We start from the raw sequence: 57,229 nt of genomic DNA on the forward strand, positions 1-57,229 counted from the left end.
TGCACGGCGCCACAGGCGCACGTCCACTCGCGGACGTTCAGCGGCAGCTTCCCGCGGACCGCGCCGCAGACCCCGCACAGCTTGCTGGACGGGAACCAGCGGTCGATCACGACGAGTTCGCGCCCGTACCAGGCGCACTTGTACTCCAGCATGGAGCGCAGTTCCGTCCACGACGCATCCGAGATGGCTCGCGCGAGCGAGTGGTTCTTCAGCAGGTTGCGGACGGTGAGGTCCTCGATCACGACCGTTTGGTTCTCACGGACGAGCCGAGTGGACAGCTTGTGCAGGAAGTCGCGGCGCCGGTCGGCGATCCGCGCGTGGATCTTGGCGACGCGACGCCGGGCCTTCTCGCGGTTGGCCGAGCCCTTCGCCTTCCGCGACAGCTCCCGCTGCGCGCGCGCCAGCCGGAGGCGGTCGTGGCGTTCGTGCTTCGGGTTGGTGATCTTCTCGCCGGTGGACAGGGTCACCAGGGAGGTGATCCCGGCGTCGATGCCCACGGCCGGCGTGGTGTCGGGGGCCGGGGTGATGCTGTCCTCGCACAGCAGGGACACGAACCAGCGTCCTGCCGCGTCGCGGGACACGGTCGCCGTGGTCGGCTCCGCACCCGCGGGCAGGGGACGCGACCAGCGGATGTCCAGCGGCTGGACCATCTTGGCCAGAGTCAGCTTCCCGTCACGCCACTTGAACGCGCTGCGGGTGTACTCGGCCGACGAATCTATCAGTTCCCGTGTGAACGGCGGGTGTCGGCCGGTGGCCATAGACACCGAATCGCCCTGGCGGCGATTCGCCATTCCCTGCCCCGCTACGCGGGAGCTTCGTTTCCTCCCCGGCCTGAAGGCCGGGGTATCCACGAAGGAGACCCGATGACGGCCGGCACACCGGTGACCGGCCGCACCGGCCGTACCGACCACAAGAGGAGACCGACCCGGTGAAAACGAGGATCCAGCCCACCGCCCAGGTGGACGAGTCGGCCGCGATCGGCGACGGCTCGACGGTCTGGGATCTCGCCCAGATACGGGAGGACGCGGCACTGGGCAGCGGCTGCATCGTGGGCCGTGGGGCGTACGTCGGCCCCGGGGTGCGCATCGGCGACCACGTGAAGCTCCAGAACTACGCCCTGGTCTACGAACCAGCGGTGCTCGGCGACGGGGTGTTCGTCGGCCCCGCGGCGGTGCTCACCAACGACCACTTCCCGCGCTCCGTGGACCCGCGGGGCCGGCTGAAGCGCGGCGGCGACTGGGAGGCCGTGGCCGTGGTGGTGGGCGAGGGGGCGTCACTGGGGGCCCGTTCGGTGTGTGTGGCGCCGGTGCGCGTCGGCCGCTGGGCCCTGGTGGCGGCGGGCGCCGTGGTGACCCGGGACGTACCGGACTTCGCGCTGGTGGCGGGCGTGCCCGCGCGCCGGATCGGCTGGGTCGGCCGGGCCGGCGTCCGGCTGGTGGAGCGGGAGGGCGAGCCGGGTTGCTGGGAGTGCCCCGAGACCGGCGAGCGGTACGACGAGAAGGACGGCGAACTCGTCCCGCGCGCATGACGAGTTGATCGGGCGAAGTACCGATCCCGATTCTCCCAAAACACCGTTCGTCGAACATGTGCAGGCATAACATGTGTGCGAAGTGTGCAGACCCACCACAGGGAGCACACGATTCGGCATGGCCCGGGGGGGGTTTCGGAGTGGGGGACATCTGTGCCTGAAGCGAGGAGCGGCGGCCGCTCCGGCGCCTGACATCCGCATCGCCTTCACACGCCCGGCCGTTCGCGCCGCGGCGATCTCAAGTCTGCGCGAAAACAGGACCCACAGGGGGGTTGGTGTGTCCGAACGATGACCATCACACGTCTGGCGGCGCTCGGCCGTGAGGAGCCGGCGCTGCTCACGCTCGCCCAACGGCTGCTCACCGTCGCCGAGTCGGGGCTTCCGTCGATGCTGCTTCCCGGCAAGGAGGCCTTCGCCTTCACCATGGCCGGGCACAGGTCGCCCGGCGGCTCCTGGAAGCTGGAGCGGCGCGGGACCAGCACCCGGTACGCGGCCATCACCGCGCTCGGAGCGCGGTTCCTGCCCGAGGACCGCCAGCGCGCGGTGCTCGGCGGCCGCAGCGCCCAGGAGTTCACCGGTCTGCTGATCGAGTCACTGCCCGCGGTGACCAACCTCGGTGACGCGGCGCTCATCGCCTGGGCCGCCGCCGACACCGGGCATCCCAAGCTGTCCGACGCCCTCGACCGGATGCGCGCCCTGGACGAGGAGGGCCGGCCGCAGTACACCGTCGAGGCGGCCTGGGTGCTGTCCGCCCTCGCGGCGGCGCACGGCACGGTCGACGTGGAGGGGCCCCTCACCGCGGCCCGCGACCGTCTGCTGCGGGCCCGGATCGGGAACAGCCCGCTGTTCCCGCACGCCACCGGCCCCGGCCTGGTGCCCTGGTACCGGGCGCATGTGAGCTGCTTCGCCGACCAGACGTACCCGCTCCAGGCCCTGGCCCGGGCACACGCCTGCGGCGACGGGAACGGCGATCCGGAGGCCCTGGCCGCGGCCGAGGCCTGCGCCGCGCGCATCAGCGAGCTGCAGGGCGACGGCGGGCAGTGGTGGTGGCACTACGACGCGCGCACCGGCGGCGTCGTGGAGGGCTACCCGGTCTACAGCGTCCACCAGCACGCGATGGCGCCGACCGCCCTGTTCGATCTCGCCGAGGCCGGCGGCACCGACTTCGCGGCGTCGGTCCGCAAGGGCCTCGGCTGGATGACGGAGGTGCCCGAACTGGCCGGACACCCGGACAAGCAGGAGCCGTTGATCCTCGACGAGCTCGGCGTCACCTGGCGCAAGGTCTTCCGGGGCGACCCGAAGAAGGCCGTACGCGCCGCCCGGGGCTTGGGCAGCCGGGTCGCTCCGAACCTCCGGCTGAAGCCCCTGGACCGGGTGTACCGCCCGGTCTCGGTGGACCGCGAATGCCGGCCGTACGAGTTCGGCTGGATGCTCCACGCCTGGCAGGGAGGCCGCGTATGAGCGGGCGTCAGTCACTTTTCGGGGTCGAACTGGACCCGCTGACCATGGACGAGACCGTAGGGCGCTGCCTGGCCGCGGTCCGGGAGGGCCGGCAGCTCGAGATCGGCGTGGTCAACGCGGCGAAGCTGGTGAACATGCGGCGGGACAAGCGGCTCGCCGAGGCCGTCGCCGGCTGCGATCTCGTCCTCGCCGACGGACAGGCCGTGGTCTGGGCCGGCCGGCTCCTGCGCGCCCCGCTGCCGGAACGGGTGGCCGGTATCGACCTGTTCCTGCGGCTGCTGGCCGAGGCGGAGTCGGCGGGCATGTCCGTCTACTTCCTCGGCGCCCGGCAGGAGGTGCTGGAGCGGATGCTGGGCGAGGTGGCCGGCCGCTTCCCCGGCCTGAAGGTGGCCGGCAGCCGGAACGGCTACTTCGACGACTCCGAACAGCGGGACGTCGCGGACGCCATCGCCCGCAGCGGCGCGCAGATGCTGTTCCTCGGCATGACCTCGCCCAAGAAGGAGATCTTCACCGCCGCGTACGGCGAGCGCACCGGCGCCCGCGTGGTGCACGGGGTCGGCGGCTCCTTCGACATCCTGGCCGGCGTCACCCGGCGGGCCCCGGTGTCCTGGCAGCGCTGGGGCGTCGAGTGGCTCTACCGGGCGCTGCAGGAGCCGCGCCGGCTGGGCCGGCGCTACCTCACCACCAATGCTGCCTTCGTCCTCATGACGGCGCGCGAGTTCATCCGGCTCACCCCGTCGCCCGCCTCCGCGAACAGGAGTCACTGATGCGCGTCGTCGTGGTCGGACAGGGATATGTCGGCCTGCCACTGGCCGTCCGGGCCGCCGAGGTCGGTCACGAGGTGATCGGCTACGACGTGGACTCCCGGCGGATCAAGAGTCTCGCCGCCGGCGAGTCCTTCGTCGAGGACGTCTCCTCGGAGCGGATCCGCGCCGCACTGGACAACGGCACCTACCGCCCCAGCGACGCGGCCCGGGACTGCGGCGGCTTCGACGTCGCCGTGGTCACCGTGCCGACGCCGCTCCACGAGGGCACTCCCGACCTGCGGTACATCAAGGAGTCGGCGGTCACCCTCGCCCGCTATCTGCGCCCCGGCGCCACCGTCGTCCTGGAGTCGACCACCTATCCCGGCACCACCCAGGAGCTGTTCGCCCCGATCCTGGAGGACGGCTCGGGCCTGACCGCGGGCCCCGACTTCCACCTCGGCTACAGCCCGGAGCGGATCGACCCCGGAAACGCCGTCTGGGGCTTCAAGGAGACCCCGAAGGTGGTGTCCGGCGTCGACGCGGCCTCACTGGAGGCGGTGCGGGACTTCTACGGGCAGCTCGTCGACACCACCGTGCCGGTGCGCTCGCCCAAGGAGGCCGAGCTCGCCAAGCTGCTGGAGAACACCTTCCGGCACGTCAACATCGCGCTGGTCAACGAGATCGCGATGTTCGCCCACCACCTGGACATCGACGTCTGGCAGGCCATCGACGCCGCCTCCACCAAGCCCTTCGGCTTCATGAAGTTCACGCCCGGACCGGGCGTCGGCGGCCACTGCCTGCCCATCGACCCCTCGTACCTGTCCTGGCGGGTGCAGCGCGAACTCGGCCAGAGCTTCCGCTTCGTGGAGCTGGCCAACGACATCAACAACCACATGCCCGAGTACGTGGCCCGGCGCATCGGCGACCTGTTCAACGAAAGACGCCGGTCCGTGAACGGCTCGAACATCCTGCTGCTGGGCCTGGCGTACAAGAAGAACACCGGTGACGCCCGCGAGTCGCCCGCCCTGCGCGTCTCCCAGCTGCTGCTCGACATGGGGGCCCAGGTCAAGGCGGCGGACCCGCACGTGGTCGAGAGCCTGCCGGTGGACACCCGGCTGGTGCGGGTCGAGCCGGTGCCGGAGGAGCTGGCCGCCGCCGACGTGGTGGTCCTGCTCACCGACCACGACAGCTTCGACTACGAACTCATCGCCCAGTACGCCCGCTTCGTCCTCGACTGCCGCCGCCGGCTGTCGGCCGGGCCCACGATCGAGGTGCTCTGAACCATGCCCCGCATCGTCTGCGTCGCCGGTGCGCGACCCAACTACATGAAGATCAAGCCGGTGATGGACGCGCTGGAACGCCGGGGCGCCGAGGTGATCCTGGTCCACACCGGCCAGCACTACGACCCGGCCATGAACGAGGTGTTCTTCACCGACCTCGGCATCCGGCCGCCCGACCACTTCCTCGGGGTCGGCTCCGGCAGCCACGCCGAGCAGACCGGACGCGTGATGACCGCGTTCGAACCGCTGCTCGGCGAACTGTCCCCGGACGTCGTCGTCGTGGTCGGCGACATCAACTCCACCCTGGCCTGCGCCCTGGTCACCGCCAAGGCGGGCCCGCTGCTGGCGCATGTCGAGGCCGGACTGCGCAGCCGTGACTGGAGCATGCCGGAGGAGGTCAACCGGGTCGCCACCGACCGGGTCAGCGACTATCTGCTGGCACCCTCCCCCGACGCCGCCGGGAACCTGCGCGCCGAGGGGTACCGGGACGACCAGATCCACCTGGTCGGCAACGTCATGATCGACACACTGCTGGCCAACCTGGAACGGGCCCGCGCCTCGGACGTCCTCGACCGGTACGGCCTGGCCAGGGGGGAGTACGGTCTGGTCACCCTGCACCGGCCCGCCAACGTGGACGACCCCGAGGTCCTCGCCGGGCTGCTGAAGGCCCTGGGCGAGGTCGCCGGCCGCTGCCCGCTGCTGCTGCCCGTGCACCCGCGTGCCGCCGAACGGCTGGCAGGCATCGGTGTCCCCGGGGGCATCCGGCTGGTGCCGCCCGCCGGGTACCTGGACTTCATCGCCCTGCAGGACTCCGCCCGCCTCGTGCTGACCGACTCGGGCGGCGTGCAGGAGGAGACCACCGCGCTCGGCGTGCCCTGCGTGACCCTGCGGGACAACACCGAACGCCCCGTCACCGTGGAGCAGGGCACCAATGTGCTGGCGGGCCGCGACCCGGCGCGCATCGTCTCCACCGTCAACCGCGTGCTGGACGATCCCCCCGGGCCGCGCCGGCCCGAGCTGTGGGACGGCCTGGCGAGCGACCGCATCGCCGACGTGCTGCTGGACGGAGGGACCGCGAGCAGCCGGCCGAGGCCCACCGACCGAACACCCGCCAAATGATCCGCTCGCGGCATATGCTCATCGGGGGTCGGGGCGTGAGGGGGGACCACCATGGATCTCGCTGAGATCTTCCGGGTCATGCGCAGGCGCTGGTACGTCCTGCTGCCCGGACTGCTGCTGACCGCCGCGCTGGCGGTCGGCGTGGCGCTGGTGGTTCCGGTCACCTACCAGTCGCAGAGCACGGTGGCCCTTCTGAACTCCCGGAAGGCCACCGTGGCCTACGACGGCAATCCGTTCCTCAGCACCCAGACCTCGCTCACCGGCATGGCCGACAGCCTGGCCCGCAATCTCAACTCCGACGGCTCCCTGCGGGAACTCAAGTCCCGTGGCGCCAACGGCACGATCGAGGCCAAGATCGCCGACAACGCGCAGGGGCCGCTGATGTGGCTGACCGTCACCGGCACCGACAGGGCCGCCGTCCTGGACTCGGACCGCATCCTGACGGCGTACGCCAAGGAGCGGCTGGACCAGTTCCAGAAGCAGCAGTCGGTCGCCCCGAAGGCCATGATCCGCATGACCACGATCGTGCCCCCGCAGAGCCCGGTGGCGCAGACCAAGACCCGGCTGGAGTACCTGGTCATGGCCGGGGGCCTGGGCCTGGTGCTGAGCATGGGCGCCGCCTTCTACGTGGAGGCGCGCAAGAGGTCGCCGAAGCCCGCGCCGGAGCACGGCACCGCCCCCGTCCCGTCGGCCGCCTCCGCCCCGTCGCTCGCCCCCGCCCCCTCGGCCGGGACCCCGGTCGTGGAGGAGACGCTCACCATGCGGCGGCTGCCGCAATGGTCGCGGCCCGCCGGGGACGGGCCCGCCGCCGCAGGATCCACCGCGTCGCGGCCCGTGGTGGCCGGGGCGTCCGCCGCAGAGCCGCTCGACGAGGAGTCGACTCATGGACACCGCCCGCGCACCGGAGACCGGTGAGACGAGCGACGGCCCCGCGCCTCCCGCTTCACCCGGACCCGTTCCGCCCGGTCCCGTCGCACCGCCCGCCGCCGACCTCGGCCTGAAGGTCCGTTCGGCGGCGCGATGGAGCCTGATCAACACCGTCGTCATGCGGCTGGGCACCTTCGCGACCGGCATCCTGCTGGCGCGTTTCGCCCTGGGCCCCGCGGAATGGGGCGTGTACGGCATCGCCCAGACCGTGCTGCTGGTCCTGCTGTCCGCGAACGAGCTGGGCGTGGGTCTGGCCATCGTGCGCTGGGAGGGGGACGCACGGCGGTTCGCGCCGACCGTACTGACCCTCAGCACCCTCTCCAGCGGTCTGCTGTACGTGGCGCTGTTCGCGGCGGCGCCGACGGTGGCCGGCCTGATCGGTTCGCCGGACGCCGTGGGCGTACTGCGGGTGATGTGCCTGTGCGTGGTGATCGACGGGGTGGCCCAGGTGCCCGGGGGCTTCCTGACCCGTGAGTTCGCCCAGGGCAAGCGGATGATCATCGACGCGCTCAACTTCGTGATCGGCACGGCGGTGACGCTGCTGCTGGCCTTCGAGGGCTGGGGGGCGATGAGTTTCGCCTGGGGAGCCGTGGCGGGGAACCTCGTGACGCTGGCCGGCTGCGCACTGGCGGCGCCGGGCACCCTGAAGTACGGCTGGGACAGCGGCCAGGCCCGGGCACTGCTGAGATTCGGGCTTCCGCTGGCGGGTGCGAGCATGCTGGCCCTCGCGGTGGTCAACGTCGACACCATGGTGGTGGGCGCGACGCTGGGCAACGTGTCGCTGGGTTTCTACGTGCTGGCGTTCAACATCTCCGGCTGGCCCGTGCGGATCATCTCCGAGGCCGCCCGCCGGGTGTCCTTCGCCGGTTTCTCCCGCCTGGCCGAGTCGCCGGAGGCGCTCGCCCAGGGCTTCAGCCGTGCCCTGGGCGTACTGATCACCGCCACCGTACCCCTGTGCGTCCTGCTGGCCGGCCTCGCGGAGCCGGTCATCCACCTGGTCTACGGGAGCCAGTGGACCCCCGCCGCCGCGGCACTGCCCTGGCTGATGGCCCTCGGCCTGATCCGCATCGGCGGCGAACTCGCCTACGACTGCCTGGTCGCGATCGGACAGCGCCGGTCGCTCTTCCTGGTGCAGGGCCTGTGGCTGGTCGCCCTGATCCCGGTGCTCATCGTCGCCGCCCGCCTGGACGGCATCGTCGGAGTCTCGCAGGGCCATGTCCTGGTCGCCGCGGGCATGGTGGTGCCGGTGTTCCTGATCGCCCTGAACCGCGGCGGCATCGGCGTCGGCCGGATAGCCAGGGCCTGTGCGTGGCCCTTCCTCGGCGGGGCCGTGATGGCCGCGGTGGTGCTCGGGCTGGAGCGCCCGTTCGGCGACGGCCGGCTCGCCCTCCTCGCCATCGGCACGATCGCCCTGGCCGCCTACACGCTGTGCGTACTGCCCAGCCTCGGCTTCCTGCGCGGCACCGGCCGCGGTGCACGACCCCACCGCGGCCGGCGCAGGCCTCCCGCACCGCTTCGGCCTGACCGACAGGACATGGAATGAACCGGATGTCACGGCGTATCAGCCAGGACTTGCTCACCGGACCGCTGCTTGCGGCGTTACTCGCGGTCATGGCCGTGGCCTGCTCGGGATCGGACCGGGCCGCCTCTCCCCCGTGCCCGGACGACGCGCTGACCTGCCCCGCGGGCGTGTCCCCGGCGTCGCCGAGCGCACGGCCGTCGGGCGCGGCCGCCGACGACTCCAAGGGGCGTACCACCGCAACGCCGCCGTCCCCGACGCGGAGGCCCGCCACGACGGCCGGTGCGCGGGGTACGACCGGGAAGCCCTCGGCCAGGGGCGCGTGCGCCTCGCCCGGAGCCTGCGGCTTCCCCGACGCCCGCACCACCGGCCCGCGCATCCCCCTCACCCCCCACAAGACGGGCGCCCTGACCGTCCGCACCAACGGGCTCGTGATCCGGGGCTGGGACATCACCGGCTCGCTCGACATCTACGCGAACGACGTCACCGTCATCGACACCAAGGTCACCTCGGACAACTGGTGGGGCATCAACCTGCGCCCGGGCTTTCGCGGACTGCGGGTCCTGCACTCCACCATCACCGCCGTGCCCGGCAAGGGGCCCGACAACGGCGGCGTGGACTACGCCGTGTCGAACATGGGCGGCAGCTCCATCGAGGTCGGATGGTGCGACGTCTCGGTGTTCGGCGACGCCCTGGCCATGGGGCAGGGCAACCTGCACGACAACTACGTGCACGACATCGCCCCGTTCGTGAACAAGGGCGGCGAGTGGCAGCACACCAACGCGGTGATCAGCGGTGGCGGCAACACCGGGCAGCTGATCATCCGGCACAACACCCTGCTGAACCCGACCGGCCTCAAGCAGGGGGCCTCGGGAAGCATCGGCCTGTTCGCGGACACCGGGGTGGTCCGCAACGTCGTCGTCGACCACAACTGGCTGGCCGGCGGCGCCTACGCCCTGTACGGAGGCGACAAGGGCGCCACCGGGATCAAGGTCACCGACAACATCTTCTCCACGCAGTACCACCCCGCTTCCGGCGGCTACGGCGCGGTCGCCCACTGGAACCCGGGCGGCGCCGGGAACGTGTGGCGCGGCAACCGGATGTCCGACGGCCGCCCGGTCCGGCCGGAGCCGTCCTCGTGAGCGGGGCGCCCCGGGCGGGAGGCAACGACATGACGCGCCGTGTCGCGCGGGCGCCCTGGGAACTGCTCAAGGCGGCGTTCGGCTGGCTCGTGCTCTTCGAGGCCAGGAACAAGATCCTGCTGGCCCCCTCCGCGGTGCGGCTGCGCCGGTTCGAGGACGCCGAGACCCGGCGGCTGGCCGCGGCCCTGCCGTCACCGCCCCCGGCACTGGTCGCCACCGTGATCGCCACCCACCGGCGCCCCGAGGCGCTGCGCGCCGCGGTGCGCTCGGCCCTGGACCAGACGGTTCGCGACCAGGTGGTCATCGTGGTCGACGACGGCGCGGGACTGCCCGAACTCCCCGCCGACGAACGGCTGTCGGCCGTCTCGCTGACGCGCAACACCGGCGTGGCGGGGGTCGTGCGCAACGTGGGCATCCGCCTGACACGCTCGCGGTACGTGGCGTTCCTGGACGACGACAACCTGTGGGAACCCGACCATCTGGAGAAGGCGTTGGCGGTCCTGGAGTCACCGGGCGGACCCGACGGCGTCTACACGGCGCTGCGCCGCGTCCTGCCCGACGGCAGTGAGAAGGACGTCCTGTCGGTGCCCTACGACCGCCGCCGCGCGGCTCGCGAGTCCTTCCTGGACACGAACGCCTTCGTCGCCCGCCGCACTCGCGGTCTCCGTTTCAGCCGCCTGCACCGGACGCCGGAGGTGATGCCCCGCGAGGACTGGGAGCTGATCCGCCGGTACGGCCGCAGGCACCGGGTGCGCCACGTCCCGCACCCCACCGTCCGGTACCTGATGAACCCGGCCAGCTTCTACACCCAGTGGTGACAGCCGGGTCGACACTCTCTCCCGTTCCGCTCCGATCACAGGTGGTTGATCCCATGCCCCACTCCCGCGCCCTGAGAAACAGATTCGTCGACGCGCCCGGCTCACTGGGCGAGAGGCTGCGCCTCGCCCGCTGGGAGCGGCTGCGGCGCTGCTTCCCCGGCATCGAGGGCATGCGCGTCGTGGACCTGGGCGGGACGGCCGAGATGTGGCTGCGCGCACCGGTGCGCGCCAAGCACGTCCATCTGATCAACCTGGAGGAGCATCCCGCCGAACTGCCCGACTGGATCACCGCGGAGGTCGCCGACGTCACCGATCCGGCGGTCGCCGCCGAACTCGCCGGCCAGGGCGGCTACGACCTGGTGTTCTCCAACTCGACCATCGAGCACGTGGGCGGCCACAGCCAGCGCCGGAAGTTCGTCTCGGCCGTCGAGCTGCTGGCGCCGCTGCACTGGATCCAGACGCCGTACCGCTACTTCCCCGTGGAGCCGCACTTCGTCGCACCCGGTTTCCAGTTCCTGCCCCTGGGCGCCAGGGCACGTCTGGTGCGGCACTGGCCGCTCGTCCACAGCCGCCCGGACAGCCCGGAGTCGGCGATGGACGCCGTGATCAACATCGAGCTGCTGACCCGCACCGAGATGCGCTATCTGTTCCCCGGATCCGTACTCCTCAGTGAGCGCATGCTCGGCGCGACGAAGTCGCTCATCGCCGTGCGGACCGAGAACCCGCGCTGAACCGGCCGGCGCGGGACCCCGGCATCCGGCTCACGGTCCCGGCGTGGCGTGCAGGGCGCCCCGCCGGGCGAGGGCCGCGGCGGCCGCGCGGCTGGCCGGGCGGCCCAGCGCGGCACGCGACGTCTCCCGGAGCAGGACCGCGGTGCGGAAGGCGGCCGTGGCGAGGGGGCCGTGCCGGCGCCGGTACAGCCGGACCCGGTTGAGGGTGAGGAGCGTCCAGAGGCGGGGCGACACCTGTGAGTCGCCCCCCAGGTGGACGGCCTCGGCCGTCGGCTCCAGCCGTGTGGCGTAGCCCCGGTCCCGTGCGCGCAGGCAGTACTCGGTCTCCTCCGAGTAGAGGAAGAAGGACTCGTCCCACGGCCCGCACCCGGCCAGGCAGTCCCCCGAGACCGCCATGAGCGCGCCGGTCGCCCAGTCGGCGCGCGTGGGCCGCCGGTACGCGGCGGGGTCGGTGACGAGTTCGCTCAGGGCCGGGAAGCGTCCGGCCCGGGTGTTGCCGATCAGGGCCTCGCCGAGGGCCCGGAGCACGCTGGGCTCACGGCGCAGCGAGTGGTGGGGCGTTTCCCGGCCTTCCTCGTACAGAAGGGGTACGGCGATCCCGACGCCGTCCCGGAGGCTGTCGACGAGGCGTTTGGCGCAGCCCTGCCGCATGCGGATGTCGGGGTTGCAGATGAGCACGGTCCCGTACTCACCGGCCGCGTTCAGCGCCGCGTTGATCCCGGCCGCGTACCCGGCGTTGCGGCCGGTCGGGACGAGGGTGGCGTCGGGGGCCAGGGTCCGCAGCACCTCCACGGTGTCGTCGGCCGAGTCGTTGTCGGCGACGACCAGGTGCCAGTCGAGGCCGGCCATGCCGTCGGGCAGTGCGGCGAGGAACCCGGGGAGCACCGAGGCGCTGTTCCAGGTGACGACGATGACGGCGACGGCGCTCATCGGGACTCCACGAGTCGGGGGAGCTGGGCTCCGGGTGTATCGGATGCTTCGGGCGTCTTGCGGGGGCCGGGGCGGGCGGCCGCCTCACGGCGGACGAAGCCGAGGTAGCTGCCTCCGGCGCCCAGGGTCAGGAAGAACATCCCCGCGTACATGGGGAAGCTGAGCGCGTCGAAGGTGGCGCTGATGACGAGGGCGACCAGGGCCGAGGCGAGGAAGGCCTGCCCGAGCTCCCGGTCCGACTCGGTGCGGGCGAGCCGGCGGACGGCGCCGCCGGTGTGGATCCCGGTGACGAACAGGGCGAGCAGCGCGATCAGTCCGACGACGCCCGTCTCGGCCAGGGTGAGCATGTACTGGTTGTCGGTGAAGAAGTAGAGGTCGGGGGTGAAGGTGCCGAACCCGCGGCCGAACCAGGGGTGTTCGTCGAGGTAGGGCACGATCGCGCTGTACTTCACGGTGCGTGCCTGGGTGCTGCTGTCGGAGTTGGACAGGAAGCTGGCGAACAGGCCGGTGATGGTGCCGATCAGTCCGGGGATGATCACCTTGAAGACGCCCACCGAGGCGACGACGATGCCGATCGCGGCCCAGCGCCGCTGCGGCTTCCAGCGGGGCACCATCACCAGGATGACGATGAGGGCGCCGATGATGGACGTCCTGGACACGGTCAGCGGAAGAGCGCCCGCCATGACCGCCACCGGGCCCCAGCGCCGCAGCGCCCCGGCGTGCCGGCGCACCGGGTCGAAGGCCTGGTGGACGGCGAAGGGCACGAGGATGGCCAGCATCCCCCCGAACTCCAGCGGATGGGCCGTGGTGGACCGCGGCCGGGTGAACGAGCCGCGGTCCATGGTGCTGATCCCGGCGCTGCTCGACTGCAGGCCGGGGATGTGGATGGAGTCGGCGATGTTGGTCGCGGCGAAGAAGTCGTAGTAGCCGATCAGGGCGACCACCGTGCCCAGGACGACGAGCCGGCGCATCAGGGTCTCCAGCCTGCCGCGCTCCTGGATGCCCGCGGACGCCAGCACCACCAGCGCCACCCACACCCCGAGCCCGATGAGGCCGCGGTCGGCTCCGAGGACCTCCTTGTGCGAGCTGCCGCGGGTCGCGTCCGCGACGTACGACAGCAGCACCGCCGCGGCGAGCACGCACATCGTGACGCGCGGCAGCCTGGTGCCCTCGGCCGGGCGGATCCGGCCGCCGAGCCAGGTGGCGAGGTACCACAGGAGTCCCAGCAGGGCGAAGACGTTGGCCGGGGTGCCGACGCCGCCCAGCGCGGGCAGGGTGAGGTTCGACGGGACGAAGAAGGCGAGCACCAGATAGCCGGTGAGGATCGTCACGGCGTCCAGCCTGCGCACCAGCAGCCCTCTGGGAGCCCGCTCGGGGGGCCGGGCGCGATGGCGCCGGGGGATGTACCCGGCCCGGGCGCGTCCCCGCCGGCGGACCACCGCGACGCCCTCGGCCAGGATGGACAGCAGGAACGCGCCGACCACCCCCACGATGACGACCGCGGCGATGTCCTGGTACCTGGCCTTCGACTCCGGGACCGGTTTCTGCGGCAGGACGACCGGGGCGGCCTGCACGGCGTACACCGTCGGCACCTTGGCGCCGGCCTGCAGGGCCTTCAGCTGTTCCCCGGTGAAATTGGTGAGGGTGGTGGTCTCCCGGAGCACCTTGGCCCGGTCGGTTCCGGTGACGCTCAGGGTGAGCAGCGGGCTGTCGGCGTTGGACGCGAAGCCGGCCGTGTACGGATCCGTGACGCCGCGCGAGCGAAGTTCCTTGGCGGAGTCGCCCGACTGGAGTGCCCTGATCAGCACGTCGGCCGTGACGACCAGCGAACCGCCCGCGTTCGAGATGGGGTTGCCGTAGGCCGGCGCCATGTTGGCGACCGCCCTGGAGTCGAGGAGCGTGACGGAGCTCTGCGACGCGTAGGACACCGGGATGGTCCGGTGCAGATATCCGCCGGCCAGAAGACTGAGCAGGGTGAGGGGCACCATGAAGTACCAGCGCCTGCACATGATGGCCCAGAGATCGCCGAGGCTCACGAGAACTCCCTTTCGGTGGCGGGCCGCCCTGGCGCCTGCGAGGATCGGTGCCGACGGAAGGAATCCCTGTGTCGCCTCGTGACGTCACCGAAGCGCTTCTCCGCCGCTGGTACGTTCTGCTGCTCGTGTTCCTGCTGACCGCCGCCGGGGCCTACCGCGTGGTGAACCCCGCTCCCGAGTACGTGAGTTCGGCGGTGGTCGTTCTCAAGCCGCCCGCGACCGGAAGCCAGCCGAACCAGCTGACGAACCTGCAACCGCCCCTCGCCGCCCTCTCGTACGGAGTCATCCAGCAGCTCGAGTCGCCGGCCGGGCGCAAGGAGCTGGACTCCGCCGGTGTGCGCGGGGCGTACCAGCTCATCCCGCGTAACAGCGGCACCAGCGCGACGCCGCAGTATCTGATCCCCTCGATGCAGGTGCAGGCGCGGCGGAGCGACCCGGCGGCGGCCGACACGGCCGTCCGCCGGATCATCGACGTCTACTCCAGGCATGTGGCGGCCACGCAGTCGGCGGAAGGGGTCCCGGACAAGGCGCTGATCACGGCCTCCGTGCTGGTCGCCCCCGGCGCCACGCCGGTGCAGGGCGACAAGGCCCGCGCGCTGGCGGGCACAGCGCTGCTGGGCGGGTTCACCGGGATCCTGGGCGCGCTGTGGTACGACCGGTACGCGCTGCGGCGCAGGAAGCCGAAGGAGACGTCCCCGGACCCGCTGCGCCGCACCGACGGGATTCCCGCGACGGGTTGAGCTCGTGGACATCAGATACCGCGGCGCTTCCAGGACTCCCACCACAGCAACTCCCGGCCGCGTTCGGCCACGGCCGACCACACCAGCGGCTGGAGGTAAGGCATCGCCTTCGGGCCGATGCGCCGTCTGAGCCGCAGCGCGCGGTACTCCGGCAGCTCGGCGTACTCCGGCAGGCACTCCGCGGCGAAGGCGACGCACTCGTCGACCGGAACCACCTCCGTACGCCCCCGGTCGTAGGCACGGTAGGCCCTGCGCAGCGCGTGGCGGGCCAGCCGGGTGTGGACCTCGTCGGCGAGGCGGTCGGCGTGCGGCAGCCGGTCGGCGCATTTGACGAGCACCGAGTCGAAGGCGACGAGGCGCTGGCGCAGGTCGTCGAGCTGTCCGCCGAAGTCGGTCGTGGACATGTTCTTGCCGTGGACGCGGTAGAAGGCCTGGTCGGCCCCGCGTACATAACCGACGTCGGCGTGCGCGGCGAGCCGCATCCACATCTCGATGTCGCCGGCGTGCGGCAGCGCCGGGTCGTAGCCGCCGACCTCGCGCTGGAGGCTGGTGCGGACGACGACCTCCGGTGAGGTGATGCAGCCGGTGCCCTCACGGAAGCGCCGCTCCAGCCACCACTGCCCGGGATAGACCACGGAGCCGGTGCCGCGGGTACGGGCCGGCGGCAGCGGCCCGCCGTGCTGGAAGCGCAGGGGACGCCCGTAGGCGAACCCCGCCTCGGGGTGGGCGTCCAGCAGCGCGGCGGCCCGGACGAGGGCGCCCGGCACCAGCCGGTCGTCGGCGGAGAGCAGGGCGACGTAGGTGCCGTCGGCCCACTCCAGCAGGCCCTCGTTGTAGGTGGCGATGTGGCCCTTGTTGGTCGCGTGGACGCGGACCTCGATCCGCGGGTCGGCGGCGGCCAGCTTGTGCGCGGTCTCCGCCGAGTCGTCGGGCGAGGCGTCGTCGATGATGAGGACCCGGACGTCGACTCCGTCCTGCTCGTCCAGGACGCTGCTCACGCAGTCGGCCAGGAAGTGGCCGTACTTGTAGCAGGGGATCACAACACTGACACTGCTCATCGGTGGGAATGCCAATCCCCGGTGGTGGCGCCCGGGTTCGCGGGGGCCACCACCGGTGCGCTGTGACGGGTCAGTTCTTCTTCTTGTGGACGGTCCTGGCGGTCAGGGTCCAGGTACGGGACTTCACCGCGTGGCGGTGCTTGTCCCGGGCCGTGACCGCGACCTTGAACCGGGTGCCGTCCGGCAGCGGGGCCGACAGGTGCACGGACACCTTGTGACCCGCCCGGTCGTAGGAGGTGACGGCCGTGACATGGAGCTTCCTGGCCGCGGCGGCCCGGGGGCCGGACAGGACGGTCACGGTCGCCTTGACGGACGACACCGCGGTCTTCGCCGGCAGGGTGGTGACGAGCGGGCTGCCCGCGTCGGCGGTGTGCGTCAGCGTGGCCGCGTTGTCCTCGGAGGCGCCGGGCGCCGCCAGGGACGCGCCCGGGTCGTCGGCGCTGAAGACCGGGCCCACCCAGTAGTTCGCGGATCCGTAGGAACCGCTTGGGAAAGCAGGGTCGGTGCCGTACCGGTAGAGCCCGTTGTGGTGCGCGGTGGTGTCGGCGGTGCCGGTGAGCGGATAGGACTGGTGGGCCGCGGCGAAGTAGCCGCCGTCGACCGCGTAGTGGCCGTTCGGCGCGTGGTAGGAGACGACGTACGGGGTGTCGGCGCTGATGGCCACCGGGGTGGTGAAGGTCATCCGCTGCCAGCCCGAGGCCGTCTCGCCGGTGAAGGTGCCGGTGGCGAGCAGCGTGCCGGCGTCGGACCACAGGCTGCCGGTGTGGGTGCCGGTGTTGCCGGTGCCCTTGTAGAAGGTGACACCGGTGACCCAGCCGCTCGTCGAGGACGTGAACCGGGTGCCCAGCTCGACCGAGTTGGTGTCGCCGGTCATGTCGGTGGTGGCGGGTACGGCCGAGGCGCCCCACAGGGTGCAGGGGCAGGTGACCGCCGGCGGGGTGGTGCTGGTGGTGAAGCTCCAGGTCACCGGGTCCGCCATGGCGTTGCCCCACAGGTCGGAGGCCTGGACGGAGGCGGTGTACGTGGTGTGCAGCGCCAGTTCCGTCGACGGGGTGAAGGTCGCCTTGTTGGACGCGGGGAGCGTCCAGGTCCCCGGCACGGTGTCGCCGTCCGGATCCTTCACGGTGAAGGTCAGGTTGTCGGAGTCGACGGCCGAGCTGAAGACGGCCGACACCGGTGCCGTGATCGACACGCCGGTCGCCCCGGACGTCGGGGAGGTCGAGCTGACGGTGGGCGGGGTGGTGCTGGCCGTCGAGGTGTCCAGCACCACGTCGACCCAGTAGTTGCTGCCCGAGGACTGCGAGGACGGGAAGGCGCTGGTGGAGCCGTAGTGGTAGACGCCGTTGCCGCCGTCGGTACCGGACTTCAGGGCCGTGAGCGGGGCGAGGCCCGCGTCACCGCCGGAGAAGTAGCCGCCGTCGTAGGAGTATCCGCCGTTGGGGGCGAAGTACGAGGCGACGTAAGTGGTGTTGGCCTTGACGCTCACCGGGGTGGAGAAGTTCAGCTGCTGCCAGCCGGAGGCCGTCTCGCCGGTGAAGGTGCCGGTGGCCAGGCGGGTGCCGGAGGCGCTCCACAGGCTTCCGGTGTGGGTGCCTGTGTTGACGGGCGACTTGTAGAAGCGGACCGAGGTGATCGAACCGGCGGCCGTGGTGCGGAACTTGACGCCGAGCTCCACCGAGCTGCCGTCACCGCCGTTGACGGTCCCGGGGACGGCCGAGGCCGGCCAGACGGTGCACGGGCAGGCCTGCGGGCCGACGGTGAGCGGGACGGTGCTGACGGCGCCGATGTTGACGCTGTCGTCCACCGCGCGGACCTTGACGGACACGGCGCCGGGGGCGGTCGGGGTCCAGGTGTACTTCCACGACCCGAGGCCGGTCGCGGCCTTCCAGGTCTGGCCGCCGTCCGTGGACACCTCCACCCGGGCCACCACGCCGCCGCCGGAGTCGGTTGCGGTGCCGGTGACGGTGACCGGCTTCAGCGCCGGGACGGTGACTCCGGAGGCCGGGGCCGTCACGGTGACGGCCGGGCCGGTGGTGTCGGTCGTGGCCGTCGCGGCGACCAGGTTGCTCTGCCGGGTCAGCGGCTGGACGCCCATGTCGGCGAAGACGTTCAGGGTCGCCTGCTGCATGCGGGCGTCCTCGGTGACCACGGTGTCGTCGGGGTTGTACGTCGGGATGTCGGTCAGTCCCCACGACCACTGCACGGTGCCCGCCCCGAACACCAGGGCGCCGGAGTCCTGGTCGCGGAACTCGACGAGGTTGTGCGTCGCGGTGCCGTTGCCGTAGACGTTGCCCCAGTCCGTGCGGAGCTTGCCGTCGTTGATGTCCACCGTGGTGGACGACACGTCGATCGCCCCGGCGGGCCGGGTGCTGTTGTCGATGTCGCTGTCCCACTCGTAGCCGAGGGTGCCCGTCGGGAAGGTGGCGGTCTGACTGGTCGTCAGGTTGGCGACGGACGTGTTGCGCCAGATCCGGTTCTTCCCGTACGAGCCGGGGACGGTGATGGCGTCGCTGCGGTAGCCGTTCACCGTGAACATGGAGCCGGTGAGGACGTTCGGCGGCTGGTAGTCCTGTCCGTACTGGGTGCTGGCGGGGTCCATCCAGGTGCCGGTCCAGGTGCCGCTTGGGTCGGCGACGCCGTTGTTCTGGGCCATCTTGGTCATCTTGTAGCAGACCAGGGTGCGGTTGGCGGTGTTCGCGCCGTCGATGCTCGGGGTGAGCCGGGTCTTCCAGAAGACCTCGTTGCCGCTGAAGAAGCCTTGCCGGACGCCGGCCTTGCGGGCCGCGAGGACGTTGGAGTACTGGCTCTGCGTCCAGTACTCGTCATGGCCGGAGGACAGGTAGACCTTGTGCTTCTTCAGCAGGGTGGCGCCGTTGGCCGACACGTCGACGCCGGACAGGTAGCTGACGTCGTAGCCGTTGCGTTCCAGCCAGGACAGCATCATGTACTCGGAGCCGTAGATGCCGTTGTCGCCGCCGATGTCCAGCGGACGGTTGTAGCTGACCTCGTAGGCGCGGCCGTCCGGAGCGGGGCCGGCGCCGCCGTAGAGGTCCTGGCCGCCGTAGTCGTTGTAGGCCTGCCAGGTCTGGTCGCTGGTCTGCACGACGACGTCGGAGGTGCTGGAGTCCTTGCGGACCACGAACGGGTACGGCATCAGGCCGTCACCGTCCGTCTGGGTGAGGTTGGCGATGTACAGGCCGGAGACGGCGTCACTGGGCACCGTCCAGGTGGCGGTCACCGGCCAGTTGCCGCAGTCGACCAGGCCGGTGCCGCTCTTCTTGGTGCAACTGGCAGGGTTTGTCAGATAGTTGGCCGGATAGGTGACGGCGGCCTGGGCCGCGGTGGACATCTCGCGCGCGCCGTCGCCGCCGTACCAGCCCAGGCGGTAGATCTCGACGTGGTACGAAACCTTCGACTGCACCTTGAACTGCACGGTGTCACCGGCCTGGACGCTCTCCTTGGTGGAGAAGCCCTTGATGTCACCGTAGGCGTTGGGCGAGAACCAGTCGGACTTCGGGTTGCCCGGCTTGGAGTTCTCACAGACGACGGGGTTCGAACCCGTCCCGCACGGATCGGAGGCTGCCAGGGCGGTCCCCGCCTGCGGGAGCACCGCCCAGATCAACGCTGCTACGACGGCGAGGCGGCTGCCCCGGATCCGTCTGCTCCATTTTTTCATGTGTACCTCTCACGGTGCTGTGCAGGACCGACCCGTGCGGTCGGGGTGAAGCCGTGAAGCCGTGACCGGTCAGCCGCGCAGGGCGTGGGCGAGTGCGTCCACGACGCGCTGCTGCTGGTCGGGGGTGATGTGCGGGTGGAGCGGGAGCGACAGGATCCGCTCCGCCGTCCGCTCGGCGTGCGGGAAGTCGCCCCGGGAGTGGCCGAGATGGCGGTACGCCGGGGTCAGGTGGACCGGTGCCGGGTAGTGCACCCCGGCGCCGATGCCCTCCGCGTTGAGCTTGCCGACGATGTCGTCGCGGTCGGCCCCGTCGACCTGGAGGACGTAGAGGTGCCATACGTGGACGTTGCCGGGTGCCGTCGCCGGGAGCACGACCCGGCCGGCCGCGGCGAGGCCGGCGAGCAGTTCGTCGTAGCGGGCCGCGGCCGCCCGGCGGGCCGCGTTGCCGGCCGCGAGGCGCTTGAGCTTGGCCCGCAGGACGACGGCCTGCAGCCCGTCCAGCCGGCTGTTGAAACCGGGCACGTCGTGGCGGTACTTGGCGACGCCGCCGTGGTTCGCGATGGCGCGCACCAGGCCGGCCCGCTCCTCGTCGTCGGTGAGCACCGCGCCCGCGTCGCCGTAGGCACCCAGGTTCTTGCCCGGGTAGAAGCTGGTCGCCGCGATACCGCCGCTGCCCGGCGAGCGGCCGTCGCGGGTGGCGCCCTGGCACTGTGCGGCGTCCTCCACCACCGCGACGTGCTGGGGCAGTTGGGCGGTGAGTGCCGTCACGTCGGCCATCTGGCCGTAGAGGTGGACCGGTACGACCGCGCGGGTGGCCGGGCCGACCGCGTCCAGCGCGGCCCGCGGGTCGAGCAGGTAGGTGTCGGGCAGGCAGTCGGCGAGGACCGGCCGGGCGCCGGTGCGGGCCACCGCGCCCGCGGTGGCGATGAAGGTGTTGGCGGGCACCACGACCTCGTCGCCGGGGCCCACTCCGCTCGCGCGCAGCGCGAGTTCGACGGCGTCCGTGCCGTTGGCGACGCCCGCGCAGTGCGCGACACCGCCGAAGTCCGCGTACTCGCGCTCGAACAGGCGGACCTCCTCGCCGCCGATGAACGCGGTGCCCGCCAGGACACGTTCGAAGCCGGCCCGTACCTCGTCGGCGACCTCCTCGTGGGCCGCCTTGAGGTCCACGAGCGGTATCTGGTTCATGTGACTGGTCCCCCCAGTGCGTGCTTCGCGAAGTCGTCGTCCCGCGACGCGAGTCGGTCGAGCGCGGGCGCATCCGCCGCGCGCAGCCGCCGGGCCGGGCTCCCCACCCAGACCTCGCCCGGCGGTACATCGCCGAGCACGGCGCTCCCCATCCCGATCAGCGACCAGGCGCCGACCGTCGTGCCTTCCCTGATCAGGGCGCCGGAGCCCAGATAGGCGCCCCGCTCCACCCGTACGCCTCCGCCCAGACGGGCGCCGGAGGCGATGGTGGCGCAGTCCTCGACCACGTCGTCGTGGGTGAGGACGGCCTGCGGCATCACCGCGACATGCGCGCCCACCCGCACGGCGGCGGTCAGCGCGCAGTGCGCGAGCAGGACCGAGCCGGGTCCGACCTCGGACGTCCTCGACACCGAGGCCGTCGGGTGGACCACGGTGGCGTAGCGGTCCGCGGGCAGGCCGAGCCTCGCGACCAGCCGGGCGCGGGACGCGTAGTCCCGCGGGTTGCCCACGCAGAGGACCACCCGGGCCCGGGGCAGGCCGTGGACCAGGTCGCAGCCGCCGAGGACGGGTACGCCGTCCACCTCGGTGCCGTGCAGGGCGGGATCGTCGTCGAGGTGCCCGAGCAGCTCGGTGCCGCCCGCGTCCCGTACGGCCTGCGCGGTCTCCCGGGCGAAGCCGCCGGCACCGATGATCAGCAGCCCGTTCATCTTCGGGCCTGTTCGCGCAGGGCCGTCACGACGCGGTCCTGCTGGGCCTCGGTCATCGTGTGGAACAGCGGCAGGATCAGCGAGTCGCGGCTGATCCGCTCGGTGACCGGAAGCGGCGCGCGCGGGTGGCCGGCGTAGGCGGGCTCGAGGTGGGCCGCCATGATCCCGCGCCGGGCGGAGACCCCGGTTCCGGCGAGCGCCGCCAGCAGGTCGTCCCGGCCGACGGGGAAGCCCTCGTCCAGGAGCACCCAGTAGGACTGGAAGTTGCTCTGCCCGTGCGCGGGGTCGCGGACCGGGGTGAGGCCGGGGACGTCCCGCAGCAACCGGTCGTAGCGGGCGGCCAGTTCGCGGCGGCGGACGATCATCGCGTCCAGCTTGCCGAGCTGGACCAGGCCGACCGCGGCCTGGATGTCCGTCATCCGGTAGTTGTAGCCGACCTCGAGGTAGCTCTCCAGGACCGGCTTGGCGCTGGCGTGACGCTGGGCCGCCGAGGCGTTCATCCCGTGCTCGCGCAGCCGGCGCAGGCGCTCGGCCCACGCGGCGTCGTCGGTGGTGACCATGCCGCCCTCGCCGGTGGTGACGACCTTGCGGGGGTGGAAGGACCAGGCGGCGATCAGTGCGCCGTGCCCCACGGGCTTGCCGCCGACGGTCGAGCCGATGGCACAGGCCGCGTCCTCCACCAGCGGCAGGTCCCAGTCGGCGCAGGCGGCCCGCAGGGCGTGCACGTCGGCCGGTGCGCCGCCCTGGTGGACGGCGAGGACGGCCCGGGTGCGGGGGGTGCGGACGGCGTCGACGGTGGCCGTGGTCAGGTTGCCGGTGGCGGGCTCGACGTCGGCGAACACGGGTTCGGCACCGACGTAGCGCACGGCGTTGGCGGTGGCGATGAACGACAGCGAGGGCACCACGACCTCGTCGCCGGGCCCGACGCCGAGCGCGACGAGGGACAGGTGCAGGGCGGTGGTGCACGAGCTGACCGCGACGGCGTGCTCGGCGCCCACCCGCTCCGCGAAGGCCCGCTCGAACGCGGCGACCCGGGGGCCCTGGGCGACCCACCCGGAGAGCACCGCCTCGGAGGCGGCCCGGGCCTCCTCCTCGCCGAGCCAGGGGATCATCACCGGGATGCGGTCGGTGCTCACTGGGCGGCCTCCCCCGCCGCGCGCTCCGCACGCCACCAGTCCACCAGGTCCCTGAGCCCGGTGCGCAGGTCGATCCGCGCCGTGAAGCCGAGCCGCTCGGCGGCGCTCGTGGTGTCCGCGAGCCGCCGGACCACCCCGTTCACCGCGCGGGCCGGCCCGTGCTCCGGCTCCAGGCCCTCGGCGCCCATCGCCTCCAGCAGGCCCCGGGCCAGCTCCTTAAGCGAAGTCTCCGTACCACTCGCGACGTTGAAGACCTCGTCGGTCAGGTCCGACTCGGCGGCCAGCACGTTGGCCCTCGCGATGTCCCGGACGTCGACGAAGTCCATGGTCTGGCTGCCGTCACCGAGGATCAGCGGCGGCTCGCCCGACTCGATGCGCTCCATCCAGCGGATGAGCACCTCGGTGTAGAGGCCGTGGATGTCCATCCGGGGGCCGTAGACGTTGAAGTACCGCAGCGCCACGTAGTCCAGGCCGTACATGGCGTGGAAGCTGCGCAGCATGCCCTCGTTGAAGGCCTTGGCCGCGCCGTAGAACGTGTCGTTGTTGTAGGGGTGGTGGCGCTCGGTCGTCGGGAAGTCCTCGGCCATGCCGTAGACGGAGGCCGAGGACGAGGCGATCACCTTGCCGACCCCTGCCTCGACCGCCGCCTCCAGGACGTTGAAGGTGCCGTCGACCATGACCTCGTTGGCGAGCCGGGGCTCCTCCGCGCACTGCGTGATGCGGATCGCGGCGAGGTGGAACACCAGGTCGGCGCCGTCGGTGGCCTTCCGCACGGCGGCGGCGTCGCGGATGTCGCCCTCGACGACCTCGACGACGCCGCTGTCCAGGGCCCTGGCCAGGTTGCCCATCCGCCCGCGGACGAAGTTGTCCAGCACGACGATCTCACGGGCACCGCCCTCGGCCAGGAGGTCGACGAGATTGGACCCGATGGTCCCCGCCCCTCCGGTGACCAGGATCTTCTTGCCCCGTACGCTGCTCAACTGAAGTGCCCTCTCCATCGGTGGAACTGTCAATGCCCGGCGCGCAGGCCGACGACCGCACCCCGGAACTCCAGGCTCCGGGAGGCCGCTTCGAGGATGTCCAGCACGCGCAGACCCGCCCGGCCGTCGGTCAGCGGCGCCCGGCCGCCGCTGACCGCGTCGGCGAACTCGTCGACCATGCTGCGCAGCGCTTCCTTCTCGCCGATCGCGGGGGCGACCATGTCGCCCGAACGGTAGGAGACGAGCATGTCCCGGCGTTCGTCCGCGCCGATCTCCTGCGGCGCGGCCAGGTCCACCCCGCGGTCGTAGACCGCGACGCGCTGCACCGGGTTGAGGTCGTCCCAGATGAGGGTGCGCTTGGAGCCGCCCACCATGGTGGTGCGCACCTTGGTCGGGGAGAGCCAGTTGACGTGCACGTGGGCGATGGCCCCCGTGTTGAGCTGCAGCGTCAGATAGGCCACGCAGGCCTGTCCCGCGCCGATCGGGTCGGCCCCGTGGGCGGCGACGGCGACCGGCTCGACGTTGTCGGGGAGGATGAAGTCCAGGATCGACAGGTCGTGGGGGGCCAGGTCCCACAGGACGTCGATGTCCTTCTGGACGAGGCCGAGGTTGATCCGCACGGAGTCGACGAAGTGGATCTCGCCGAGTTCGCCGGAGCGGACCATGTCGCGGATGCGGCCCACGGCGGGTGTGTAGCAGTAGGTGTGGTCGCACATCAGGGTGAGCCCGCGCTCCTCCGCCTCGGCGACCAGGCGCATCCCGTCGGCGTAGGTGGCGGCGAGCGGCTTCTCCACCAGGACGTGCTTGCCGGCGCGCAGGGCGGCCAGGGCGATGTCGAGGTGGGTCCCGGCGGGGGTGGCCACGGCGACGGCGGCGACGTCGGGGTCGGCCAGGACGGCCGCGTAGTCCGAGGTGGCCTGGACCGTCGAGTAGCCGCCGAGGACCCGCCGGGCCCGGTCCACGTCGAGGTCGCACAGCCAGCGCAGCCGGAACCGCTCGCTGGCCTGGAAGTTGCGTACGAGGTTGGGGCCCCAGTAGCCGGCCCCGACGACCGCGACCCCCAGCGGATCCGTGGTCTGCGTCACTGTGTTCCTCTTCCTTCGGTTCATCAGTAGGCCCCCGCTCCGCGCACCACGGCGGACCCGGTGCGCAGCAGGATGGTCATGTCGAGGCCCATCGACCAGTTGTCCACGTATCCGAGGTCGAGCCGGACCGCCTCGTCCCAGGGCAGGTCGGAACGGCCGCTCACCTGCCACAGCCCGGTGAGGCCGGGCTTCACCAGGAGCCGGCGTTTGATGTCCGGCGTGTACTCCTCGACCTCCTCGGGCAGCGAGGGGCGGGGGCCGACGAGCGACATGTGGCCCCGCACCACGTTGATCAGCTGCGGGATCTCGTCGAGCGAGCTGCGGCGCAGCACCGACCCGACCCGGGTGATCCGCGGGTCCTCCTTCACCTTGAACAGCAGGCCGTCGCTGTTCTGGTTGAGGTGCTCCAGTTCCGCCCGCAGGGCCTCGGAGTCCTCCCGCATCGTGCGGAACTTCAGCATGGTGAAGTGGTTTCCGTAGCGGCCCACCCGGCGCTGCCGGAACAGCGCGGGACCGGTGCTGTCCAGCCGGACGACCAGGGCGATCACCAGCATGGGCGGCAGGAGCACCGCCAGCAGCGCCGCGGCGAGCGCCCGGTCCAGCAGTTCCTTGGGCAGCCGGGAGGCCCGGGAGAGGTTCGGTGCCTGTATCCGCATCAGCGGGACCCCGTTGGTGGGCCGTATCACCAGCCGGGAGGCGGACACGTCGGTCAGCACGGGTGCCAGCAGGAAGTCGACGTCCTGCACGGCCGCCGTCCAGGACATCCGGCGCAGCACGGTGGCGTCGAACTCGGGCGCCGGCAGCGCCACGACGGTGCCGATGCCCATGGCCCGGACGACGTCGTTCATGTCGCCGATCCCGCCGAGGACGGGGAGCCCCAGCTCACGGATCGCGACCGCGTTCTCCGGGTCGCTCAGGCACACGCCCGCGACCTGCAACTCCTGTGCGCCGCCTGCCCTGCGCAGCACGGCGACCAGTTCGACGACGCCGTGCGACGGCCCGACCAGGAGCGTCGCGGTGCGGTCCCGGCCCCGTGCCCAGCACCGGCGCAGCCGGCGGCGGAGCGCGTACCGGACCGACAGGGCGATCGCCGCGGCCGGTACCGCGGCCGCGATCATGTCGTGCAGCAGGCGCAGGTCGCGTGCGAACAGCCAGTACGCGCAGGCGGCCAGCGCAGGCAGGGCGACGGCCCCGCGCAGCACCCGCAGGTACTCCTCGGTTCCGAGGCCCAGGGCGCCCCGGTCGTAGGAGCGATGGGCCAGCATCGCCACGATCCACATCGGCGGCAGCACCAGGGCCACCGTCCAGCGGCCGTAGGCCCCGTGAATCATTAAGGCCGCGGCTACGGCCGCCAGGCCGTCCGCGACCAACAGGACCGCACGGTACTTCCGTTCCCAAGGTCTTCGGCGCGCTTCTGGACTCCTGTGCTCCAGAACCACCTGCTCATGCGTGACCTCAATGGTCATGCCCCCCCCACCACATGCGCGGCTACCCCTGACCGAGCGATGCGGACATACGGTCGCAAGTCCGCGGCCAGGGCCGGAACGGCGCCGGTGCGTCTCCTCAACACAACGGCGCCGGAAAACCAGGGAGCGGTGAGCGGTTCCCCAACCGCCGGACGCACCCTGCATGTTGGCTGTTGCCTGTGCCGTACCCGGTTTACGAATCCGCGACTTGACTTGCCGTCAAGTGCAGATGTCCCTCCCAAACCGGCCCGGCGGACCTCAATCTAGACCACGGGACGCAGTCGCGGGAACAGTTGGACGAAACACACGGCGCAATGACGACACCGACGGCATACTGCCCGGGTGACGAGCATCGTGATCCCGGCCCACAACGAGGCGCGCGTCCTCGGCCGGCTCCTCGATTCCCTGCTGGCGGACCCCGCCGGGGACGAGACCGACATCGTGGTCGTGTGCAACGGCTGCACGGACGACACCGCCCGGATCGCGGCCCAACACGGGCCGCGCGTCAGGGTGGTGGAGATTCCGGTCCCGTCCAAGCACGCGGCCCTGCGGGCGGGTGACGACCACGCGCGCGGCTTCCCGCGGGTCTACGTGGACGCCGACGTCGTGATCACGGGCGCCGACGTGCGGGCGCTGACCGGGCCCCTCGACGACGAGACCTCCGGCATCCTCGCCACCGCCCCCGAACGGCAGCTCCCGCTGGCCGCCTGCGCCTGGCCGGTGCGGGCCTACTACCGCGTGTGGCAGCGGCTCCCCGCCGTGCGCGAGGGGCTGTTCGGCCGGGGCGTCATCGCGGTCTCCAAGGCCGGGTACGCCCGGATCGCGGCGCTGCCGCCGCTGATGGCGGACGATCTGGCCGCGTCCCTGGCGTTCGCCCCCGGGGAGCGGCTCGTGGTCGGTGCGGCCCGGGTCGTGGTCCACCCGCCGCGCACCTGGCCGGATCTGGTCAGGCGGCGCATCCGCGCCGCGGTGTCCACCGCCCAGGTCGAGAAGCACCGGGACCCGCGAGAGGCGTCGGCACGCACCGGCAGGGCGGATCTGCTGGCCGTGGTCCGCGCGGAACCGCGCCTCCTCGCGGACGTCGTGGTCTTCGTCGCCGCCGCGGTCGTCGCCCGGCGGCGGGCGCGAAAGGCCATCGAGGCGGAGGACTTCGGCACCTGGCTGCGGGACGAGAGCAGCCGGCAGAACTGAACGCACCGCACCTGGAGTCCCCGATCATGTACCTCACCGACCGCTCCACATCCGCCCGGGCGGACACCGAGCGGGGCCGGACACGCGGCCCCGGGCGCGGGGTCGCCCCGGTCGTGGTCGTGCTCGGCACGGTCAGCCTGATCACCGACATCTCCTCGGAGATGGTCACCGCCGTCCTGCCGCTCTACCTGGTCAGCCGACTCGGCTTCAGCCCGCTGGGGTTCGGCGCCCTCGACGGTGTCTACAACGGCGTCAGCGCCCTGGTCCAGCTCACCGGCGGCCACCTCGCCGACCGGGTGCGCAACCACAAGCTGATGGCCGGGCTCGGCTACGGCCTGTCCGCGCTCTGCAAGCCGCTGCTGCTGCTCGCCGGCAGCCTCGGCACGCTCGGTACGGTCCTGGCCCTGGAACGCACCGGCAAGGGCCTGCGCACCGCCCCGCGCGACGCGATGATCTCGCTGTCCACGCCGGCCGCGAACCAGGGCCGGGCCTTCGGCGTGCACCGGGCGATGGACACCACCGGCGCGATGCTCGGCCCGCTCGCGGCCTTCCTCATCCTGCGTGCGGCGGCCGACGGCTACGACGCGGTGTTCGGGGTGAGCGCGTGCGTCGCCGTGCTCGGCGTGCTCGTGCTGGTGCTGTTCGTACCCGGCAGGCGGCGCGAGGCGCGGCCGGAGCAGGCGGGTGAGCCGGACGGCAGGCCGCCGGTCCGGGTGCGCGAGGCGCTGGCGCTGCTGCGCCTGCCGCGCCTGCGGGCGCTCGCCGGCTGCGCCGCGCTCCTCGGCCTGACCACCGTCAGCGACGCCTTCGTCTATCTGCTCCTGCAGCGCCGCGCGGGCGTCGGCGAGCAGTGGTTCACGCTGCTGCCGCTGGGCACCGCCGCGGTGTTCCTGCTGCTCGCCGTGCCCGCCGGCGCGCTGGCGGACCGGATCGGGCGGCGCACCGTGTTCCTCGCGGGGCACGTGGGACTGCTCATCGCCTACGCCCTGCTGCTGTGGGAGCCGGCCACGCCCGTCCTGACCCCCGCAGTGCTCGCCCTGCACGGCATGTTCTACGCGGCCACCGACGGTGTGCTCCCGGCCGCCCTCGCCGGCATCGTGCCCGAGGAGCTGCGCGCCAGCGGCCTCGCCATCGTCGGCACCAGCCAGGCGCTGGCCCGGTTCTGCTGCTCGCTGGCCTTCGGTGCCGCCTGGACGGTGTGGGGCGACGGCCCGGCGCTGGCCGGATCGGCGGTCGGCCTGCTGGCTTGCGCGGCCGTCGCGGCACTGGTGCTGCGGCCGGCCGGCGGGACCCGATGACCACCTCAGCCCCAAGGATCCGGATGACAACGCTCCACCGCCGTCTGCTCATACTCGTCGTGGCGGTCCTGCTGCTCGCGGGCCTGGGCACCGGCGTGGTCCTGCACGCCGCCTCCCGCGCCGACCGCGCCGACCGGCCGCGGGCGGGCGGTCCCGCCGTCGGCGAGGGCAGGCTGACGCTCGGCCAGAAGAACCGCCTGACGTTCGTCAACGCGGCCGCCGGCCCGCACCGCACCGCGGTCGCCTCGGTGCCGTCGGCCGACCCCGGCGGCCGGCGGGTCGCCTCGGGCCTGAAGTGCGCGCGCTTCTACGCGGCGGCCGGCACCGGCGTCTGCCTCCAGTCCAACCCCGGCGTCCTCAAGCAGAGCAACCGCGCCCTGCTTCTGGACGCGAACCTCCGCACCCGGCGCGACTTCCCGCTCGCGGGCACGCCCAGCCGGGCCCGGGTCTCGCCCAGCGGCCGCTTCGCCGCCTGGACGGTCTTCGTCTCCGGCGAGTCCTACTCCTCCGCGTTCTTCTCCACCCGGACCTCGATCCTGGACACCCGCACCATGCGGCTGATCCCCAGCCTGGAGAAGTTCTCGGTCGTCAGGGACGGCAAGCCGTACCACGCCTCGGACATCAACTTCTGGGGCGTCACCTTCGCCTCCGACGACGACACCTTCTACGCCACCCTCAACACCGCCAACAAGACGTATCTGGTGCGGGGTTCGGTCTCGCGGCGTTCGGTGACCACGCTGGCCGAGAACGTGGAGTGCCCCTCGCTCTCCCCCGACGGCACCCGGGTCGCCTTCAAGAAGCGGGTCCTGTCCGGCGCCACGCTCTGGCACGAGTACGTCCTCGATCTGCGCACCCTGCGCCGGACGCCGCTGGCCGAGCGGCACAGCGTCGACGACCAGGCCACCTGGCTGGACGACCGCACCCTCGCCTACGCCCTGCCCGCCGACGGCGAGGTGGGCGGCAGCGACCTGTGGACCGTGCCCGCCGACGGCTCGGGAACCCCCCGCCTGCTGATCGCGGGGGCCTCCTCACCGGCGCCGCTGTAGCGGGGAACCCGCCGTTCCACAGGTGCCCGCGAGGCGCTTCTCGACCCCACCCGTCGATCCACCGCCGTCGTCCGATCGACACCCGGGGGAGCCGTGTCGACCCCAAAACGTGACCCACAGCGGGCTTACAGACATCCCAACCAGTCGGTATGGTGCGCCGCCTGATGCGTTTCCCCCGTTCACCTCCACGTATTCGTGCCGCAGTGGAAGGCCAGGCGATGACAAACCCCGACGAGCACCAGTACCCACCACCCGGACCACCCGGATGGCCGCCGCCCCGCACCAGGCCCCAGGGATACGGACACGACGCCTCCGGACATGGCTGGTTCGGGGACGCCACGTGGGACGAGTCGTATGCGCACCAGGCTCCGCACCATGACGACCTGGCCACCCTCCGCTCGGCCTACCGCCTGCTCCGCCGGAGCTCCACGCTGGCCGCGCTCGGCTCATTCGTGGTGTATGTCGTGCTCTCCTGCTGGGCGCCGGACCTGATGGGTTCCAGGATCGCCGGGGAGCTGAGCCTGGGAATGGTCCTGGGGATCCTCCAACTCGTCGTCACCTTCGTGGCGGTCTCCTGGTACGGACGCAGCGCACAACGCTCGGTGGATCCGCTGGCCCGCGCCGTCAGGGAGCGGGCTGTCCCCGCCGGCCGGAACGCGGGAGTGGCGAGATGAACGACTTCGGTTCCGGGACGCAGGCCACCGTCCTCGTCCTGTTCACCGCCCTGGTCACCCTCACGCTGCTGATGTGTGTGATGGCGGGACCGGACCGCAACGACCTGACCAACTTCTACACCGGTTACCTCTCGCTCACCCCGCTCAAGAACGGCCTCGCCATCGCGGGTGACTACATCTCCGCGGCCACGGTGCTGAGCACCACCGGCATCGTCGCGCTCGCCGGCTACGACGGCTACGTCCTCGCGGTCAGCACGGCCCTGTCCCTGGTGCTGCTGATGTTCCTGCTGGCCGAACCCCTGCGCAACGCCGGCAGGTTCACCATGGGCGACGTCCTGGCCCGCAACATGCCCGCGCGGTCGGTGCGTGTCGCCTCCTGCGTGGTGACGCTCGCGGCGACCCTGCCCTTCCTGGTCGTCCAGCTCTCCGGGGCCGGGTCGCTGCTCACCTTCATCCTGAACCTCCCGCACGTCGCCGGCGCCAGGACGGCCTGCATCGTCATCGTCGGCAGCCTGATGATCATTTACGCGGCCCTCGGCGGTATGCGAGGCACCGCCCTCATTCAGATGATCAAGATCGTGCTCCTGCTCGGCACCAGCGCCGTCGTCGCCGCCCTGGTCCTGAACCGCTTCGACTGGAGCCTGGGCGACCTGCTCAGGGCCGCCCAGCACGGCAGCGGCGCGGGCCCCGCCTTCCTCCGGCAGGGCCTTCAGCTGGGCACCACGGCCGGTGAGCGGCTGGACTTCTTCGGTCTCCAGATCACCGTGGTCCTCGGGGTGGCCTGCCTGCCCCACATCACGATGCGTCTGTACTCCGCGCAGGACGCGCCGGCGGTACGTCGCTCCATGTCGTGGGCGGTCGCCACGGTCACCACGTTCTGCCTGTTCGTGATCGTCATGGGTACGGGCGCGGCGGCGCTGGTGGGATCGCGGTACATCACCACGGCCGACCCTCAGGGCAGGACGTCGGTGCTCATGCTGTCGCAGGTGCTCGGCGGGGCACCCGGATCCGCGGGCACGACGATTCTCTACTCGGCCGTGGCGGGCATGGTCTTCATCACCCTGCTGTCGTCGGTCGCGGGGATGACCCTGGCCGCGGCCTCGTCACTCGCCCACGACCTGTTCGCCCATGCGGCGCGGCGGGGGCGCGCGGAGCCGCGTACCGAGATGACGGTGGCGGTGTGGACGAGCGTGGCCGTGGGAACCGTCGCCATCGGACTCGCCATTCTGGTCCAGAACTGGAACGTCGGCGTACTCACCACGCTGGCCATCTGCATCGGGGCATCGGCGGTGGCACCCGCGCTCACCTACTCTCTGTTCTGGCGCGGATTCACGCGCACCGGCCTGCTGGCCGCCCTCTACGGCGGAGCGGGCTGCGCGCTGCTGCTGATGGTCGTGTCCAGAGCCGTTTCCGGCACACCGTCCGCCGTCTTCCCCAACGCCCACTTCGACCTGTTCCCCATGCAGTCCACCGGACTGGTCTCCGTCCCGTTCGGCTACCTGGCGGGCTGGCTGGGCAGCCGTCTGGACCACCGGCGTCGCCCCGCTCACAGCCGCGAGAACCGGCGGCTGTACGAGGAGAGCGAGGCACGGATGCTCGCCGCGGCCGAATGACCACGCCTGCGCAGCCCGTTCCGCAGCCGTGGTGATTCGGCCGCGGCGGCGGAGCGGGCTGCGCAGGCGGAGCCGGTCAGGCGAGCGTGCCGGTCAGTGACTGTTCGGTCCACACGGTCTTGCCCTCGCGGGTGTAGCGGGTGCCCCAGCGTTCCGTCATCTGGGCCACCAGGAACAGGCCGCGGCCGCCCTCGTCGGTGGTCCGGGCGCGGCGCAGGTGGGGTGAGGTGTGGCTGGTGTCGCTGACCTCGCACACCAGAGACCGTTCACGGATCAGCCGCAGGGTCGCGGGGCCACTGGCGTAGCGGTAGACATTGGTGACCAGTTCGCTGGCGATCAACTCGGTCGTGAACGCCAAGTGCTCCAGCCCCCATTCGCTCAGCTTGGCCGAGGTCAGTTCCCGGGCCCGGGCGGCGCTGGCAGGCTCCAGTGGCAGACTCCAGGAGGCGACATCGTCCGGTGGCAGCACGCGCGTGCGGGCGATCAGCAACGCGACGTCGTCGGTGGGGCCCGCGGGCACGAGTGAGTCGACCACCGCTTGGCATGTCCGTTCCAGCGCGGTTGCGGGGCGGGTGAGCGCCGCGTACAGCTTGCTCAGGCCGAGGTCGGCATCGATGTGGCGTTCGCCGATGAGTCCGTTGGTGTACAGGCACAGCAGGCTTCCCTCGGCCAGTTCGACGTCCCGGGCCTCGAACGGCAGGCCGCCCAGGCCGAGCGGTGGGCCGGCGGGCAGGTCGAGCAGGGCCACCTGGCCGTCCGGCGCGGTCACCACCGGCGGCGGGTGGCCCGCGCGGGCCACGGAGCAGCGCCCGGAGACCGGGTCGTACACGGCGTACAGGCAGGTGGCACCGACGACCTGCTCGCCGACGGGCCGTTCGCCGGCTGCTTCCTGTTCCGCCGCCAGGAGGTCGACCAGGTCGTCGAGGCGGGAGAGGACCTCGTCCGGTTCCAGGTCGAGGCTGGCGAGCGTGTGGACGGCGGTACGCAGCCGGCCCATGGTGGCGGCGGCGTGGATTCCTCGTCCCACCACGTCGCCGACGACGAGGGCGACCCGTGCCCCGGACAGCGGAATGACGTCGAACCAGTCGCCGCCCAGGCCCGGGGCCGCGCTGGCCGGCAGGTAGCGCATGGCCACCTCGACGGCCGACTGGTCCGGAACCGCCCGGGGCAGAAGACTGTTCTGCAAGGTGAACGCGGTCTGCTGCTGCTGGGTGAAGCGCCGGGCATTGTCGATGGCGACCGCGGCGCGCGAGGCGAGTTCCTGGGCGAGAGTGAGATCGTCCGCCTCGAAGGAATCGGGGCGGCGTGAACGCCACAAGGCCATCACGCCGAGCACCAGGCCACGCGCGGTAACGGGTACCACGATCAGCGAGTGGGCGGTCAGGTCCGGAGCGTGGGCCCCCTGGCAACCTTGCATCGAGAACCAGTCGGGCGGAAGTACCGGTTCCAGGACGGGCCGCCCCTCGGCCAGGCATCTGGCCTGGGGCGTGTCCGGCCCGAACTCCACCGGCTCGCCCGCAGGGTGAGGCGGCCCGGCTTGCTGGGCGCCGACACTGCGGGCCCCGACCCGAACCACGGACCCTCCCAAGGCCTGCGCCGGTTCCTCACCACGCGTCACCGGCTGCAGCAGGTCCACCGACGCATGGTCGGCGAGGTGCGGCACCATCACCTCGGCGAGTTCCCGGGCGGTCTCCGCCACGTCGAGCGTGGTTCCGATGCGACTGCCGGCCTGGTCGAGGAGCGCGAGCCGGCTCTGGGCCCGGTGGCGTTCGGTGATGTCCTCGATCATCTCGGCCACCCCCAGGACGCGGCCGGAGGGATCCTCCATCCGGAAGGACGAGACCAACGCGACCCGCTCTCGTGCCGGATCCTGCTCCAGGCGGGCGAACTGCTCGGAGTAGACCAACGGTCTTCCGGTCTCCATGACCTGGCGCACACGGTCCACGGCCTTGCGTGCGTCGTCGGGGAGGAGCATCTGCCCGGTGGGCAGCCCCCGGAAATCCGCCGCCGGGACGCCAGTGAAGCGTTCGATGGCCCGGTTGACCCGGAGAAGCCTCAGGTCGGGGCCGTGGACGACCAGGCCGATGGGGCACCGGCGGTACAACCCGTCGAGCACCGCCAGGTCCCTTTGCCACTCCAGGACGTCAACCGCGAGTGCCCCGACGAGAAACCACTCACGGATCCGCTCATCACGTGACAGGGCGTGGGCCCTGACCCCCATCTCCACGAGCCGCCCGTCCCGGTGCCGCGCCTTCAGCACGCCGAACCAGCCGCCGGCTCTCCGGCAGCTCGCCGCGGCCTCCTTCGCAGCCGTCAGGTCGCGCGGGTCCACGAGGACCTCGAATGCCGGACGGCCGATCACGGCTGTGTCCGGATGGCCGAGCAGTTCCTGGGCCCGCCGGTTCCATCCGACCACGACTCCCCGGTCGTCGAGCACCGCCAGGGCGGCGAGGTGCGGGGTGAACGGATCGTCCTGGCCTTCGCTGAGCTCCGTCATCCGCTTCTCCACGGCTTGACACCCCTTGTAGTCGGTGAGCGACGTTGCGCCGCGGTTCCCGACCCGGCCGGCGACCGGCGTGACGGCGTCCAGCACGGTGTGGCTCGGCCTTCTCCCATGCGCGCCGACCTGCTGACGCAATGTAAGCCCATTGAACCCGGTGCGGCCTCGGTGGCATCGTCGGCCGGGTGGCACGGCGTGGCGGGCACGAGGCGCCGCGGCGGGCACGGCGGCCCGCTCATGGAGCAGGTCCTGCCGGGCCTCGTGGAGGTGTCCTCAGCTCGCGCGCCGCCAGGGCCCAGCTGAGTTCCACCGCGGTGTCCGGAGCGTCCAGGCTGGTTCCGGTCAGCTCCTCGAAACGACGCAGCCGGTAGCGCACGGTGTTGACATGGACGTGCGCGCCGCGGGCGACTTCGCGGATGTGCCGTCCCGTCTCCAGGTATCCCCGCACCGACTCCTCGACGAGTGCACCGAACTGCCCCTCCGCCTCCAGGGGACGCAGATATCGTTCGAGCAGCAACTCGGCGAGTTCCGGTTCGGCGACGACGGCCACCCGCCAGGAGAGGTCACCCAGGTCGTACACGCCGCGCAGGCCGTACGCACGGGCGGCTTCCAGCAGCCGGCCGGCGGCGCGGAAGGAGCGGTGCACCGCGGTCAGGTCCGTCGGCGGGCCGAGTCCCGCCGTCACCCCCAGGTCACCGATCTCCGGCTTCTCCTCGACGACGCCGACGACAGTCTCGTCCAGCACGGTGAGCAGCGCGCCCCGGCCGTTCCCGCGCCCATGGGACTCCAAGGAGCGTGCCGGCGCGTCCGGGTCGACGTCGCCGTCCGGGACGGCTCTGATGGCTCGGTGCGGCCGCGCAGGGTCCAGTCCGTAGATCGCCGCACCGCTGTGGATCTCCGCCGCGCTCAGCGTCCCGTAGAGCAGTCCGCGCAGGAAGCCGGCGCGGCGGCGGGCGTCGAGCAGGGCGGAGGCGACCTCCGCCTGCCGGTGGACGGCGGCGATCTGCAGGCTCGCGACGTCCGCCAGCTCCCACAGGCACCTGGTGCGGTCGACGACGAGGCCGGGGTCCAGCCCGCGTTCGGTCGCCTCCGCGAGGAACAGATCCCGTATCGCGCTCATCGCCCGGCGGAAGGCGCGGAGCCCGTCACCGAGCGGCACGCCCCGGGCGACCCGGTCCCGGGCCACATCGGCTTCGTCGAAGGCCTCCGGAGCGGGCACCGTCCCCTCACGCACGACCGCGAGAGCCCGGTGGAAGTGCCGTTGCCAGATCTGGTCCAGGAGTTCCCGCGGGACCGCCCGGTAGGACGGGATGTGGTCCGCCAGTTCCGGGTGCAAACGCCCGCCCACGTGCCACTGCTGCACGGCCATCGCGGCGATGACCCGTTCGAGAGGCTCCGCCGGGCCCGGCTGTCCGGGCATGGACCTCACCTCCGCCCCTGCGGTACCGGCCGTTGTGCGACTGAACAATATGCCGACCTCCGGCCTTGGCCGGGGAGCCGTCGACAACTCCCCGTCCCCGAAAGCACAGTGGCACGACGGCGGAAGGAGTGGATCGGCGCGCACGCAGCGCGGCGCCGGTCGACCGTACGCAGGCCCGCCCGTGGTACCGACCCACCCTGACGATCAGTACGGAGACCGCCATGACCGACAAGCACCATCAGCGACCCCACCGCGCCGCCGCCGACACCGGCCCGCGCCTCGCGCCACTGTCCGAGGACGGCTGGGACCCGTCCACCCGGGAACTGCTCGCCCCGATTCCCCGGGACGCCGACGGCCACCTCGCCAACGTCTTCACCACCTTGGTACGGCACCCCGGCCTCTTCAGGCACTTCCTGCCGTTCGGCAGCCATCTGCTGCGGGACGGCCGGCTTCCGGACCGGACCCGGGAGCTGCTGATCCTGCGCACCGCATGCAACACCCGGGCCGGTTACGAATGGGGGCGACACGTACCACTGGCCAGGGCCGCCGGGGTCACCGACGAGGAGATCCGACGGGTCGGCGAGGGCCCGGGCGCCCAAGGGTGGCTGCCGGCCGACGTCCGTCTGCTGCGTGCCGCCGACGAACTGCACCGGGACGCACGCCTGTCCGCGGCCACCTGGTCCGCACTCGCCGCCGACCACGACGAGGCCCAGCTGATCGAAATCACCATGCTCGTCGGTCAGTACCACATGGTCGCGTTCTTCCTGAACTCCGCCGGTACGCGGCTCGAGCCCGGCTTCGAGACGGAATCCCTGCCCGCGCCCACCGGCGCCGGCGCGGACGCGGACGCGGCGGAAGGGGCACACGGCGATGCCTGAGCCCCGGCACCATGCGACCCGCCCGGCCGGCCTCCTGTCCGGCCGGAACGTACTGGTCATCGGCGCGGGCACCCGCCCCGGCGACGATCCGACGGCCCCGGTGGGCAACGGGCGGGCGGTGGCCGTGCTCGCCGCCCGCGAGGGAGCGTCCGTGGCCTGCGCCGACGTCTCCCCCTCCGCCGCGGAGGCCACCGCCGCCCTGGTCGGTGAGGAGGACGCCCGTGGCCTCACCGTGATCGGTGACGCCGCGGATCCCGGCCGGTCCTCGGCCATGGTCGCCGAGGCCCTTCGCGAACTCGGCGCACTCGACGCGATCGTGGTCAACGTCGGCATCGGCCTCGGCACGGGCCTGGCGGACACCTCGCCGCAGCAGTGGGAGCGCGTGCTCACCGTCAACCTGAGCGCCCCCTTCTTCGCCGCCAAGTACGGACTGCCCGCGATGGCCGACGGAGGCTCGATCGTCTTCGTCGGATCCGTGGCCGGGCTGCGCGCGGCCACCGACTCGCCCGCCTACGACAGCTCCAAGGCAGGCCTGTTCGGTCTCACCCGCCATGTCGCCAAGGAAGGCGGACCGCGCGGAATCCGCGCGAACCTGGTCGTCCCGGGCCTGATCGACACCCCCATGGGCCGCCAGGCCTCGACCCGGCGGGCGTCGCGTTCCGCCTCGTTCGGCCGCATACCGCTCGGACGCCAGGGAACCGCCTGGGAAGTGGCCGCGGCCGTCACCTTCCTGCTCTCCGACCGCGCCTCCTACATCACCGGGCAGAGTCTGGTGGTGGACGGAGGGTTGAACGCCGTCTGAGCACTCCGGACTCCGGTGACGGGGCGAGGGCGGCCCTCCTGTGTCAGGGCATCGACCCGGACCGGTGTCAGGGCATCGGCCCGGACCGGTGTCAGGGCATCGGCCCGGGCCGCCCCCGCCGGCTCACTTCTCCAGTGGACCGAACTCCTCGCGGGTGTCCACCGGCTTGCCGAACAGCTGCCACCGCTCGCCCTTGAACCGCATCAGCTGCATCGTCTCGAGCGGGAAGGCGTCGCCGTGCCCCGTGGACATGGTGACCCCGGGCAGCAGCAGGCCCACCTTCACGTTCTTCAGGTTGCGCACCGCGTCCCGTAGCCCTTCCCTGGTCGGGCACTTCATCGCGTCCAGGGCCTCGTGCAGGCTGGAGGCCACGGCCCAGCCGTAGGCGTTGAACTGGTTGGCGGGGTCGGCGTCGGGGGCGTACTCGTGCATGGCGCTCATGTAGGTCTTCATCTCGGGGTCGTTCGCCCACTGCGGGTCGGCGGGATCCTTGAAGTAGGTCGCCGAGACCACGCCCTGGACGTTCTTGAACCCGACGGGCCGCAGGACGGCGGCGGACGAGGCCACGTTGTTCACGATGTGCAGCGGGTTCCACTTGGTGTTCCTGGCGTCCGCGGCGAGGGCCTGGCTGCCGAACTTCGGGGTGGTGACGTCGAGCAGCACGTCCGCCCTGGACCGCGCGAGGCTCGCCATCTGTGCGGAGACGGAGGGGTCGGTGACCTCGTAGCTCTCCTTGGCGACCACCTTGATGCCGCTGCCGGCGACGGCCTTCCTGAACCCGGCGAGCAGGTCCTTGCCGAAGTCGTCGTTCTGGTAGAGGACCGCGACCTCGGCCTTGGGCTTCGCGTCCTTGAGATACTTGGCGTAAACCCGCGCCTCGGCCACGTAGTTGGGCTGCCACCCGATCGTCCAGGGGTGCTTGCCGTCCATCCCCCAGGCGGAGGCGCCCGTGGCGACGAAGGGCTGCGGCACCTTCTGCTTGTCGAGGTAGTCCCACACGGCCGCGGTGGACGGGGTGCCCAGGGTCTGGAACACGGCGAAGACCTTCTCCTGCTCGACGAGTCTGCGGGCCTCCTCGACCGCCTTGGGCGGCTGGTAGCCGTCGTCGCGGACGATGAACTGCACCTTGCGGCCGTCTATGCCGCCCTTGTCGTTGACGTACTTGAAGTAGGCGGCCACGCCCTTGCTGATCGTGCCGTACGCCGAGGCGGGTCCCGACAGCGGGTAGATACCGCCCAGCTTGATGGTCCTGTCGGTGATACCGGTGGTCTGCTGGCCCTTGCACGCGCCACCGGCGGCGGTGTCCTGGGCGTCCTGTCCTCGCTGGCTGCTGCAGGCGGTCGCGGTGAGCAGGGTGGCGGCCGCGGCCGCCACCAGAGCGGTGGTCTTGCGCATGTGATTCATTCCTTTTCCGTGCGGGGCGGTGCGCCCACGGGTTCGGCGGCGGCCACCGGGCGGTCCGCGGGGTCGAGGGTCGCGGAGGGTCCGGCTTCGGTCTGGGAATCCGGCCGCGCATCGGGCGCGGGGTCGGTCTCGGGCCCCCGGTCGGGGGTGGCGGTGGTGCGGGGCAGGCGGCGCGCGACAGCGCCCCGGACACGGCCGGGCAGGCCGGCCAGTCCCGTCGGGGCCGCGAACATCACCGCGATGATCAGCAGGCCGAACACCACTCCCGGTGCCGCCTCGCTCACGTCCTGGGACACGCTCGGCACGTACATCACGAACGCCGCGCCCAGCAGAGGCCCGTACAGCGAGGCGAGCCCTCCGACCACCAGGCCGGCCAGCAGGGTGATGGACAGGACGAAGCTGAAGGAGTCGGGCGAGACGAAGCCGATCACCCAGGTGTAGAGACACCCGGCGACACCCGCGAACATCGCGCTCCACGCGAAGGCGAGGGTCTTGTGCAGCGACAGCCGCACGCCCATGACCTCGGCGGCGCTCTCGTGGTCCCGCACGGCGCGCAGTGCCCGGCCGGCCCGGGACCGCAGCAGGTTGCGGGCGAGCAGCAGGGCCATAGCGGTGACGGCGAGGACGACGAAGTACATCCACTGGTCCTCTGCCAGCCCGCTCCACGCGGGCGGCTGCAACTTGTCCACGGTCAGGCCCATGGAGCCGCCCGTCACCGGTTCGAGCCGCTTGAGCAAGGGCGGCAGGAACACCGCGAACGAGAGGGTGACCAGGGCCAGGTACAGCCCACGCAGCCGTAGCGCGGGCACTCCGAACCCGAGGCCCAGCAGGAAGCATCCGGCGGCCGCGACCGGCAGTGTGGCCAGGTGGCCGGTGTCGTAACGATCGAGCATGACAGCCGCCGTGTAGGCCCCCGCCGCGAAGAACGCGCCGTGCCCGAGCGAGATCTGCCCGCCGAAGCCGACCAGCAGGTTCAGGCCGGCCAGCGCCACGGTGTACAGGAGCACCATGGTCAGCTGGAAGACCTGGAAGGGGGCGAAGTAGAACGGAGCGCCGACGGCGGCTGCCGTCGCGAGCAGCACGGTGAGCGCGGCTCGCAGCCGCCGGACGCGGTCCGTGCCGAGTGTTGCGACGATCGTGCTCATGCGCGCTCCACCGCCGCTCGTCCGAAGAGGCCCTGAGGCCGCACGAGCAGCACCGCCAGGATGATCACCAGGGGGACGCCGACCTTCAGGTCCTCACCGATCACGTCCACGTACGCCCCGGTCAGCGTCTCGGCGACACCCACGAACAGGCCGCCGACGACCGCACCGACCGGACTGTCGAAGCCTCCGAGGGTGGCCGCGGCGAACGCGTAGATCAGCACTCCGCCCATCATGTTGGGCTCGAGGAACAGCACCGGGGCGACGAGCACGCCCGAGACCGCGCCGACCGCGGCGGCCAGCCCCCAGCCGAGCATCAGCACCCGGCTCACCCGGATGCCCGAGAGCCGGGCGGAGGCCGGGTTGCCGGCGACCGCCCGCATCACCAGGCCGACAGAGGTGTGCCGGAACAGCAGATACAGCAGGCCCATCACGACGGCCACCACACCGATGATGCCGAGCGCCGACCAGTCCACGCGCACCCCGGCCAGGTCGAGCCCGCCGTCGGGGAACGGCTGCGGGAAGTCCTTCACGGTGAACGACCAGATCAAGCCGGCCAACGCGTTGACGAAGACGAACAGACCGACCGTGACGATGACCACCGTCAGCTCGGGCGCGTCCCGCACGGGGCGGATGACGAGCCGCTCGACCAGCATGCCGCCGGTGAAGGACACCGCGAGGGTGACCGGCAGCGCCAGCCAGAACGGCATCCCGGACGCGACCAGTTGCCAGGCGACGTACGCCGAGAGCATCGCCAGCTCGCCCTGCGCGAAGTTGACGATCCCCGTGAACTGGTGGATCAGCACCAGGGCCAGCGCCAGGCTGGCGTACACCGCGCCGGAGCCCAGTCCTTCCACCACTTGCTGCAGAAGATCGGTCATCGCGCTCACCCGGCCTTCGGGGAGCGGACGGAGACCCCGAGGTACACCTCGGCGACCTGTCCGTCCTCGCGGATCCGCTGAGCCGGTCCGGACAGCACCAGGCGGCCGGCCTCCAGTACGTGTGCCCGGTGCGCGATATCCAGCGCGAGCTGGGCGTTCTGCTCGACGACGACCACGGTGGTGCGTTCCTCCTCGTTGACGGTACGGACGATCTCGAACAGCTCGCGGGTGACCAGCGGCGCGAGCCCCAGGGACGGCTCGTCCAGGAGCAGCAGCGAGGGCCGCAGCATCAGCGCCCTGCCGACGGCGAGCATCTGCTGCTCGCCGCCGCTGAGGCTGCCGGCGGCCTGACGCGACCGCTGGCGCAGCTTGGGGAAGTAGCCGTAGACCCGTTCCAGGTCGGCCGCCACGGCCACCCGCTGGGCGCTGCCCCGCCACCGGTGGCCGGTGCGCAGATGGGCGCCGATGCGCAGGTTCTCCTCGACGGTCAGGTCGTTGAAGGTGCCCCGGCCCTCGGGGACATGTGCCACGCCGAGCCGGGCGGCCTGCTCGGGCGAGCGGCCCAGCAGTTCCGTACCGTTCAGGGTCACCGAGCCACGGCCGCGGACCATGCCGCTCAGCGCCCGCAGCGTCGTGGTCTTGCCCGCGCCGTTGGGCCCGAGGAGCGCGCACACCTCGCCGCGGGCGACGGCGAAGTCGAGGCCCTGGAGCACGTGGGCCTGGCCGTACCCGGCGTGCAGGCCGGAGACGTTCAGGAAGTCCGGTTCCGCGCCGGCCCGGGCCTCGGTGCGCACCGGGGTGGGCTCGCTCATGCGGCCACCCCCAGGTACGCCTCCACGACCGCCGGGTCGCGCTGGATCCGTTCCGGCGAGCCCTCGGCGATCTTGCGGCCGAAGTCGAGGCAGACCACCTTGTCGCACAGGCCCATCACGAACCCCATGTGATGTTCGACCACCACGAGGGTGAGGTCGAAGTCCTGGCGCACCGACCGGACCAGATCCGCGAATTGGCCGACCTCGCCGTGGCTGAGGCCGTTGACGGGTTCGTCGAGCAACAGCAGCCGGGGCCGTACCGCGAGTGCCCGGGCGAGTTCGACGCGTTTGAGTGTGCCGAACGGCAGGCCGTGGGCGGGGTGATCGGCGACGTCCGCCAGACCGAGGCGCCGTAGCAGGTCGTCCGCCTGGTCATGTAGTTCCCTCTCCTCCCGCCGGACGCGGGGCAGCCGGAGCGCCGCGGCGAGGTGTCCGGTGCGCCCCCGGCTGTGGGCGCCGACCATGACGTTCTCCCGGACCGTGAGCTGCGGGAACAGCCCCAGGTTCTGGAAGGTGCGGGCGATGCCGCGCCCGGCCACGGCGTGCGGCGGGAGGGCCAGCAGGTCCTCCTCCTCGAACCGCACGTCTCCGCCGTCGGGGGTGCAGCGCCTGGTGAGGCAGTTGAACAAGGTGGTCTTGCCGGCTCCGTTCGGCCCGATGAGCCCTACGGCGGTGCCCGGCTCGACGGTGAAAGCGACACCGTCCAGTGCCGTGATCCCGCCGAAGCGCACGGTGATACCGTCGACCGCGAGCATGAGTGACGCCCCTTCCGACGTGCTGGGGGGTGGGCGAGCGTCACAGTAGGTGGGGGCGTTCCAGGCGCACATTGGGTGTGAGCACCCAACTTCCCGGTCCTCGGATTGTGCGCCGCGCACAGGTGCCGGGAGACGTCTCACGCCAGGCCTGTTGACGGAGCACGAGCCGGACGGCGACGATCGGCGCCATGCCTCGCGGTCCCGCCCTGGACACTCCACCACCCTCCGAACCGCTCCGCCGGGAGCGGTGGCGGATCCTGCTCGCCGTCCACGACCGGGTGGAGGAGGTGGCGGAGACCGCCGTCGAGGTGATGCGTGCGGAGATCCCGTCGTACGCACTGCAGGACGAGCGGTTCTTCGACGAGGTTCGGGAGCAGGTGCTCGAGCACTACCGGATGCAGCTGGCGGTGCTGGCCGGCGACCGTGACATCGCTTCCGATGACCTGATCTTCAGCCGCGCCGCGGCCATGCGCCGAGCACGCGCCGGGTTCGCCCTGGAAGACTGGATCAGCGCCTTCCGGGTCGGCCGGCAGGTGATGTGGGACGCGTTGCTGGACTGTGCGGGCACGTCCGCCGAGGCCCAGCAGGCCGCGCTGTCCCTCGTCACCCCGCTGATGCGGTACGTCGACTACGCCAGCACCCATGCCGCGCAGGCATACGTCGAGTACCAGCAGCACGTGGTGGCGGACGCGGACCGGGAGCGACGGGATCTCCTGGACCAGCTCCTGGCCGGCCTCGCGCCGACGCGCGGTCCGCTGTCCGCCGCGGCGCAGGCGTACGGCATCGGTCCGCGCTCGTCGATGATGGCGGTCGTGGCGGTGGGTGTCGGCGACACTCGCACCGGGGACCTCACCTCGGCCGAGCACGGGTATGCCACCAGCGCGTCGATCAGCGTCGCCGGGCCCTGGGCCGGCAGAACCCTGGTCGTGGTGCGCCACGGCGAGGTGGTGGCCGTGCCCGTGGTCCGGGCCGGCATGAACGCAGACGACATATGCGCCCACTTCGAGGCCGTGCAACGGCGGCTCGCGCAGGAGGGAACGACGCTCTCCATGGGCATCAGCACGGTCGCACAGGGCGCGTCCGAACTGCCGCGCGTCTACGACGAGGCACGGGCCGCCCTCGACCTGGTGCCGAGCGGGGGCGGGGTGGCGGCGCTGCCGCGGCTTTCCCCCTTCGACTATCTGGCGCTGCGCGCCGACGACCTCGCCCGCAAGCTGGTCGATCCGCGTGTGCGGGTGCTCCTGGAGGAGGACCGCAGACGCGGCGACACGCTGGCCGGCACCATACGGGCCTTCGCGGAGGCGGACCTCAATCTGCGGCTGGCCGCCGACCGGCTGCGGGTTCATCACAACACGGCGCACTACCGGTTGCGCCGGATCGAGGAACGCACCGGCCGCAATCCGCGCCGGATCGCCGACCTCCTGGAGCTGCTGGTCGCCCTCGCCATCCGCGACGGCGCCGGGGAAAGTGAGGATTGCTCGTGAGCGGCATCGTGGAATCCGCCGGGACCGAGGCGGCACGGCAACTGCCGGGCGGACAGGGGCGCACGGACCTGCCGGCGGGACACAGCGGGGAGGGCCGGACGGTCCGGCGAGTGCTGCTGGACGCCGCGCTGGAGGTGTTCACCGAGCGCGGTTACACCGACGCCGGCCTCACCGAGATCGCGGCGCGCTCCGGCATCCCGGCAGGCACCCTCTTCCAGCACTACGGCGGAAAGCGAGGGCTCTACCTCGCCCTGTGGGAGGAGTTCCGGGAGGAGCAGGAGCACCGGACCGCGGCCACGCTGACCGCCGAGCGCGGGCGTGGCGTGGACGACCCGATCGCCCTCTTCGTGGCGGGAGCCAGGGCGTACCTGGAGGGCGCCTGGGAGAACCGGCGGCTCGCCAGGCTCATCGCGGAGGACGACGGCCCGGCGGGCTTCGACACGCTGCGCCGCCAGTGGGACCGCGCGTGGGTACGGCGCAACGCCCGGCTCCTGGAGGTGGACGAGCGTCGACGCGCCGGCCGGGTCCGGGTGAGCGTGCTGACCACCGTCATCGGAGGGGCGGCGCGTGAACTGGGCGACTGCGGGGACGAGACGGAGGCCCGGGAGATCGTGGACGAGGTGTGCGGAATCCTTGTCCATCTGTCGGCTCCGCCCGGCTGAGACGCCCGACGCACGCCTTTGGGGCGGGGGTCGCAGCCGGGTGGAGCAGGCCTTCTCGAGGTCGGCTGAGCGGCGTCTGCGGCGCGGAGGGGGCCGGTTGTGCGAAGCGTCCCACCAGCAGACCGACTACGTGCTGGGCCGAAGCGCACCGGTCCCAGGCGCCGCGCCTTGCCGGTGCGGCGGGCAGTCGTGGAGGTGCGGCGCGAAGGGGAGTCCCGCCGGTGTCTCAGCCACCGGCTTCCCCTTTGCTGCTCGGTGAGCCGCTACTGGTGGGAGAGGCACTGATGCTGCCGGAAGGACTGGCGGAAGGGCTGGCGGAGGGCCTCGCGGAAGGGGCTGCCGTGCGCGAGGGCGGGCCGGTGCGGCGGCCGCTGGAGGCTCGGGGGGTCGGCTTCGCCTTCGCCGGTGGCGGCACGCTGGTGGTGACGGGAGGTCCAGAGACCGGTGACGTGCTGCGAGTCGCCGTCGGCAGCGGACGCCGGACCCCCTCACCGTTTCGGTCCCGGACGCCCTTTCGGCCCGGGTGCGTGGTCACATGCTCCGGTGAAGCCTGGTCAGGAACGCGGACCCCGGGCTCTTCGGGGGATGGCTGTTCCGGGATCGAGGCTGCTCGGGGGGCTGTCGACTGAGGAGACACCGATGCGGCGGCCAGGCCCCCGAGCAGGGTGAAGGCGGCTGCGGCAAGAGACCGGACGGCATACTTCTTCAGGCGCGCCGGACGGTCGTACGGGTCAGCCGACAGATCTTGCGAGGCAGCCGGTGACCCGGGAAGGGGCGACCTGGAGGAGCTCGGTCCCCCGCTCGAGCGGACCTCCGGCATCGCGGCGTCGACGGCCGGAGCACCGTCTCTCGAATCGCTCGGCTGTGTCATGCCGGGGTCGTATGCCCCGCACTCCGGGCACGTCACGGCGCCGTTGAGCGTGCGGCTGCACGGGATGCAGTAGTCCATGAAGCGACCGTTTCAGTCCTTGAGTTGACGGGAGCGAAGGTGCACCCGGTCCCTGCGGCAGTCAGCGGCTGGGAGACGCCACTTGCTTTGTTTCGGACCGATCCTCGGCATGTGCGAACCTCACTTACCGGTCTGCGGGTGGGTCACCGGTTACCGGGGTCAACGGGGCGCGTCGAATGAGCGCTCACACACAGGCGGAAAAGTGGGGCATGTAACTCTGCCGGACGGGACGTTGATGGCCGGGACGGCGCGGCAGCCTCGGCGTACGAGCCGAACGGCTGCGCACTTCAATTGGGGCCGAGTGCTGCTCACTTCCCGCGGCTCGACGTCCCCGAACATGCACAGCCTCCGGGCGGAGCGAATCGACTGGTCTACACCCTTGACTGGTACAGACCAAAGCGGTTGTATGTGCCTCCACACCCCCCACCACGGCCGCGCCCACGCCGTGGCCGGTCCGACCGGCACGTGCGTACGAGGTCCGGCTTCGCGCTGCCCTTGTCCGGGTGCGGCCGTGCTTCGCAGAGGAGTTGATCCTGTGTCGAAACGCCGCCTCTCCGCCGTGGTCGCCGCACTCGCCCTGGGAAGCGCCGTACCAATTCTGCTGCCGGCCACGGACGCGTCCGCCGCCGGGTGTTCGAGCTACCCGAGCTGGGTTGCCGGAAGGCCGTACGCGACCGGCGACATCGTGCGGTACACCGACGGCAGGGCTTACATCGCCGAACACGACAACCCGGGTTACGACCCCGTCATCAGCACCTGGTACTGGGAGCCGTACGCCTGCGACAGCGGCCCCCAGGCCCCCGTAGGCACGTTCGTGGTGAGCGAGGCCCAGTTCAACCAGATGTTCCCGAACCGGAATTCCTTCTACACGTACAGCGGCCTCACCGCCGCTCTCGGCGCCTACCCCGCTTTCGCGAACAGCGGCAGCGACACGGTCAGGAAGCAGGAGGCCGCGGCCTTCCTCGCCAATGTCAGCCACGAGACCGGCGGTCTGGTGTACGTGGTCGAGCAGAACACCGCCAACTACCCGCACTACTGCGACTGGAGTCAGCCGTACGGATGTCCGGCCGGCCAGGCGGCGTACTACGGGCGCGGCCCCATCCAGCTCAGCTGGAACTTCAACTACAAAGCCGCGGGCGACGCGCTCGGCATCGACCTCCTCAACAACCCGTGGCTGGTGCAGAACGACGCGGCCGTGGCCTGGAAGACGGCGCTCTGGTACTGGAACACCCAGTCCGGGCCCGGCACCATGACGCCCCACAACGCCATGGTCAACGGCGTCGGCTTCGGTCAGACGATCCGCAGTATCAACGGCTCCCTCGAGTGCGACGGCAAGAATCCGGCGCAGGTCCAGAGCCGCGTGGACGCCTATCAGCGGTTCGCGCAGATCCTCGGGACGCCACCCGGCGGCAATCTCTACTGCTGAGCGCCATACCCGACTTCGTGAAGCGATGTGCGGCCGACTGTCTCCGGCACCGTTCGCGCGGTGTCCGCGTCCAGGTCCGCTACGACGACCCGGTCACCTCCGTGGAGGAGACGAGAGGCAGAGGAGATACCCGGCCAGGAGACGGGCCGATCAGCGGTGGCCGGGGAACCGAAGGGCGTTCGCCCAGAGCCGGGTGACCGCGGACACGAGTTCCTCGAAGTGGACGGGCGCGCCTTCCTCCTGTCCTTCACAGAGCACGAAGGCGTTGTAGGCCATGACGCTGACCATGCCCGAAAGCGCGCGGGAGGCCATCATCGGATCGACCTCACGGTCGGCGACACCCCGCGCCTGCAGGTCGGCGATGCCGCGGGCGTTGCGGCGGATGAACGCGTCCCCGCGCCGCCTTCGGAACTCACGGAACTCGGGCTCCACCTGGGCGACCTGCTCAAGCAGTGCCATCATCTTCGCGTTCCGTCTGTACGCCTCGAGATACGCGCGATTGCTCGCCTCGAGCACCGCGTAGGGATCGTCGGTACCCTCCACCCGGCCCATGCCGGGGTGCATCATGTCCTCCTGCGCCTCCAGGAGGACGGCTGCCAGCACCTCTTCCTTGTTGGCGAAGTAGGTGTAGAAGGATCCCGCCGCGCAACGAGCCTCTTTGGTGATGTCGGTCAGGCGGGTGTCGAGGTAGCCGTCCCGCTCGAACACCTTCCGCGCGGCCTTCACCAGAGCCGCCCGTGTCCGTGCTCCGCGCTGCGTCGTCGGCGGCTCACGAAGGTGCGAGAGAGGCGCCATGGGCGGTGCCGGCTCGCTGTCGATCTCCTCGGGCGTGGGGGTGTCCATCCTCGGAACCCTACTTGAATCCGACGCCATGGTCATAAGCCCCGGAGCCCCGTCGCCGCGACGGACGAGGGACGTTCAGGGCCGGCGGGCGGCGGCCTGGCGGGCGCGGTGCGCGAGTCAGGACCGTACGGTCGATGGACCGCTCACGGACTCTGCGCTCGGTCTCGCCTTCGCCGTTCAGTCGGTTCGGCCCGGCCTCGACACCAGGTCCTCGGACGGCGTGGCCGAAGACGCCGTGGGGGCCGATCTCACCGCGTCCGGCAGGCCGGCCCGTCAGGCGGTGATCCCGAAACGCTCGGCGAGTTGGCGCCGGGTGTCGGCGGCACTGGTGTGCAGCACGCCTCCGATGCCGATGCGCGCCGCTCCGTCGAGGTTCTGCTGCAGATCGTCGATCATGACGGCCTCCTCCGAGTCGATGCCGAGGCGTTCACAGGCGATCGCGTAGATCCGCCGGGACGGCTTGCGGATTCCCACCTCGGCGGAGATGACGACCACGTCGGCGACAGCGGCGAGGTCCACGCCGTCGTAGGTTCCGGTACCGAACGAGTTGGACACCAGCGCGACGGGACGGCCGGCGGCACGGAACTCACCGAGCAGCGCGAGCATGTCCTGGTCGATCGACATTCCCGCTTGCATCCGGGCCGTGAGACCCTCGGCCGGCACGCGGGCGCCGTGGGCGCGAAGACGCTCGGCGAATCCACGCTCGAAGGCTTCGGCGTCGATACGACCGCATTCGTGGTCGGCCAGGAGGGCCCGTGAGCGCTGGTCCCGGCGCAGAAGGTGCAGCGGCAGGCGTGGGTCGCCGCCGAGTGAGGCGCCGAAGTCGGTGAAGGCCCGCAGCACACTGGAGGTGATGACACCGCCGAAGTCCACCAGGACCGCGGTGCGCATCCTCTCCACCACATCCGACATGCTGTCCAGCCTCTCTCCTCGGTTCGCCGCCGCCCCCGTGGGGACGGCGGCCGTGTCTCGCCCGCAGGGATGCGGATCTCAGGCGACTTCGAACAGTCCGGCCGCGCCCATTCCGCCGCCGACACACATCGAGATCACCACATACCGGGCACCGCGGCGCTTGCCCTCGACAAGGGCATGCCCCACCAGTCGGGCACCGGTCATTCCGTAGGGATGGCCGACCGAGATCGCGCCGCCGCTGACGTTGAACCGCTCCGGGTCGATGTGCAGTTCGTCGCGGCAGTACAGCGCCTGGGAAGCGAACGCCTCGTTGAGCTCCCACAGACCGATGTCGTCGACGCCGAGGTTGTGCTGCTTCAGCAGCTTCGGAATGGCGAACACCGGGCCGATGCCCATCTCGTCCGGCCCGCAACCGGCGACGGTCATACCCCGGTAGACACCCAGCGGTTCCAGACTGCGGCGCTCGGCCTCCATCGCCTCCATCAACACCGATGCCGAGGCTCCGTCCGACAGTTGCGAGGAATTGCCGGCCGTCACGCTGGAGTGCGCGCTCACCTGGCCGTCGGGCAGGACCGGAACCAAGCCGGCCAGGCCTTCGAGCGTCGTCGAGGCGCGGTTGCCCTCGTCCCGGGTCAGGGTGACCTCCTCGTCCCGCACCTCCCCGGACTGCTTGTCGAGTACCTTCTTGACGCTGGTGAGCGCGACGATCTCCTGGTCGAACCGGCCGGCCTCCTGCGCCGCGGCGGTGCGCTGCTGTGACAGCAGGGCGAACTCGTCCTGGCGCTCCCGGCTCACGCCGTAGCGTTCGGCGACGATCTCCGCCGTCTGCAGCATCGGCATGTAGATGCTCGGCTTGTGTGCGACGAGCCAGGGATCCGCCGCGCGATGGGTGTTCATGTGGTCGTTCTGCACCAGGGAGATCGACTCGACACCGCCGCCGACGGCGACCTGCATACCGTCCGCGACGATCTGCTTGGCGGCCGTCGCGATGGCCATCAGGCCCGAGGAGCACTGCCGGTCGATCGTCATCCCCGACACGCCGTCCGGAAGCCCCGCCCGCAGAGCGGCCTGGCGCGCGACGTTGAAACCGGCGGACCCCTGCTGGACCGCGCAACCGAAGATCACGTCCTCGACCTCGCCTCCCTCCAGCCCCGCGCGCCGCACCGCGTGCCCAAGGGCATGGGCGGCGAGTTCCTGCGCCTGCGTGTCATTGAACGCGCCGCGGTAGGCCCTGCCGATCGGCGTCCGCGCCGTCGAGACGATGACTGCTTCCCTCATTGGCCTCACTGCTTCCTGTGGGTCCCGCGGGTCCGGGAGCTTTGGGGCGTCGTTCCGGCTCCGTGAGCCGGGCTCGCTGCCGGCGAGCCGGCCGAACACCGACGGGGGCGCCGTGAGCGGTCGTCGACCGTCTCCCTCGTCGAGCGATGAGGTGAGCCATGACCACGGTAGGTGACGGAGCCGGCCGCCCCACGGTTATATTTGAATCCGGCGTCATGTTCAACTACGGTTTCCCGGCGCTCACGGCCTTGACAGCCCGCCTCCGCGACTGAAGGCTACCGACCAGTCGGTATGAAGAGGTGGGTCGTGACCGATGTGAGCATCCTCACCGGTGCGGGCGTGTTCGACGCGACCGTGGCGGGTCCGCCCGAGGGCCGCCCGGTGCTGCTTCTGCACGGCTTCCCGCAGACGAGGCTGGTGTGGCGACGGCAGATCGCGGCACTGGCCGCGCACGGCTACCGGGTGGCGGCGCCCGACCAGCGTGGATACTCCCCGGGCGCCCGCCCGCGGCGGCCCGAGGACTATCGCGTCGATCGCCTCGTCGACGACGTGGTCGCGATCGCCGAGAAACTGGGCTGGGCGGCGTTCGACCTGGTCGGGCACGACTGGGGAGGAGCGGTGGCCTGGTGGACCGCTCACGCCCACCCCGGCCGTGTGCGCACCCTGACCGTTGTCTCGACCCCGCACCCCGGCGCTCTGGCCGGCACGCTGCGCACCGACCAGGATCAGCGCGAACGCTCGCATTACATGATCGACTGGCGCGAGACACCCGCGACCGAAGAGCGCATGCTCGCCCGCGACGCCCAAGTGCTTCGCGCGTTCTACGCCGGAAAGATCCCCCGGGACAGTACCGAGGCCTACGTACGGCACCTGTCCCGGCCGGGCGCTCTCACCGCCGCGCTGAACTGGTACCGGGCCGGCCGCCCCGACGGCGCGATCGGCGTGATCGACGTGCCCACGCTGTATGTCTGGAGCACGGAGGACAGCGCGTTCGGCCCGGCGGCCGCGCAGGAGACCGGGCAGTGGGTCAAGGGGCCGTACCGGTTCGAGACCCTTCAGGGCGTCAGCCACTGGGTCCCCGAGCAGGCGCCCGAGACGCTGAGCGACCTGCTGCTCGAACACCTGCGAACGCACGGTTAGCAGAAACCGCGACGCATGCCCCGTGCGTCGACTCCCCGAAGAGGTGACCCCATGAAGACAGCGCGTGCGGCCTGGCGCCGCCTGGAGCCCGTACACGGCATGATCTACTTCATTCCCGAGGCAAGGCGAAGGTACGCGGAGCTCGGACTCAGCGGACGCGCCGGGTACTTCGCCTCCCGCAGCGCCGCCTTCGGCCGAGCATCCGCCGAGCTGGTCATCTCGACCTTCTACAACTTCAACCCCGATTTCGTACGCCAGGCGATAGCGGGGGCCTGGGACGCGACGGAGCCGCAGCAGGTGCTGGACGCGCGGTACGCCGCGGCGGGGGAAGGCCTGCGGCGGGCGGGAATCCACGAGCTGCCCCACTTGGAGGAGGTCCTGACGCTGACCCGCCGGGCGGCCGAGGCCGCCTGCGAACACGCGCAGGGCCGCCCGCTGTTCGCCGCGCATGCCGCGCTGCCTTGGCCGGAGGAGCCGGTGCTGCAGCTGTGGCACGCCCAGACGGTGCTCCGGGAGTTCCGTGGGGACGGCCATGTCGCGTGCCTGCTGAGCGAGGGCGTAGGAGGCCTGGAGGCACTGATTCTGCACGCCGCCACCGGTGAGGTTCCCGTCGACTTCCTCCGGGCGAGCCGCGCCTGGCCCGAGGACGAGTGGGCCGCCACCCGGGAGCAACTGCGCGAGCGAGGCCTTCTCGACGGCGACTCCCTCAGCGCGCAAGGCGCACTCCTGCGCGGGCACATCGAGGACCGCACCGACCGTCTGGCCCTTCCCGCCTACGCCGCCCTGAGTGACGCCGAGTGCGAGCGTCTCGCCGAACTGGCCCGGCCGTTCGGCCACGCCGTCATCGAAGCCGGCCTTCTCAAGATCGGCTGACCGCCGCCCCGCGCCATGAGAACGAGCGGCGGAGCCGGCCCCCGGGCACTCACCCGTCGTCGGAACCGGCTCCCCGTCTCCGGAGGGCCGACCGAGCCACGCCGGCACAGTCGGTCCTGGTCCCGGTGCCGGCTGTGCGGCCCCCTGAGGTGAGCGGTGGGGAACGAAGAATCAGGCGTCCGGTGGCCGCTTCCGCTTTCTCGGCCAGTACGAGGACGCCACGGCTTGAACGGTGCGGGGGACGGGAACCGTACGGACCCCCCGTCCGCGTCACGCATCCTCGACCGCTGTCCCGTAGGTCCAGCTGTGCCGGACGTTTCCGAGTTCCCGGCGGTCGACGGGAGTGACGTCAGGCCCTCCGTTGCTGCGCGAGAGCATTCCGCTGATCAGCGTGCGGTACGCGAAGAAGAGCGTCGCGGCCACAGTCACGACGAAGGCGATTCCAGGCCCGTGTCCCGTGCCCGTCGCGGTGCGGGTCATGTGGAGGAAACCGTAGCCGCTGAGGACCGTCGCCGGCGCGCACACCTTCCACAGCAACCCGTGCCTGCGGCGCTCACCGCGCACCTCGGCGAACGACGGGAGCGCCACCAGGAGCCGAGCGCCGCAGTGGTCGCACGTCGCGTAAGCCTCGTTCCTGCGTTGCTCGAGACGCTCCAGACGGCCCGCGTCGTCGTTGGTGAGGGCGATCGTCCGCGGGTGGTCGTGACGGCCCTCCTGGCTGACGATGTGGGTGATCCTGTACTCGAAGGTCCCCGACACCTCTGCGGCCACGGCTCCGCTCCTTCCCCCTGGTCCGGCTCACCTTCGATTCTCGGGCCGCCGCCACGCCGTACCGCCGGGATCCCACCAGCCGGAACCACCCTGTGACGCGCTGGGGAAGTACTGCTGACCAAGGACTGCCGGCCGAGCGGTCCGTGGACCTTGCCAGGCCGACCGCGGCGACGGGGAACCGCCCCGCATCGCGCGCCCCGGACGGCACTCGCTTCTCCCTTCCGTGAGCTGGCATGGTGGCCACACGCATAGCCAAGCCTCGAACTGTGTTGCCCCACCACATGTGCGCCTGACGTGCGTCTTCCTACCGTGTGCCGACACGTACCCGTCCCCACCGCACACGAGGAAGTGGCGCACATGGCATCCCGAGCAGCATCCGCTCCCCCACCCCCCGCCAGCCTCCCCCGTATCGTCGCCGCCAGCCTCATCGGCACCACCATCGAGTGGTACGACTTCTTCCTCTACGGTTCCGCCGCCGCGCTGGTGTTCAACAAGCTCTTCTTCCCGGACTCCGACCCGCTCGTCGGAACGCTGCTGTCCTTCCTGACGTACGCCGTCGGGTTCGCGGCCCGGCCGCTGGGGGCCCTGGTGTTCGGGCACTACGGTGACCGGCTGGGGCGCAAGAAGCTGCTGGTGCTGAGCCTGCTGCTGATGGGCGGGGCGACCTTCGCCATCGGTCTGCTGCCCACCCACGCCACCGTCGGCTCCGCCGCGCCGGTGCTGCTGACCACGCTGCGCCTGGTGCAGGGTTTCGCGCTCGGCGGTGAGTGGGGCGGTGCCGTCCTGCTGGTCTCCGAGCACGGGGATGCGCGGCGGCGCGGGTTCTGGGCCTCGTGGCCGCAGACGGGGGCGCCGGCCGGGCAGTTGCTGGCGACCGGTGTGCTGTCGCTGCTCACCGCCGTGCTCTCGGACGACGCCTTCGGCACCTGGGGATGGCGGATACCGTTCCTGCTCTCCGGTGTGCTGGTGATGGTCGGTCTGTGGATCCGCCTCTCCGTGGACGAGTCCCCCGTCTTCAAGGAGGCGCTGCAGCGGGCCGAGGCCCGGCGCGCCGAGAAGCCGGAGAAGCTGCCGCTCGTCTCCGTGCTGCGCCACCACTGGAAGGACGTGCTCGTCGCCATGGGTGCCCGCATGGCGGAGAACATCAGCTACTACGTCATCACCGCGTTCATCCTCGTCTACGCCACCACGTCCGCCGGCGTCTCGAAGCAGACCGCGCTGAACGCGGTACTCATCGCCTCCGCCGTGCACTTCGCCGTGATCCCGGCCTGGGGCGCGCTCTCCGACCGGGTCGGACGGCGGCCCGTGTACCTGCTGGGCGCGGCCGGCGTCGGGCTGTGGATGTTCCCGTTCTTCTCGCTCATCGACACCGGTTCCTTCGGGTACCTGCTGCTGGCGGTCACCGTCGGGCTGGTGCTGCACGGGGCCATGTACGCGCCCCAGGCGGCCTTCTTCGCCGAGATGTTCGCGACCCGGATGCGGTACTCCGGCGCGTCCATCGGCGCCCAGTTCGCCTCCGTGGCCGCCGGTGCGCCCGCACCGCTGATCGCCACGGCGCTGCTGGCCGACTACGACAGCTCCACTCCGATCGCCCTGTACGTGATCGCGGCGGCCGTGCTCACCCTGATCGCCGTGGGTGTGGCCAAGGAGACCCGGCACCGGGACCTCGCCGAGGTGGAGGCCCGCGACGGCGGCGCCGCCGAGGCGAACCCGGCGGCCACGGCGGGCACGGCGGGCACCGTCTGACCGGCCGTACGGCTCGCTCATCACACTGACCGGCTCCCCTCGCGGGGGCCGGTCAGTGCCGTTCCGGGGTCGCCAGCCGGTGCAGCCGCAGGGCGAGCTGGATCTCCAGGGCGCGGGCCGGTGTCTGCCAGTCCTCGCCCAGCAGCCGGCCCACCCGCTCCAGCCGCTGGGCGACCGTGTTCACGTGCACGTGGAGGGCGTCCTTGGTGCGGGCCGGGCTCATTCCGCAGGCGAAGTAGGCGTCCAGGGTGTGCAGCAGCTCCGTGCCGCGGCGCTCGTCGTAGTCGACGACGGGGCCGACGGTGCGGCCGACGAAGCCGCCCACGTCCCGGTCGCCGGCCAGGAGCAGGCCGAGGAAGCCGAAGTCCTCGGCCGCCGCGCCGTCGCCGCCCCGGCCCAGCAGGCGCAGCGCGTCCAGGCAGCGGCGCCCCTCGGCGTAGGCGCCGGCCACGGTGTCGTGGTGCACGGTGAGATCGGTGACCGGGGCGGAGGCGCCGACGGTGACGGGCTGGTGGACCGCCGTGCCGAGGTGGCGGGCGGTCCGGCGGGCCAGCTCCGTGGCGCTGTCACCGGCGGCGAGCGGGAGCAGCAGGACCGTGCCGCCGTCCCGGACGGCGGCCAGGCCGTGCCGGGTGGCGGCGAGGTGGGAGGCGGCGGACCACAGGCGCCGCCGGGCGGCGGCCTCCTCGTCCGCGTCGGCGGCCGGCCCGTCGAGCCGGGCGGCGAGGACGACATGGGTGGCGTCCAGGTCGGCGTGCAGCCGGGCGGCGCGTTCGCGCAGCAGGCGCGGATCGCGGTCGCGGGCGTCCAGGAGGTCGTCCAGCAGTTCGCCCCGCACCCGGTGTTCGGCCTCGGCGGCGGAGCGGCGGGCCAGCAGGAGCAGCGAGGTGACCATCGCCGCGCGTTCCAGGGTGCGCTGGTCCACCGGGTCGAGGTCCGGGTGGCCGCGCAGCACGAGCGCGCCGAGGAGTTCGCCGCCCGCGGCCACCGCGGCGATCCAGTCGCCCTGGTGCCGTACCGCGTGCCCCTCGGTCCTCGACGCCTTCAGGGCCCCGGCCGGAGCCGTGCCTGCCTCGGTGAACTCGACCGTGCCGTCGATGACCTGGGAGACGGCCGCGGCCACGTCGTGGACCCCGCCGCCGCGCAGCACCAGTTCGGCGAGCCGGTCGTGCACCTCGGAGGCGCGCTCGATGACCGCGCTGCGGTCCCGGATGATCTCGTTGGCCCGCTCCAGACCGGCCAGCGCCGAGCGGGTCTCGGTGAGCAGGTTGGCGGTGTCGATGGCGGCCGCGGCGAGCGCGGCGAAGGAGCCGAGCAGGGCGATCTGCCCGCGTTCGAAGACGCGGGCGCGCCGGTCGGCGGCGAAGAGGACGCCGATGACGTTGGGGCCGAGCATCAGCGGTACGCCGAGGATGGCGATCAGGCCCTCGTCCTCGACGCCGGCGTCGATGGCGCGGGTGTGCTGGAAGCGGGCGTCCTTGAAGTAGTCGTCGGTGACGTACGGCCGCGCGGTCTGGGCGACCAGTCCGCCGAGTCCCTCGCCCATGCCGAGGCGCAGCTGCTGGAAGCGGGCGGCCACGGAGCCCTCGGTCACGCGCATGTAGGTGTCGCCGCGTGCCGGGTCGTTGAGGCTGAGGTAGGCCACGTCCGTGCTCAGCAGGGACCGGGCGCGCTGCACGATGGCCTGCAGGACGGCGTCCAGGTCCCGGAGGCCGGCCAGGTCGTGCGCCGTCTCGAACAGCGCCGACAGTTCGGCCTCGCGGCGGCGGCGCCCCTCCAGTTCGGAGCGGACCCGCAGGGCGAGCAGCTTGGCCCGTTCCAGCGCGGCGACCCGGTCGGCCGGCTGTCCCCCGGCGCGGGCGAGCAGCACCGGCTGCTCGTAGGCCTCCACCGGGGCGTCGCGGGCCAGCAGCTCGAGGTACGGGGCGCCCGCGCCGTCGTCGGGCGCCCCCGTGGCGCCCTCGGAGGCGGGGGGTCCGGCCGGCTGGACGTGATCGCGAGACATGGTCACAGGATTCCGCATCGGCGGCCCGGCCTGCCGGGCCTGTGGAAAACTCCCGGGCCCGGCGGCGCCGGCCCGCTCAGTGGGCCGTCCACCCGCCATCGAGGACGAGGGAGGTGCCGGTGACGAAGGAGGCCTGGGGGCCGCACAGGTAGGCCACGGCGTCGGCCACCTCCTCGGGTTCGATGAGCCGCTGGACGGCGCTGTCCTTCAGGAGGATCTCGGACAGGACGCGTTCCTCGGGGATGCCGTGGGCCTGCGCCTGGTCGGCGATCTGCTTCTCGACCAGGGGGGTGCGCACATAGGCGGGGTTCACGCAGTTGGACGTCACCCCGTGCGGGGCGCCTTCCAGCGCGGCCGTCTTGGACAGGCCTTCGAGGCCGTGCTTGGCCGCCACGTAGGCGGACTTGAAGGCCGAGGCGCGCAGTCCGTGCACGGAGGACACGTTGACGAT

General features: G+C 71.7%; 47 protein-coding genes and 1 pseudogene (1 of these 48 cut by a window edge). 24 read left to right on the forward strand and 24 right to left on the reverse strand.

What is annotated here, in order from left to right:
* Positions 1–746, reverse strand: a pseudogene (locus tag ABZ478_RS29835) (RNA-guided endonuclease TnpB family protein); the annotation flags it as partial.
* Positions 747–928: 182 nt separating this feature from the next.
* Between ABZ478_RS29835 and ABZ478_RS29840 the strand changes: the two are divergent.
* The 10 genes from ABZ478_RS29840 to ABZ478_RS29885 all read left to right on the forward strand — a co-directional run bounded on the left by ABZ478_RS29840 (position 929) and on the right by ABZ478_RS29885 (position 11,271).
* Positions 929–1,528 (forward strand): acyltransferase, encoded by a 600-nt coding sequence (locus ABZ478_RS29840; RefSeq protein WP_359554006.1) that lies wholly within the window; start codon positions 929–931, stop codon positions 1,526–1,528.
* Between the two features lie 288 nt (positions 1,529–1,816).
* The gene (locus ABZ478_RS29845; RefSeq protein ID WP_359554008.1) at positions 1,817–2,989 is read left to right on the forward strand and encodes a hypothetical protein; all 1,173 of its coding nucleotides are present in this window, start codon (positions 1,817–1,819) and stop codon (positions 2,987–2,989) included.
* A complete protein-coding gene (locus ABZ478_RS29850; RefSeq protein WP_359554009.1) occupies positions 2,986–3,756 on the forward strand; it encodes a WecB/TagA/CpsF family glycosyltransferase in 771 nt (256 codons plus the stop codon). Before ABZ478_RS29845 ends, ABZ478_RS29850 begins: the two co-directional genes overlap by 4 nt.
* Positions 3,756–5,015, forward strand: coding sequence for a nucleotide sugar dehydrogenase (locus tag ABZ478_RS29855; RefSeq protein WP_359554010.1), 1,260 nt, complete (start codon positions 3,756–3,758; stop codon positions 5,013–5,015). Before ABZ478_RS29850 ends, ABZ478_RS29855 begins: the two co-directional genes overlap by 1 nt.
* A gap of 3 nt (positions 5,016–5,018) precedes the next feature.
* Entirely contained in the window at positions 5,019–6,134 is a 1,116-nt protein-coding gene (wecB, locus tag ABZ478_RS29860; protein WP_359554012.1) for a UDP-N-acetylglucosamine 2-epimerase (non-hydrolyzing), read from the forward strand.
* Between the two features lie 51 nt (positions 6,135–6,185).
* Entirely contained in the window at positions 6,186–7,049 is an 864-nt protein-coding gene (locus tag ABZ478_RS29865) for a Wzz/FepE/Etk N-terminal domain-containing protein (RefSeq protein WP_359554013.1), read from the forward strand.
* Positions 7,018–8,604, forward strand: a complete 1,587-nt coding sequence (locus ABZ478_RS29870) for an oligosaccharide flippase family protein (RefSeq protein WP_359554014.1) — start codon at positions 7,018–7,020, stop codon at positions 8,602–8,604. The genes ABZ478_RS29865 and ABZ478_RS29870 overlap by 32 nt, the downstream gene beginning before the upstream one ends.
* 5 nt (positions 8,605–8,609) lie before the next feature.
* The gene (locus tag ABZ478_RS29875; protein ID WP_359554016.1) at positions 8,610–9,722 is read left to right on the forward strand and encodes a hypothetical protein; all 1,113 of its coding nucleotides are present in this window, start codon (positions 8,610–8,612) and stop codon (positions 9,720–9,722) included.
* Between the two features lie 29 nt (positions 9,723–9,751).
* Positions 9,752–10,540 (forward strand): glycosyltransferase family 2 protein, encoded by a 789-nt coding sequence (locus ABZ478_RS29880; protein ID WP_359554017.1) that lies wholly within the window; start codon positions 9,752–9,754, stop codon positions 10,538–10,540.
* A gap of 53 nt (positions 10,541–10,593) precedes the next feature.
* Complete coding sequence (locus ABZ478_RS29885) at positions 10,594–11,271, forward strand: class I SAM-dependent methyltransferase (protein WP_359554018.1); 678 nt, start codon at positions 10,594–10,596, stop codon at positions 11,269–11,271.
* Between the two features lie 30 nt (positions 11,272–11,301).
* On the opposite strand, the gene ABZ478_RS29890 is transcribed toward ABZ478_RS29885, so the two are convergent.
* Together ABZ478_RS29890 and ABZ478_RS29895 are read right to left on the reverse strand one after the other, a co-directional pair.
* Positions 11,302–12,201, reverse strand: coding sequence for a glycosyltransferase family 2 protein (locus ABZ478_RS29890; RefSeq protein ID WP_359554019.1), 900 nt, complete (start codon positions 12,199–12,201; stop codon positions 11,302–11,304).
* Entirely contained in the window at positions 12,198–14,237 is a 2,040-nt protein-coding gene (locus tag ABZ478_RS29895) for an O-antigen ligase family protein (protein ID WP_359554021.1), read from the reverse strand. Before ABZ478_RS29895 ends, ABZ478_RS29890 begins: the two co-directional genes overlap by 4 nt.
* A 68-nt stretch (positions 14,238–14,305) precedes the next feature.
* Here ABZ478_RS29895 and ABZ478_RS29900 point away from each other — a divergent pair, with 68 nt between their 5' ends.
* Complete coding sequence (locus ABZ478_RS29900; protein ID WP_359554022.1) at positions 14,306–14,977, forward strand: hypothetical protein; 672 nt, start codon at positions 14,306–14,308, stop codon at positions 14,975–14,977.
* A gap of 11 nt (positions 14,978–14,988) precedes the next feature.
* On the opposite strand, the gene ABZ478_RS29905 is transcribed toward ABZ478_RS29900, so the two are convergent.
* The 8 genes from ABZ478_RS29905 to ABZ478_RS29940 form a co-directional block, all read right to left on the reverse strand.
* Complete coding sequence (locus ABZ478_RS29905) at positions 14,989–16,035, reverse strand: glycosyltransferase (protein WP_359554023.1); 1,047 nt, start codon at positions 16,033–16,035, stop codon at positions 14,989–14,991.
* A 70-nt stretch (positions 16,036–16,105) separates the two neighbouring features.
* Positions 16,106–19,711 (reverse strand): DUF4082 domain-containing protein, encoded by a 3,606-nt coding sequence (locus ABZ478_RS29910; RefSeq protein WP_359554024.1) that lies wholly within the window; start codon positions 19,709–19,711, stop codon positions 16,106–16,108.
* A 69-nt stretch (positions 19,712–19,780) separates the two neighbouring features.
* Positions 19,781–20,899, reverse strand: coding sequence for a DegT/DnrJ/EryC1/StrS family aminotransferase (locus ABZ478_RS29915; RefSeq protein WP_359554025.1), 1,119 nt, complete (start codon positions 20,897–20,899; stop codon positions 19,781–19,783).
* Positions 20,896–21,606 carry an acetyltransferase gene (locus ABZ478_RS29920; protein WP_359554027.1) on the reverse strand — a complete coding sequence of 237 codons (711 nt, stop codon included), beginning with the start codon at positions 21,604–21,606 and terminating at the stop codon, positions 20,896–20,898. The genes ABZ478_RS29915 and ABZ478_RS29920 overlap by 4 nt, the downstream gene beginning before the upstream one ends.
* Positions 21,603–22,742, reverse strand: coding sequence for a DegT/DnrJ/EryC1/StrS family aminotransferase (locus ABZ478_RS29925; protein WP_359554028.1), 1,140 nt, complete (start codon positions 22,740–22,742; stop codon positions 21,603–21,605). The genes ABZ478_RS29920 and ABZ478_RS29925 overlap by 4 nt, the downstream gene beginning before the upstream one ends.
* Positions 22,739–23,740 (reverse strand): NAD-dependent epimerase/dehydratase family protein, encoded by a 1,002-nt coding sequence (locus ABZ478_RS29930; RefSeq protein ID WP_359554029.1) that lies wholly within the window; start codon positions 23,738–23,740, stop codon positions 22,739–22,741. The genes ABZ478_RS29925 and ABZ478_RS29930 overlap by 4 nt, the downstream gene beginning before the upstream one ends.
* 11 nt (positions 23,741–23,751) lie before the next feature.
* Positions 23,752–24,807 carry a Gfo/Idh/MocA family oxidoreductase gene (locus tag ABZ478_RS29935; protein WP_359554031.1) on the reverse strand — a complete coding sequence of 352 codons (1,056 nt, stop codon included), beginning with the start codon at positions 24,805–24,807 and terminating at the stop codon, positions 23,752–23,754.
* Between the two features lie 23 nt (positions 24,808–24,830).
* Positions 24,831–26,138 carry a sugar transferase gene (locus ABZ478_RS29940; protein WP_359554032.1) on the reverse strand — a complete coding sequence of 436 codons (1,308 nt, stop codon included), beginning with the start codon at positions 26,136–26,138 and terminating at the stop codon, positions 24,831–24,833.
* Between the two features lie 477 nt (positions 26,139–26,615).
* On the opposite strand from ABZ478_RS29940, the gene ABZ478_RS29945 reads away from it, so the two are divergent.
* The 5 genes from ABZ478_RS29945 (at position 26,616) to ABZ478_RS29965 (ending at position 32,095) form a co-directional block, all read left to right on the forward strand.
* Positions 26,616–27,464, forward strand: coding sequence for a glycosyltransferase family 2 protein (locus tag ABZ478_RS29945; protein WP_359554033.1), 849 nt, complete (start codon positions 26,616–26,618; stop codon positions 27,462–27,464).
* Positions 27,465–27,490: 26 nt separating this feature from the next.
* A complete protein-coding gene (locus ABZ478_RS29950) occupies positions 27,491–28,762 on the forward strand; it encodes an MFS transporter (protein ID WP_359554035.1) in 1,272 nt (423 codons plus the stop codon).
* A gap of 23 nt (positions 28,763–28,785) precedes the next feature.
* Positions 28,786–29,808, forward strand: a complete 1,023-nt coding sequence (locus ABZ478_RS29955) for a TolB-like translocation protein (protein WP_359554036.1) — start codon at positions 28,786–28,788, stop codon at positions 29,806–29,808.
* 218 nt (positions 29,809–30,026) lie between these two features.
* Positions 30,027–30,482: a DUF485 domain-containing protein gene (locus ABZ478_RS29960; RefSeq protein WP_359554037.1), complete on the forward strand. Its 456-nt coding sequence runs from the start codon at positions 30,027–30,029 to the stop codon at positions 30,480–30,482.
* Complete coding sequence (locus tag ABZ478_RS29965; protein WP_359554039.1) at positions 30,479–32,095, forward strand: cation acetate symporter; 1,617 nt, start codon at positions 30,479–30,481, stop codon at positions 32,093–32,095. Before ABZ478_RS29960 ends, ABZ478_RS29965 begins: the two co-directional genes overlap by 4 nt.
* Before the next feature lie 76 nt (positions 32,096–32,171).
* Here ABZ478_RS29965 and ABZ478_RS29970 read toward each other — a convergent pair whose 3' ends face one another.
* Complete coding sequence (locus tag ABZ478_RS29970; protein WP_359554133.1) at positions 32,172–34,592, reverse strand: SpoIIE family protein phosphatase; 2,421 nt, start codon at positions 34,590–34,592, stop codon at positions 32,172–32,174.
* A gap of 238 nt (positions 34,593–34,830) precedes the next feature.
* Positions 34,831–36,015, reverse strand: coding sequence for a helix-turn-helix domain-containing protein (locus ABZ478_RS29975; RefSeq protein ID WP_359554040.1), 1,185 nt, complete (start codon positions 36,013–36,015; stop codon positions 34,831–34,833).
* A 221-nt stretch (positions 36,016–36,236) separates the two neighbouring features.
* Between ABZ478_RS29975 and ABZ478_RS29980 the strand changes: the two genes are divergently transcribed.
* Both ABZ478_RS29980 and ABZ478_RS29985 read left to right on the forward strand, forming a co-directional pair.
* Complete coding sequence (locus ABZ478_RS29980) at positions 36,237–36,893, forward strand: carboxymuconolactone decarboxylase family protein (RefSeq protein ID WP_359554041.1); 657 nt, start codon at positions 36,237–36,239, stop codon at positions 36,891–36,893.
* Positions 36,886–37,695 carry an SDR family oxidoreductase gene (locus tag ABZ478_RS29985; RefSeq protein WP_359554042.1) on the forward strand — a complete coding sequence of 270 codons (810 nt, stop codon included), beginning with the start codon at positions 36,886–36,888 and terminating at the stop codon, positions 37,693–37,695. Before ABZ478_RS29980 ends, ABZ478_RS29985 begins: the two co-directional genes overlap by 8 nt.
* A 123-nt stretch (positions 37,696–37,818) precedes the next feature.
* On the opposite strand, the gene ABZ478_RS29990 is transcribed toward ABZ478_RS29985, so the two are convergent.
* Genes ABZ478_RS29990 through ABZ478_RS30010 form a run of 5 tightly spaced genes read right to left on the reverse strand, consistent with a single transcriptional unit; the run spans position 37,819 to position 42,689 of the window.
* The gene (locus tag ABZ478_RS29990; RefSeq protein ID WP_359554044.1) at positions 37,819–39,090 is read right to left on the reverse strand and encodes an ABC transporter substrate-binding protein; all 1,272 of its coding nucleotides are present in this window, start codon (positions 39,088–39,090) and stop codon (positions 37,819–37,821) included.
* A gap of 5 nt (positions 39,091–39,095) precedes the next feature.
* Positions 39,096–40,244 carry a branched-chain amino acid ABC transporter permease gene (locus ABZ478_RS29995; protein WP_359554046.1) on the reverse strand — a complete coding sequence of 383 codons (1,149 nt, stop codon included), beginning with the start codon at positions 40,242–40,244 and terminating at the stop codon, positions 39,096–39,098.
* Complete coding sequence (locus ABZ478_RS30000; RefSeq protein WP_359554048.1) at positions 40,241–41,122, reverse strand: branched-chain amino acid ABC transporter permease; 882 nt, start codon at positions 41,120–41,122, stop codon at positions 40,241–40,243. The genes ABZ478_RS29995 and ABZ478_RS30000 overlap by 4 nt, the downstream gene beginning before the upstream one ends.
* 5 nt (positions 41,123–41,127) lie before the next feature.
* Entirely contained in the window at positions 41,128–41,934 is an 807-nt protein-coding gene (locus ABZ478_RS30005) for an ABC transporter ATP-binding protein (protein WP_359554049.1), read from the reverse strand.
* A complete protein-coding gene (locus tag ABZ478_RS30010) occupies positions 41,931–42,689 on the reverse strand; it encodes an ABC transporter ATP-binding protein (RefSeq protein ID WP_359554050.1) in 759 nt (252 codons plus the stop codon). The genes ABZ478_RS30005 and ABZ478_RS30010 overlap by 4 nt, the downstream gene beginning before the upstream one ends.
* A gap of 188 nt (positions 42,690–42,877) precedes the next feature.
* On the opposite strand from ABZ478_RS30010, the gene ABZ478_RS30015 reads away from it, so the two are divergent.
* From ABZ478_RS30015 to ABZ478_RS30025, 3 genes are all read left to right on the forward strand, one after another.
* Positions 42,878–44,173, forward strand: coding sequence for a helix-turn-helix domain-containing protein (locus ABZ478_RS30015; protein ID WP_359554052.1), 1,296 nt, complete (start codon positions 42,878–42,880; stop codon positions 44,171–44,173).
* Complete coding sequence (locus ABZ478_RS30020) at positions 44,170–44,835, forward strand: TetR/AcrR family transcriptional regulator (protein ID WP_359554053.1); 666 nt, start codon at positions 44,170–44,172, stop codon at positions 44,833–44,835. Before ABZ478_RS30015 ends, ABZ478_RS30020 begins: the two co-directional genes overlap by 4 nt.
* Positions 44,836–46,319: 1,484 nt before the next feature.
* Positions 46,320–47,210 (forward strand): glycoside hydrolase family 19 protein, encoded by an 891-nt coding sequence (locus tag ABZ478_RS30025; protein WP_359554054.1) that lies wholly within the window; start codon positions 46,320–46,322, stop codon positions 47,208–47,210.
* A 150-nt stretch (positions 47,211–47,360) separates the two neighbouring features.
* Here the strand turns inward: ABZ478_RS30025 and ABZ478_RS30030 are convergent, their stop codons facing one another.
* The 3 genes from ABZ478_RS30030 to ABZ478_RS30040 form a co-directional block, all read right to left on the reverse strand.
* Complete coding sequence (locus ABZ478_RS30030) at positions 47,361–48,053, reverse strand: TetR/AcrR family transcriptional regulator (protein WP_359554055.1); 693 nt, start codon at positions 48,051–48,053, stop codon at positions 47,361–47,363.
* A gap of 273 nt (positions 48,054–48,326) precedes the next feature.
* Positions 48,327–48,965: an HAD family phosphatase gene (locus ABZ478_RS30035; protein ID WP_359554056.1), complete on the reverse strand. Its 639-nt coding sequence runs from the start codon at positions 48,963–48,965 to the stop codon at positions 48,327–48,329.
* A 78-nt stretch (positions 48,966–49,043) separates the two neighbouring features.
* Positions 49,044–50,342, reverse strand: coding sequence for an acetyl-CoA C-acyltransferase (locus tag ABZ478_RS30040; protein ID WP_359554057.1), 1,299 nt, complete (start codon positions 50,340–50,342; stop codon positions 49,044–49,046).
* 207 nt (positions 50,343–50,549) lie between these two features.
* Here ABZ478_RS30040 and ABZ478_RS30045 point away from each other — a divergent pair, with 207 nt between their 5' ends.
* Both ABZ478_RS30045 and ABZ478_RS30050 read left to right on the forward strand, forming a co-directional pair.
* Positions 50,550–51,383: an alpha/beta hydrolase gene (locus ABZ478_RS30045; protein WP_359554058.1), complete on the forward strand. Its 834-nt coding sequence runs from the start codon at positions 50,550–50,552 to the stop codon at positions 51,381–51,383.
* A 51-nt stretch (positions 51,384–51,434) separates the two neighbouring features.
* On the forward strand, positions 51,435–52,256 hold the full coding sequence (locus ABZ478_RS30050) for a hypothetical protein (RefSeq protein WP_359554060.1): 822 nt from the start codon (positions 51,435–51,437) through the stop codon (positions 52,254–52,256).
* 270 nt (positions 52,257–52,526) lie between these two features.
* On the opposite strand, the gene ABZ478_RS30055 is transcribed toward ABZ478_RS30050, so the two are convergent.
* Positions 52,527–53,027, reverse strand: a complete 501-nt coding sequence (locus ABZ478_RS30055) for a hypothetical protein (protein WP_359554061.1) — start codon at positions 53,025–53,027, stop codon at positions 52,527–52,529.
* Between the two features lie 357 nt (positions 53,028–53,384).
* Here ABZ478_RS30055 and ABZ478_RS30060 point away from each other — a divergent pair, with 357 nt between their 5' ends.
* Positions 53,385–54,773, forward strand: a complete 1,389-nt coding sequence (locus tag ABZ478_RS30060) for an MFS transporter (RefSeq protein ID WP_359554063.1) — start codon at positions 53,385–53,387, stop codon at positions 54,771–54,773.
* A 52-nt stretch (positions 54,774–54,825) separates the two neighbouring features.
* On the opposite strand, the gene ABZ478_RS30065 is transcribed toward ABZ478_RS30060, so the two are convergent.
* Positions 54,826–56,778 carry a helix-turn-helix domain-containing protein gene (locus ABZ478_RS30065; protein WP_359554064.1) on the reverse strand — a complete coding sequence of 651 codons (1,953 nt, stop codon included), beginning with the start codon at positions 56,776–56,778 and terminating at the stop codon, positions 54,826–54,828.
* A gap of 76 nt (positions 56,779–56,854) precedes the next feature.
* A protein-coding gene (locus tag ABZ478_RS30070; protein ID WP_359554066.1) for a 3-hydroxybutyrate dehydrogenase crosses the window boundary here: on the reverse strand, positions 56,855–57,229 show its 3' end. It continues 447 nt past the right edge of the window; the window shows 375 of its 822 coding nt (coding positions 448–822); its start codon lies beyond the right edge, outside the window — the gene reads right to left on this strand; it ends in the stop codon at positions 56,855–56,857.

The sequence above is a fragment of the Streptomyces sp. NPDC005706 genome (assembly GCF_040631045.1).
Classification (GTDB): domain Bacteria; phylum Actinomycetota; class Actinomycetes; order Streptomycetales; family Streptomycetaceae; genus Streptomyces.

Excerpts from the sequence above, each read along its gene's own strand:
- ABZ478_RS29845 (WP_359554008.1), top strand. The coding sequence starts at position 1,817 with ATGACCATCACACGTCTGGCGGCGCTCGGCCGTGAGGAGCCGGCGCTG.
- ABZ478_RS29850 (WP_359554009.1), top strand. The coding sequence starts at position 2,986 with ATGAGCGGGCGTCAGTCACTTTTCGGGGTCGAACTGGACCCGCTGACC.
- ABZ478_RS29855 (WP_359554010.1), top strand. The coding sequence starts at position 3,756 with ATGCGCGTCGTCGTGGTCGGACAGGGATATGTCGGCCTGCCACTGGCC.
- wecB (WP_359554012.1), top strand. The coding sequence starts at position 5,019 with ATGCCCCGCATCGTCTGCGTCGCCGGTGCGCGACCCAACTACATGAAG.
- ABZ478_RS29865 (WP_359554013.1), top strand. The coding sequence starts at position 6,186 with ATGGATCTCGCTGAGATCTTCCGGGTCATGCGCAGGCGCTGGTACGTC.
- ABZ478_RS29870 (WP_359554014.1), top strand. The coding sequence starts at position 7,018 with ATGGACACCGCCCGCGCACCGGAGACCGGTGAGACGAGCGACGGCCCC.
- ABZ478_RS29875 (WP_359554016.1), top strand. The coding sequence starts at position 8,610 with ATGTCACGGCGTATCAGCCAGGACTTGCTCACCGGACCGCTGCTTGCG.
- ABZ478_RS29880 (WP_359554017.1), top strand. The coding sequence starts at position 9,752 with ATGACGCGCCGTGTCGCGCGGGCGCCCTGGGAACTGCTCAAGGCGGCG.
- ABZ478_RS29885 (WP_359554018.1), top strand. The coding sequence starts at position 10,594 with ATGCCCCACTCCCGCGCCCTGAGAAACAGATTCGTCGACGCGCCCGGC.
- ABZ478_RS29890 (WP_359554019.1), bottom strand. The coding sequence starts at position 12,201 with ATGAGCGCCGTCGCCGTCATCGTCGTCACCTGGAACAGCGCCTCGGTG.
- ABZ478_RS29905 (WP_359554023.1), bottom strand. The coding sequence starts at position 16,035 with ATGAGCAGTGTCAGTGTTGTGATCCCCTGCTACAAGTACGGCCACTTC.
- ABZ478_RS29910 (WP_359554024.1), bottom strand. The coding sequence starts at position 19,711 with ATGAAAAAATGGAGCAGACGGATCCGGGGCAGCCGCCTCGCCGTCGTA.
- ABZ478_RS29915 (WP_359554025.1), bottom strand. The coding sequence starts at position 20,899 with ATGAACCAGATACCGCTCGTGGACCTCAAGGCGGCCCACGAGGAGGTC.
- ABZ478_RS29920 (WP_359554027.1), bottom strand. The coding sequence starts at position 21,606 with ATGAACGGGCTGCTGATCATCGGTGCCGGCGGCTTCGCCCGGGAGACC.
- ABZ478_RS29930 (WP_359554029.1), bottom strand. The coding sequence starts at position 23,740 with ATGGAGAGGGCACTTCAGTTGAGCAGCGTACGGGGCAAGAAGATCCTG.
- ABZ478_RS29940 (WP_359554032.1), bottom strand. The coding sequence starts at position 26,138 with ATGATTCACGGGGCCTACGGCCGCTGGACGGTGGCCCTGGTGCTGCCG.
- ABZ478_RS29950 (WP_359554035.1), top strand. The coding sequence starts at position 27,491 with ATGTACCTCACCGACCGCTCCACATCCGCCCGGGCGGACACCGAGCGG.
- ABZ478_RS29955 (WP_359554036.1), top strand. The coding sequence starts at position 28,786 with ATGACAACGCTCCACCGCCGTCTGCTCATACTCGTCGTGGCGGTCCTG.
- ABZ478_RS29960 (WP_359554037.1), top strand. The coding sequence starts at position 30,027 with ATGACAAACCCCGACGAGCACCAGTACCCACCACCCGGACCACCCGGA.
- ABZ478_RS29965 (WP_359554039.1), top strand. The coding sequence starts at position 30,479 with ATGAACGACTTCGGTTCCGGGACGCAGGCCACCGTCCTCGTCCTGTTC.
- ABZ478_RS29970 (WP_359554133.1), bottom strand. The coding sequence starts at position 34,592 with ATGACGGAGCTCAGCGAAGGCCAGGACGATCCGTTCACCCCGCACCTC.
- ABZ478_RS29975 (WP_359554040.1), bottom strand. The coding sequence starts at position 36,015 with ATGCCCGGACAGCCGGGCCCGGCGGAGCCTCTCGAACGGGTCATCGCC.
- ABZ478_RS29980 (WP_359554041.1), top strand. The coding sequence starts at position 36,237 with ATGACCGACAAGCACCATCAGCGACCCCACCGCGCCGCCGCCGACACC.
- ABZ478_RS29985 (WP_359554042.1), top strand. The coding sequence starts at position 36,886 with ATGCCTGAGCCCCGGCACCATGCGACCCGCCCGGCCGGCCTCCTGTCC.
- ABZ478_RS29990 (WP_359554044.1), bottom strand. The coding sequence starts at position 39,090 with ATGCGCAAGACCACCGCTCTGGTGGCGGCCGCGGCCGCCACCCTGCTC.
- ABZ478_RS29995 (WP_359554046.1), bottom strand. The coding sequence starts at position 40,244 with ATGAGCACGATCGTCGCAACACTCGGCACGGACCGCGTCCGGCGGCTG.
- ABZ478_RS30000 (WP_359554048.1), bottom strand. The coding sequence starts at position 41,122 with ATGACCGATCTTCTGCAGCAAGTGGTGGAAGGACTGGGCTCCGGCGCG.
- ABZ478_RS30005 (WP_359554049.1), bottom strand. The coding sequence starts at position 41,934 with ATGAGCGAGCCCACCCCGGTGCGCACCGAGGCCCGGGCCGGCGCGGAA.
- ABZ478_RS30010 (WP_359554050.1), bottom strand. The coding sequence starts at position 42,689 with ATGCTCGCGGTCGACGGTATCACCGTGCGCTTCGGCGGGATCACGGCA.
- ABZ478_RS30015 (WP_359554052.1), top strand. The coding sequence starts at position 42,878 with ATGCCTCGCGGTCCCGCCCTGGACACTCCACCACCCTCCGAACCGCTC.
- ABZ478_RS30030 (WP_359554055.1), bottom strand. The coding sequence starts at position 48,053 with ATGGACACCCCCACGCCCGAGGAGATCGACAGCGAGCCGGCACCGCCC.
- ABZ478_RS30035 (WP_359554056.1), bottom strand. The coding sequence starts at position 48,965 with ATGTCGGATGTGGTGGAGAGGATGCGCACCGCGGTCCTGGTGGACTTC.
- ABZ478_RS30050 (WP_359554060.1), top strand. The coding sequence starts at position 51,435 with ATGAAGACAGCGCGTGCGGCCTGGCGCCGCCTGGAGCCCGTACACGGC.
- ABZ478_RS30060 (WP_359554063.1), top strand. The coding sequence starts at position 53,385 with ATGGCATCCCGAGCAGCATCCGCTCCCCCACCCCCCGCCAGCCTCCCC.
- ABZ478_RS30065 (WP_359554064.1), bottom strand. The coding sequence starts at position 56,778 with ATGTCTCGCGATCACGTCCAGCCGGCCGGACCCCCCGCCTCCGAGGGC.